This window comes from Curtobacterium sp. AC272 (assembly GCF_979258155.1).
This window is the reverse complement of record NZ_OZ409838.1, coordinates 2,387,925-2,441,990: the sequence shown is the minus strand read 5'-3', so window position 1 is coordinate 2,441,990 and position 54,066 is coordinate 2,387,925. Positions and strand designations below refer to the sequence as shown.

62 protein-coding genes and 3 pseudogenes (2 of these 65 running past the window's edge) are annotated in these 54,066 nt (G+C 70.8%); 43 read left to right on the top strand and 22 right to left on the bottom strand.

The annotated features are described in order from the left end of the window. Together murJ and ACZZ0J_RS12480 are read right to left on the bottom strand one after the other, a co-directional pair. Positions 1–70 carry the start of a murein biosynthesis integral membrane protein MurJ gene (gene murJ, locus ACZZ0J_RS12485; protein WP_463438181.1) on the bottom strand. It extends 1,514 nt beyond the left edge of the window, so the window shows 70 of its 1,584 coding nt (coding positions 1–70); it begins with the start codon at positions 68–70; the stop codon falls past the left edge of the window. 453 nt (positions 71–523) lie between these two features. Continuing rightward, positions 524–2,628 (bottom strand): annotated as a pseudogene (locus tag ACZZ0J_RS12480) (DUF6049 family protein); the annotation flags it as partial. 125 nt (positions 2,629–2,753) lie between these two features. On the opposite strand from ACZZ0J_RS12480, the gene ACZZ0J_RS12475 reads away from it, so the two are divergent. The 12 genes from ACZZ0J_RS12475 to ACZZ0J_RS12420 all read left to right on the top strand — a co-directional run bounded on the left by ACZZ0J_RS12475 (position 2,754) and on the right by ACZZ0J_RS12420 (position 11,457). After that, positions 2,754–4,193 carry a CCA tRNA nucleotidyltransferase gene (locus tag ACZZ0J_RS12475; protein ID WP_123339543.1) on the top strand — a complete coding sequence of 480 codons (1,440 nt, stop codon included), beginning with the start codon at positions 2,754–2,756 and terminating at the stop codon, positions 4,191–4,193. A 193-nt stretch (positions 4,194–4,386) separates the two neighbouring features. Next, complete coding sequence (rpsF, locus tag ACZZ0J_RS12470) at positions 4,387–4,770, top strand: 30S ribosomal protein S6 (RefSeq protein WP_111083667.1); 384 nt, start codon at positions 4,387–4,389, stop codon at positions 4,768–4,770. Positions 4,771–4,773: 3 nt separating this feature from the next. Further along, the gene (locus ACZZ0J_RS12465; RefSeq protein ID WP_123311310.1) at positions 4,774–5,361 is read left to right on the top strand and encodes a single-stranded DNA-binding protein; all 588 of its coding nucleotides are present in this window, start codon (positions 4,774–4,776) and stop codon (positions 5,359–5,361) included. 50 nt (positions 5,362–5,411) lie between these two features. Next, positions 5,412–5,669 carry a 30S ribosomal protein S18 gene (gene rpsR / locus ACZZ0J_RS12460; protein ID WP_017887834.1) on the top strand — a complete coding sequence of 86 codons (258 nt, stop codon included), beginning with the start codon at positions 5,412–5,414 and terminating at the stop codon, positions 5,667–5,669. Positions 5,670–5,683: 14 nt separating this feature from the next. Next, complete coding sequence (gene rplI / locus ACZZ0J_RS12455) at positions 5,684–6,136, top strand: 50S ribosomal protein L9 (protein WP_111083665.1); 453 nt, start codon at positions 5,684–5,686, stop codon at positions 6,134–6,136. A gap of 573 nt (positions 6,137–6,709) precedes the next feature. Then, a complete protein-coding gene (dnaB, locus tag ACZZ0J_RS12450; protein WP_111083664.1) occupies positions 6,710–8,074 on the top strand; it encodes a replicative DNA helicase in 1,365 nt (454 codons plus the stop codon). Between the two features lie 243 nt (positions 8,075–8,317). Continuing rightward, complete coding sequence (locus ACZZ0J_RS12445; RefSeq protein WP_463437183.1) at positions 8,318–9,208, top strand: hypothetical protein; 891 nt, start codon at positions 8,318–8,320, stop codon at positions 9,206–9,208. Positions 9,209–9,236: 28 nt separating this feature from the next. After that, complete coding sequence (locus ACZZ0J_RS12440; protein ID WP_194647244.1) at positions 9,237–9,422, top strand: hypothetical protein; 186 nt, start codon at positions 9,237–9,239, stop codon at positions 9,420–9,422. A 144-nt stretch (positions 9,423–9,566) separates the two neighbouring features. Next, positions 9,567–10,181 (top strand): TetR/AcrR family transcriptional regulator, encoded by a 615-nt coding sequence (locus ACZZ0J_RS12435; protein WP_463437182.1) that lies wholly within the window; start codon positions 9,567–9,569, stop codon positions 10,179–10,181. Beyond that, on the top strand, positions 10,178–10,540 hold the full coding sequence (locus tag ACZZ0J_RS12430; RefSeq protein ID WP_463437181.1) for a DMT family transporter: 363 nt from the start codon (positions 10,178–10,180) through the stop codon (positions 10,538–10,540). Before ACZZ0J_RS12435 ends, ACZZ0J_RS12430 begins: the two co-directional genes overlap by 4 nt. After that, entirely contained in the window at positions 10,540–10,854 is a 315-nt protein-coding gene (locus tag ACZZ0J_RS12425; protein WP_123339337.1) for a DMT family transporter, read from the top strand. The genes ACZZ0J_RS12430 and ACZZ0J_RS12425 overlap by 1 nt, the downstream gene beginning before the upstream one ends. A 42-nt stretch (positions 10,855–10,896) precedes the next feature. Then, positions 10,897–11,457: an MOSC domain-containing protein gene (locus tag ACZZ0J_RS12420; RefSeq protein ID WP_463437180.1), complete on the top strand. Its 561-nt coding sequence runs from the start codon at positions 10,897–10,899 to the stop codon at positions 11,455–11,457. 189 nt (positions 11,458–11,646) lie between these two features. Here ACZZ0J_RS12420 and ACZZ0J_RS12415 read toward each other — a convergent pair. Further along, positions 11,647–11,874 (bottom strand): annotated as a pseudogene (locus ACZZ0J_RS12415) (MarR family winged helix-turn-helix transcriptional regulator); the annotation flags it as partial. A 200-nt stretch (positions 11,875–12,074) separates the two neighbouring features. Between ACZZ0J_RS12415 and ACZZ0J_RS12410 the strand changes: the two are divergent. The 4 genes from ACZZ0J_RS12410 to ACZZ0J_RS12395 all read left to right on the top strand — a co-directional run bounded on the left by ACZZ0J_RS12410 (position 12,075) and on the right by ACZZ0J_RS12395 (position 15,488). Then, positions 12,075–12,740, top strand: coding sequence for a COG1361 family protein (locus ACZZ0J_RS12410; protein WP_216834260.1), 666 nt, complete (start codon positions 12,075–12,077; stop codon positions 12,738–12,740). Between the two features lie 148 nt (positions 12,741–12,888). Further along, positions 12,889–13,773 carry a S26 family signal peptidase gene (locus tag ACZZ0J_RS12405; RefSeq protein WP_463437179.1) on the top strand — a complete coding sequence of 295 codons (885 nt, stop codon included), beginning with the start codon at positions 12,889–12,891 and terminating at the stop codon, positions 13,771–13,773. Beyond that, positions 13,770–14,624, top strand: a complete 855-nt coding sequence (locus tag ACZZ0J_RS12400; RefSeq protein WP_194647250.1) for a LamG domain-containing protein — start codon at positions 13,770–13,772, stop codon at positions 14,622–14,624. Before ACZZ0J_RS12405 ends, ACZZ0J_RS12400 begins: the two co-directional genes overlap by 4 nt. Before the next feature lie 294 nt (positions 14,625–14,918). Beyond that, complete coding sequence (locus ACZZ0J_RS12395; RefSeq protein ID WP_463437178.1) at positions 14,919–15,488, top strand: manganese efflux pump MntP; 570 nt, start codon at positions 14,919–14,921, stop codon at positions 15,486–15,488. Between the two features lie 23 nt (positions 15,489–15,511). Here ACZZ0J_RS12395 and ACZZ0J_RS12390 read toward each other — a convergent pair whose 3' ends face one another. Next, positions 15,512–16,897 carry a hypothetical protein gene (locus tag ACZZ0J_RS12390; RefSeq protein WP_463437177.1) on the bottom strand — a complete coding sequence of 462 codons (1,386 nt, stop codon included), beginning with the start codon at positions 16,895–16,897 and terminating at the stop codon, positions 15,512–15,514. A gap of 139 nt (positions 16,898–17,036) precedes the next feature. Between ACZZ0J_RS12390 and ACZZ0J_RS12385 the strand changes: the two genes are divergently transcribed. From ACZZ0J_RS12385 to ACZZ0J_RS12375, 3 genes are all read left to right on the top strand, one after another. Beyond that, positions 17,037–17,759 carry an SDR family NAD(P)-dependent oxidoreductase gene (locus tag ACZZ0J_RS12385; protein WP_463437176.1) on the top strand — a complete coding sequence of 241 codons (723 nt, stop codon included), beginning with the start codon at positions 17,037–17,039 and terminating at the stop codon, positions 17,757–17,759. A 17-nt stretch (positions 17,760–17,776) separates the two neighbouring features. Next, positions 17,777–18,427, top strand: coding sequence for a dihydrofolate reductase family protein (locus ACZZ0J_RS12380; protein ID WP_463437175.1), 651 nt, complete (start codon positions 17,777–17,779; stop codon positions 18,425–18,427). Between the two features lie 121 nt (positions 18,428–18,548). After that, positions 18,549–18,806: a hypothetical protein gene (locus ACZZ0J_RS12375; protein WP_463437174.1), complete on the top strand. Its 258-nt coding sequence runs from the start codon at positions 18,549–18,551 to the stop codon at positions 18,804–18,806. On the opposite strand, the gene ACZZ0J_RS12370 is transcribed toward ACZZ0J_RS12375, so the two are convergent. Continuing rightward, positions 18,807–19,328, bottom strand: coding sequence for a MarR family winged helix-turn-helix transcriptional regulator (locus tag ACZZ0J_RS12370; RefSeq protein WP_463437173.1), 522 nt, complete (start codon positions 19,326–19,328; stop codon positions 18,807–18,809). Positions 19,329–19,563: 235 nt separating this feature from the next. Here ACZZ0J_RS12370 and ACZZ0J_RS12365 point away from each other — a divergent pair, with 235 nt between their 5' ends. Further along, positions 19,564–20,613 carry an FAD-dependent monooxygenase gene (locus tag ACZZ0J_RS12365; protein ID WP_463437172.1) on the top strand — a complete coding sequence of 350 codons (1,050 nt, stop codon included), beginning with the start codon at positions 19,564–19,566 and terminating at the stop codon, positions 20,611–20,613. Positions 20,614–20,621: 8 nt separating this feature from the next. Here the strand turns inward: ACZZ0J_RS12365 and ACZZ0J_RS12360 are convergent, their stop codons facing one another. Beyond that, positions 20,622–21,413 (bottom strand): SDR family NAD(P)-dependent oxidoreductase, encoded by a 792-nt coding sequence (locus ACZZ0J_RS12360; RefSeq protein ID WP_463437171.1) that lies wholly within the window; start codon positions 21,411–21,413, stop codon positions 20,622–20,624. Between the two features lie 106 nt (positions 21,414–21,519). Here ACZZ0J_RS12360 and ACZZ0J_RS12355 point away from each other — a divergent pair, with 106 nt between their 5' ends. The 8 genes from ACZZ0J_RS12355 (at position 21,520) to ACZZ0J_RS12320 (ending at position 29,448) form a co-directional block, all read left to right on the top strand. Beyond that, positions 21,520–22,020: a MarR family winged helix-turn-helix transcriptional regulator gene (locus tag ACZZ0J_RS12355; protein ID WP_463437170.1), complete on the top strand. Its 501-nt coding sequence runs from the start codon at positions 21,520–21,522 to the stop codon at positions 22,018–22,020. 109 nt (positions 22,021–22,129) lie between these two features. After that, positions 22,130–23,149: a LacI family DNA-binding transcriptional regulator gene (locus ACZZ0J_RS12350; protein ID WP_463437169.1), complete on the top strand. Its 1,020-nt coding sequence runs from the start codon at positions 22,130–22,132 to the stop codon at positions 23,147–23,149. A gap of 110 nt (positions 23,150–23,259) precedes the next feature. Next, entirely contained in the window at positions 23,260–24,522 is a 1,263-nt protein-coding gene (locus ACZZ0J_RS12345; protein ID WP_123937085.1) for an ABC transporter substrate-binding protein, read from the top strand. Positions 24,523–24,531: 9 nt separating this feature from the next. Further along, the gene (locus tag ACZZ0J_RS12340) at positions 24,532–25,485 is read left to right on the top strand and encodes a carbohydrate ABC transporter permease (RefSeq protein WP_111083634.1); all 954 of its coding nucleotides are present in this window, start codon (positions 24,532–24,534) and stop codon (positions 25,483–25,485) included. Positions 25,486–25,525: 40 nt separating this feature from the next. Beyond that, positions 25,526–26,353: a carbohydrate ABC transporter permease gene (locus ACZZ0J_RS12335; protein ID WP_463437168.1), complete on the top strand. Its 828-nt coding sequence runs from the start codon at positions 25,526–25,528 to the stop codon at positions 26,351–26,353. Positions 26,354–26,405: 52 nt separating this feature from the next. After that, on the top strand, positions 26,406–26,663 hold the full coding sequence (locus ACZZ0J_RS12330) for a hypothetical protein (protein WP_463437167.1): 258 nt from the start codon (positions 26,406–26,408) through the stop codon (positions 26,661–26,663). After that, complete coding sequence (locus ACZZ0J_RS12325) at positions 26,647–27,681, top strand: family 1 glycosylhydrolase (RefSeq protein WP_463437166.1); 1,035 nt, start codon at positions 26,647–26,649, stop codon at positions 27,679–27,681. Before ACZZ0J_RS12330 ends, ACZZ0J_RS12325 begins: the two co-directional genes overlap by 17 nt. Before the next feature lie 84 nt (positions 27,682–27,765). After that, positions 27,766–29,448 (top strand): CBM35 domain-containing protein, encoded by a 1,683-nt coding sequence (locus ACZZ0J_RS12320; RefSeq protein WP_463437165.1) that lies wholly within the window; start codon positions 27,766–27,768, stop codon positions 29,446–29,448. 93 nt (positions 29,449–29,541) lie between these two features. On the opposite strand, the gene ACZZ0J_RS12315 is transcribed toward ACZZ0J_RS12320, so the two are convergent. After that, entirely contained in the window at positions 29,542–29,937 is a 396-nt protein-coding gene (locus ACZZ0J_RS12315; protein ID WP_463437164.1) for a MerR family transcriptional regulator, read from the bottom strand. A 96-nt stretch (positions 29,938–30,033) separates the two neighbouring features. On the opposite strand from ACZZ0J_RS12315, the gene ACZZ0J_RS12310 reads away from it, so the two are divergent. The 7 genes from ACZZ0J_RS12310 (at position 30,034) to ACZZ0J_RS12280 (ending at position 35,204) form a co-directional block, all read left to right on the top strand. Next, positions 30,034–30,735 (top strand): SDR family oxidoreductase, encoded by a 702-nt coding sequence (locus tag ACZZ0J_RS12310; RefSeq protein WP_205463438.1) that lies wholly within the window; start codon positions 30,034–30,036, stop codon positions 30,733–30,735. A gap of 150 nt (positions 30,736–30,885) precedes the next feature. Further along, positions 30,886–31,344, top strand: a complete 459-nt coding sequence (locus tag ACZZ0J_RS12305; RefSeq protein ID WP_463437163.1) for a hypothetical protein — start codon at positions 30,886–30,888, stop codon at positions 31,342–31,344. Between the two features lie 118 nt (positions 31,345–31,462). Then, positions 31,463–32,161, top strand: a complete 699-nt coding sequence (locus tag ACZZ0J_RS12300) for a GAF and ANTAR domain-containing protein (protein WP_463437162.1) — start codon at positions 31,463–31,465, stop codon at positions 32,159–32,161. Between the two features lie 12 nt (positions 32,162–32,173). Further along, positions 32,174–32,890, top strand: a complete 717-nt coding sequence (locus ACZZ0J_RS12295) for a GAF and ANTAR domain-containing protein (protein ID WP_123339354.1) — start codon at positions 32,174–32,176, stop codon at positions 32,888–32,890. 96 nt (positions 32,891–32,986) lie between these two features. After that, entirely contained in the window at positions 32,987–34,078 is a 1,092-nt protein-coding gene (locus ACZZ0J_RS12290; RefSeq protein WP_123339544.1) for a fatty acid desaturase family protein, read from the top strand. 125 nt (positions 34,079–34,203) lie between these two features. Continuing rightward, entirely contained in the window at positions 34,204–34,938 is a 735-nt protein-coding gene (locus ACZZ0J_RS12285) for a hypothetical protein (protein ID WP_463437161.1), read from the top strand. Further along, the gene (locus tag ACZZ0J_RS12280; protein ID WP_463437160.1) at positions 34,935–35,204 is read left to right on the top strand and encodes a matrixin family metalloprotease; all 270 of its coding nucleotides are present in this window, start codon (positions 34,935–34,937) and stop codon (positions 35,202–35,204) included. Before ACZZ0J_RS12285 ends, ACZZ0J_RS12280 begins: the two co-directional genes overlap by 4 nt. Positions 35,205–35,231: 27 nt before the next feature. On the opposite strand, the gene ACZZ0J_RS12275 is transcribed toward ACZZ0J_RS12280, so the two are convergent. Next, on the bottom strand, positions 35,232–35,900 hold the full coding sequence (locus ACZZ0J_RS12275) for an SDR family oxidoreductase (protein ID WP_463437159.1): 669 nt from the start codon (positions 35,898–35,900) through the stop codon (positions 35,232–35,234). 107 nt (positions 35,901–36,007) lie between these two features. On the opposite strand from ACZZ0J_RS12275, the gene ACZZ0J_RS12270 reads away from it, so the two are divergent. Then, positions 36,008–36,259, top strand: a complete 252-nt coding sequence (locus tag ACZZ0J_RS12270; RefSeq protein WP_205463434.1) for a hypothetical protein — start codon at positions 36,008–36,010, stop codon at positions 36,257–36,259. Positions 36,260–36,494: 235 nt separating this feature from the next. Continuing rightward, the gene (locus tag ACZZ0J_RS12265; protein WP_463437158.1) at positions 36,495–37,466 is read left to right on the top strand and encodes an NAD-dependent epimerase/dehydratase family protein; all 972 of its coding nucleotides are present in this window, start codon (positions 36,495–36,497) and stop codon (positions 37,464–37,466) included. Between the two features lie 16 nt (positions 37,467–37,482). Here ACZZ0J_RS12265 and ACZZ0J_RS12260 read toward each other — a convergent pair whose 3' ends face one another. Then, positions 37,483–37,758: a carboxymuconolactone decarboxylase family protein gene (locus ACZZ0J_RS12260; protein WP_463437157.1), complete on the bottom strand. Its 276-nt coding sequence runs from the start codon at positions 37,756–37,758 to the stop codon at positions 37,483–37,485. Beyond that, the gene (locus ACZZ0J_RS12255) at positions 37,671–38,180 is read right to left on the bottom strand and encodes a carboxymuconolactone decarboxylase family protein (RefSeq protein ID WP_463437156.1); all 510 of its coding nucleotides are present in this window, start codon (positions 38,178–38,180) and stop codon (positions 37,671–37,673) included. The genes ACZZ0J_RS12260 and ACZZ0J_RS12255 overlap by 88 nt, the downstream gene beginning before the upstream one ends. A 121-nt stretch (positions 38,181–38,301) precedes the next feature. On the opposite strand from ACZZ0J_RS12255, the gene ACZZ0J_RS12250 reads away from it, so the two are divergent. Continuing rightward, entirely contained in the window at positions 38,302–39,318 is a 1,017-nt protein-coding gene (locus ACZZ0J_RS12250; RefSeq protein ID WP_248704170.1) for an aldo/keto reductase, read from the top strand. A gap of 80 nt (positions 39,319–39,398) precedes the next feature. On the opposite strand, the gene ACZZ0J_RS12245 is transcribed toward ACZZ0J_RS12250, so the two are convergent. Continuing rightward, positions 39,399–39,602, bottom strand: a complete 204-nt coding sequence (locus ACZZ0J_RS12245) for a hypothetical protein (protein WP_463437155.1) — start codon at positions 39,600–39,602, stop codon at positions 39,399–39,401. Next, entirely contained in the window at positions 39,599–40,471 is an 873-nt protein-coding gene (locus ACZZ0J_RS12240) for a helix-turn-helix domain-containing protein (protein WP_463437154.1), read from the bottom strand. The genes ACZZ0J_RS12245 and ACZZ0J_RS12240 overlap by 4 nt, the downstream gene beginning before the upstream one ends. A gap of 86 nt (positions 40,472–40,557) precedes the next feature. Here ACZZ0J_RS12240 and ACZZ0J_RS12235 point away from each other — a divergent pair, with 86 nt between their 5' ends. Continuing rightward, positions 40,558–41,442 (top strand): aldo/keto reductase, encoded by an 885-nt coding sequence (locus ACZZ0J_RS12235; protein ID WP_131920877.1) that lies wholly within the window; start codon positions 40,558–40,560, stop codon positions 41,440–41,442. A gap of 78 nt (positions 41,443–41,520) precedes the next feature. Here ACZZ0J_RS12235 and ACZZ0J_RS12230 read toward each other — a convergent pair whose 3' ends face one another. Both ACZZ0J_RS12230 and ACZZ0J_RS12225 read right to left on the bottom strand, forming a co-directional pair. Then, a complete protein-coding gene (locus ACZZ0J_RS12230) occupies positions 41,521–42,399 on the bottom strand; it encodes a helix-turn-helix transcriptional regulator (protein WP_131845138.1) in 879 nt (292 codons plus the stop codon). A 63-nt stretch (positions 42,400–42,462) separates the two neighbouring features. Next, on the bottom strand, positions 42,463–43,626 hold the full coding sequence (locus ACZZ0J_RS12225; protein ID WP_463437153.1) for a PQQ-dependent sugar dehydrogenase: 1,164 nt from the start codon (positions 43,624–43,626) through the stop codon (positions 42,463–42,465). Positions 43,627–43,735: 109 nt separating this feature from the next. On the opposite strand from ACZZ0J_RS12225, the pseudogene ACZZ0J_RS12220 reads away from it, so the two are divergent. Continuing rightward, positions 43,736–44,133, top strand: a pseudogene (locus ACZZ0J_RS12220) ((R)-mandelonitrile lyase). Beyond that, positions 44,130–44,801 carry an SDR family NAD(P)-dependent oxidoreductase gene (locus tag ACZZ0J_RS12215; RefSeq protein ID WP_111083610.1) on the top strand — a complete coding sequence of 224 codons (672 nt, stop codon included), beginning with the start codon at positions 44,130–44,132 and terminating at the stop codon, positions 44,799–44,801. Before ACZZ0J_RS12220 ends, ACZZ0J_RS12215 begins: the two are co-directional and overlap by 4 nt. Positions 44,802–45,000: 199 nt before the next feature. Here ACZZ0J_RS12215 and ACZZ0J_RS12210 read toward each other — a convergent pair whose 3' ends face one another. Beyond that, positions 45,001–45,543, bottom strand: a complete 543-nt coding sequence (locus ACZZ0J_RS12210; RefSeq protein WP_463437152.1) for a TetR/AcrR family transcriptional regulator — start codon at positions 45,541–45,543, stop codon at positions 45,001–45,003. Positions 45,544–45,596: 53 nt separating this feature from the next. Here ACZZ0J_RS12210 and ACZZ0J_RS12205 point away from each other — a divergent pair, with 53 nt between their 5' ends. Next, entirely contained in the window at positions 45,597–45,920 is a 324-nt protein-coding gene (locus tag ACZZ0J_RS12205; RefSeq protein ID WP_463437151.1) for a DUF952 domain-containing protein, read from the top strand. 106 nt (positions 45,921–46,026) lie between these two features. Beyond that, complete coding sequence (locus ACZZ0J_RS12200) at positions 46,027–46,464, top strand: hypothetical protein (RefSeq protein WP_463437150.1); 438 nt, start codon at positions 46,027–46,029, stop codon at positions 46,462–46,464. 46 nt (positions 46,465–46,510) lie between these two features. Here the strand turns inward: ACZZ0J_RS12200 and ACZZ0J_RS12195 are convergent, their stop codons facing one another. The 7 genes from ACZZ0J_RS12195 to ACZZ0J_RS12165 form a co-directional block, all read right to left on the bottom strand. Next, entirely contained in the window at positions 46,511–49,330 is a 2,820-nt protein-coding gene (locus ACZZ0J_RS12195; protein WP_463437149.1) for an ABC transporter permease, read from the bottom strand. After that, positions 49,327–50,055, bottom strand: coding sequence for an ABC transporter ATP-binding protein (locus ACZZ0J_RS12190; RefSeq protein WP_463437148.1), 729 nt, complete (start codon positions 50,053–50,055; stop codon positions 49,327–49,329). The genes ACZZ0J_RS12195 and ACZZ0J_RS12190 overlap by 4 nt, the downstream gene beginning before the upstream one ends. Then, positions 50,052–50,633, bottom strand: a complete 582-nt coding sequence (locus ACZZ0J_RS12185; protein ID WP_463437147.1) for a PadR family transcriptional regulator — start codon at positions 50,631–50,633, stop codon at positions 50,052–50,054. The genes ACZZ0J_RS12190 and ACZZ0J_RS12185 overlap by 4 nt, the downstream gene beginning before the upstream one ends. 165 nt (positions 50,634–50,798) lie before the next feature. Beyond that, complete coding sequence (locus ACZZ0J_RS12180; protein WP_463437146.1) at positions 50,799–51,680, bottom strand: aldo/keto reductase; 882 nt, start codon at positions 51,678–51,680, stop codon at positions 50,799–50,801. 9 nt (positions 51,681–51,689) lie between these two features. Beyond that, the gene (locus ACZZ0J_RS12175; RefSeq protein WP_463437145.1) at positions 51,690–52,322 is read right to left on the bottom strand and encodes a YdeI/OmpD-associated family protein; all 633 of its coding nucleotides are present in this window, start codon (positions 52,320–52,322) and stop codon (positions 51,690–51,692) included. Between the two features lie 128 nt (positions 52,323–52,450). Beyond that, positions 52,451–54,001 (bottom strand): FAD-binding oxidoreductase, encoded by a 1,551-nt coding sequence (locus ACZZ0J_RS12170; protein WP_463437144.1) that lies wholly within the window; start codon positions 53,999–54,001, stop codon positions 52,451–52,453. After that, positions 53,998–54,066, bottom strand: partial view of a hypothetical protein gene (locus ACZZ0J_RS12165; protein ID WP_148067594.1) — the end only. The gene runs 168 nt beyond the window's last position; 69 of the gene's 237 nt are visible here — the last part of the coding sequence; its start codon lies off the right edge, out of view — the gene reads right to left on this strand; the stop codon is at positions 53,998–54,000. The genes ACZZ0J_RS12170 and ACZZ0J_RS12165 overlap by 4 nt, the downstream gene beginning before the upstream one ends.

The following is a 54,066-nucleotide window of genomic DNA, read 5'->3' as shown; positions in this document are numbered from 1 at the left end:
GGCTCTTGTACTGCCCGATCGCGTAGGCCAGCACGAACGTCTTCGCGAACCCGAGGATGCGCGACAGCATCGTCCCCGCCGCGAGCATCGCACTCGCACGCCCCAGGCTGCGCTCGGCGACCGGTTCCGCATCGACGTCGGGCTGGGGCTGGGTGGCGCTGATGGTCGGCTCCTCGGGGTCGCGGGCGTCCGCGACAGGGCTGGTACGGGCGTCGGACGGGAGGCCCGGTTCGACTCCGGCTCGGGCGATCGCGTCCTGCAGGTGGTCGCCACCAGGAGCCGCGACAGCGGCCGTACCGGAACCGGCCACGGCGAACGCGGTGGGTGCCTCGGCGCGGTGATCCGGGCCTCCCGGTCCGACGACCGATCCCGCGGGCGAGGCGGGCGCACCGGGCGCACCCGGCTGCACGGCGAGCGGGCGGTTGGGGTCGTCGTCGTCCTCGTCGTCGAGTTCGCCGTTGCGACGGCGGATGCGCTTCCGGATGCTGCGGAAGATGCCGAAGCCGAAGATCGCGATCAGGGCGACCGCTGCAGCAGCGGTGATGACCGTCTCCCACTGCGCCTGGACGTTGAGCTCGACGGTGGCCGGCTGGGCGATCGCGACGCCGGTCGGGCTCGACAGCGACATGGTCAGCTCGACCTTGCCGTTCGCGACGGACTGCACGGGGACGGTCGCTCGGGTCGACGAGTCTGGTTGGATCTCGACCACGATGTCGTTGCGGACGACCCGGAGAGCGGAGTTCGACGGCTGGACGGCCAGGTGCACCGTCACCGGGTAGTCGGAGCTGTTGCGGATGGAGACCGGCAGCGAGGACCGGTCGCCGAGCAGGGTCAGGCTGCTCGAGTCGACGATCCCGACCTCGGTGGTCTGCTTCGCCCAGGCGGCCGTGCGGGCGTCGACGGCGGCCGTCAGCCCGTCGTTGTCCCCCGCCACGCGTTCGACGCGATGGCGAGCAGTCGGAGGCGTGCGGGTGCGGTCAGTTCGGCGGGGGTGTCGAGGATCGTGGCGAACGCGGAGAGCCCCTGTTCGCCCTGCACCAGGCGCTTGAGCTGTGCGATGCGGCCGGCCCCGGTGGACGCGCTGTTGAGCGTGAGTGACCCGGCGACGGCGTTCGACGCCGTTGAGAGGTCGGCGGGCGCCACCCAGGCGGTGCTCTCGAGGGCGTCGAGGGTCTGGCTGAGGCGCGCGGAGTCCGAGGGCCAGTCGCGACCGAGGGTCAGCAGGATCGGCCCCGTGGCGGTGCCGTCGCGCGCCGAGGTGGCGAGCGTCGCCGTGAGTTCGGACATCGCCGACGACCAGCTCTGGCGGTCCGGTGCGGTCGCGGCCTTGCGCAGCAGGGACGACATCGACTGGTCCGACACGAGGACGTGGTCGTCACCGATCTTCTCCGACGCCGAGATCGTGGCGTTCGCGCCGGCGGAGGTGTTCCCGCTCGACACGATGGTGGTGTCCTTGCCGGCACGCTGCAGTGCCGTGAGGTCGGCCGCGGTCACGGTGCCGTCCGCCGGCCACGCGATGGAGTCCATCGAGTACGGGAAGTCCAGCAGCTGCTCGGTCGTGGGCAGCGTGTCCGTGGTCTCGCCCGTGTCGGAGCCGGAGCCGGAGCCGGCGTCGGTGGTGGCGTCGTCGCTCGGGGACGCGGTGCTGCTCGGGGTCGTCGTCTGGCCGGGGGTGGCGGTCGGGGTCGGTGCGGGGGTCTCGGCGCCGGGGAAGTTCTCGGACTTCACGGACTGGTCGAGCGAGATCGGGGCGAGGATGCCGTCCGACCCGGCCTGGCGCAGCCCGGTGACGTCGGCGTCTGCGTAGGACAACGCGAAGGTCTCGTTGCGCAGCGACTCGAGGCGCTGGAGCCACGCGGTCGCGGAGGACGGGGCGTTCTCGCCGAGGATCCGGATCGAGGCGATGATCCGCGGGTCGACGGCGACGGCGACGTTGTGGTCCTCGGCCGCGTCGAGCTGCTGCGTCAGGGTGCCGTCGACCGAGGTGGCGGAGGCCAGGACGGCCGCGGTGAGGATGCCGTCGGTGGACTTCGGGACCGTCACCGGCATCGCCACCGAGACGCTGACCGGCACCTGCTCGAAGTCCGGGTACCAGGTGATCGCGGAGCGGGCCACGGCGAAGGTGTCACCGGCCGTGTACTCGGCCGCGATGCGCCGCGCACCGAACGACGAGTACCCGCCGAGTGCCACGTTGCCCGAGACGATCTCGACCGAGTCGATGGTGACCGAACGGTGCGCCGGGACCTCCGGGATGTCCACGGAGTCCATCGGGGCGCCGAGGTAACCGGTCGTGGTGGTGTCGGCAAGCCAGTCGGCGAGGACGTCCCGCGTGCTCACGGAGCGGAAGATGTCGAACTCCGCGGAGCCGGCGGGCAGTGCAGTGTCGGTGTCGTTCGTGACGGTCACCGAGAGGGTGAGGTCCTGGTCGCGCTGGACGATCCCACGGTGCGCGGGAGCGACCGAGATCGTGGCCTTGCCCGCATCGGCAGCAGCCGGATCGGCGAGGTGGGTCTTGGCCGACGAGACCGTCGCGGCATCGGCGTGCGGGGCACTGACGGGCGCGACGACCAGGCCGAGCGCGACGAGGGTCGACGCGGCTGCGGCGAGCGTGGTGCGGAGGATGTGCATACGGAAGCGGGCCACGGGGTCGGTTCGGGCCGAGCACGAGTGTATGAGGCGTGACCATGAACAGGTCCCGTGCGCGCGGGGTTGTGGAGAACTCGGGGCCTCGATCTGGGAGGATGAGCACCGTCATGCAGTCCGTTGCCCAGGCCGTCGAACGACTCGACGCACTCGCCACCACCGAGCCCGTCGACCTCCTCGCTCGGGCCTTCGCCGACGCCGGACACGAGCTGGCCCTGGTCGGCGGACCCGTGCGGGACGCCTTCCTCGGTCGTCCCGTCACCGACCTCGACTTCACGACGAGCGCCCGTCCGGACGACATCCTGCGCATCGTCGAGCCGATCGCGAGCGCCACGTGGGACGTCGGCCGCCAGTTCGGCACCATCGCCGCGCGGGTCGGCGGCGAGCAGGTCGAGATCACCACCTACCGCAGTGACGTGTACGACGGCGAGACCCGCAAGCCCGAGGTCGCGTTCGGCGACACCATCGAGGACGACCTGCTCCGCCGCGACTTCACCGTCAACGCGATGGCGCTGCGGCTGCCGGCCCGTGAGCTCGTCGACGTGCACGGCGGCGTCGAGGACCTGCTGGCCGCCCGCCTCCGCACCCCGCAGGCCGCCGTGGTGTCGTTCCGCGACGATCCGCTCCGGATGATGCGGGCAGCGCGGTTCACGTCGCAGCTCGGGTTCACCGTCGACGACGACGTCCGTGCCGCCATGCAGGACCTCGTCGACTCCATCGACATCGTGTCCGCCGAGCGGGTACGCGACGAACTCGTCAAGCTGCTCAACACGGGCGACCCCGTGCCGGGCATCCGCCTGCTCGTGGACACCGGGCTGGCGCAGCGGTTCCTGCCCGAGCTGCCCGAGATGCAGCTCGAGATCGACGAGCACCACCACCACAAGGACGTCTACGAGCACTCCCTGACCGTGCTCGAACAGGCGATCGGCTACGAGGCCGAGCGGCACGCGGGCGACCCGCCGGACACCGTGCTCCGGCTCGCGGCGCTGCTGCACGACATCGGCAAGCCCGCCACCCGCAAGCTCGAGCCGGGCGGCGCCGTCAGCTTCCACCACCACGACCTGGTGGGGTCGAAGCTCGCGAAGAAGCGGCTCCGTGCCCTGCGCTTCGACAACGACACGATCGCCGCGGTGTCCCGCCTGATCGAGCTGCACCTGCGGTTCTTCGGGTACACCGACGGTGCCTGGACCGACTCGGCCGTCCGGCGCTACGTCCGCGACGCCGGCCCGCAGCTCGAACGGCTGCACGAGCTGACCCGCTCGGACGTCACCACGCGGAACCGCCGCAAGGCCGACCGCCTGGCGTTCGCGTATGACGACCTCGAGGAGCGGATCCGCGTCCTGGCCGAGCAAGAGGAACTGGACTCGATCCGGCCCGACCTGACCGGCGACGACATCATGCGGATCCTCGACATCCCGCCGGGGCGTGCCGTGGGCGAGGCCTACCGCTTCCTGCTCGAGGCGCGGATGGACGACGGACCCCTCGGCGCCGACGCAGCCGAGGCGCGCCTGCGCGACTGGTGGGCCGCGCGGGACGCGACGAGCTCCTGACGCGACAACCGGCGCCCGAGACGCGACCGCCTGACGGACGCGACGGTTCTGCACAGACCGGTGGCGCGCCTCCAGGCCGTCGGGTAGTCTGTGCAGGTTCCCCGGCGCGTGTCTGCGCGCTGTGGCACATGCATCAACCCTCCTGCCCCGGGAACTGCCCGGGGCCGCTGAGACCAGAGGAGGTGGGTTCCGCATGCACCAGTACGAACTGATGGCGATCCTCGACCCCGAGATCGATGAGCGCACCGTCGCTCCCAGCCTGGACAAGTTCCTCGCTGTCATCCGCAACGACGGTGGCACCGTCGACAACGTGGACGTCTGGGGCCGTCGCCGGCTCGCTTACGAGATCGCCAAGAAGTCCGAGGGCATCTACGCCGTCGTCGACTTCACGTCCTCGCCCGAGGCCGCCAAGGAGCTCGACCGTCAGCTCGGTCTCTCCGAGGCCGTGCTCCGCACGAAGGTCCTCCGCGCCGAAGAGGGCATCGCGCAGGTCGCCGCCCAGAAGCAGCGCGACGAGGCACGCGCAGCCCGCAAGGCTGCCAACGCCTCCGCAACCGCGACCGCGAGCGCCGAGTAACCCGTGGCCGGCGAAACCGTCATCACGGTGGTGGGCAACCTCACCGCGGACCCCGAGCTGCGGTACACGCAGAACGGGCTCGCAGTGGCGAACTTCACCATCGCCTCCACGCCTCGCACGTTCGACCGTCAGGCGAACGAGTGGAAGGACGGCGACGCGCTGTTCCTCCGCGCGAGTGTGTGGCGGGAGTTCGCCGAGCACGTGGCGGGGTCGCTGACGAAGGGCTCGCGCGTCATCGCGCAGGGTCGTCTGCGTCAGCGTTCCTACCAGGACCGCGAGGGTCAGCAGCGCACGAGCATCGAGCTCGAGGTCGACGAGATCGGCCCGTCGCTCCGGTACGCGACCGCACAGATCACCCGCGCAGCGGGTGGCGGCGGCGGTCGTGGCCAGGTCGGCGGCGGCAACGGTGGCGGTCAGCAGGGCGGCGGCAACGGCGGCTGGAACAACAACGGTGGCGGCAACGCCTCCGCTGGTGGCCAGTCCGACGAGCCGTGGTCCCCGCAGGGTGGCCAGCAGGGCGGCGGCAACGCACAGTCGAACGACGTGTGGAGCACCCCCGGCGGCAACTTCGACGACGAGACCCCGTTCTGATCCTCCGCGTTCCGACGGACACACAACTTTTCTTCTAAGGACAAATCACTATGGCTGGAAAGAGCACCGGCGACCGCCGGAAGCCTCGCGGCAAGGGCGGCAAGAACGCCGCTCCCGCGAAGTCGATCAAGGTCGGCGTCATCGACTACAAGGACGTTGCGACCCTTCGCAAGTTCATCTCGGAGCGTGGAAAGATCCGCGCCCGTCGCATCACCGGCGTCTCCGTCCAGGAGCAGCGCCTCATCGCCCGTGCCGTGAAGAACGCCCGTGAGATGGCGCTCCTCCCCTACGCCGGCTCCGGCCGCTGATCGGAGGTCGACACATGTCGAAGCTCATCCTCACCCACGAGGTCTCCGGCCTCGGTTCCGCTGGTGACGTCGTCGACGTCAAGAACGGCTACGCCCGCAACTACCTCATCCCCCAGGGCTTCGCTGTCGCGTGGTCGAAGGGCGGCGAGAAGCAGGTCGAGTCGATCCGTGCCGCGCGCACCGCGCGTGAGCTCGCCACCATCGAAGAGGCACAGGACCTCAAGATGAAGCTCGAGAACGCGACCATCTCCCTGGCGGTCAAGGCCGGCAAGGACGGTCGTCTGTTCGGCTCCGTCCGTCCGGGCGACGTCGCTGACGCCGTCCAGGCGCAGGGCGTCGGCTCGCTCGACAAGCGCAAGGTCGAGGTCCCCGCGACCATCAAGACCGTCGGTGACCACGAGGCCACCGTGCGTCTGCGCGAGGACATCACTGCCGTGATCTCGCTCAAGGTCGTCGCTGCCAAGTAGCACTGACGTTCCGCTCCACGACGGGCGGGTCTCCTTCGGGAGGCCCGCCCGTCGTTGCGTTGGCGGGGGCGGGGTCGGGCAGCTGGGTCGGATCGCGCCTCTGCCGTACCGGACGGGAGGCCCGCCCGACGTTGCGCTGGCGGGCTCGGCTTGGCTGGCTGGTTACCTCTCAGGCACGCTCCGGCTTGCTGGGAACGGCCCGAGAACACTTCCCACAGGAGGGGTGCTTGTCAAGTCGTTTTACACAGCAGAAACGTGTCAAATCGGAACCTTCAAGGCGTAGTTGAACCCCACTTTTCCACACACCGTGTGAACATGAAAACCCCCGGTCAAGTGGTCGAAAGTGTGTTCCCATGGCCGTGTTTCCACAGGCTCGTCCACAGTTCTCCACACAGCATTCCGGCGTGTTCCGCAATCCCTCCACAGAGTTATCCACAGGGCCGTTTGTTGGGGATAACTCTGCGGCCGTAGCTTGGCCCAGCGACTCGGGGATGTCGGTCGCTGGGGGTAGAAAGTCGTTGCGGGTGTCCGACCATCGTGTCCGGTCCCGCGTCGTTCAACAGAGGAGAGAGTGTGTCGATCGCGCATCTTGAGCCCGCACCGCAGGAGTACGCGGAGCGCGGCATGGAACGCACCCCGCCGCACGACCTGTTGGCCGAACAGTCGACCATCGGCGGCATGCTCCTGTCGAAGGACGCCGTCGCCGACGTCATCGAGACCGCTCGTGGCGTGGACTTCTACGTCCCCAAGCACGAGGTCATCTTCGACGCGATCCTCTCGCTCTACTCGCACGGCGAGCCCACCGACGTCATCGCCGTCACCGACGAGCTGACCAAGACCGGTCTGCTGTCCCGCGGTGGTGGCGCCGAGTACCTGCACAGCGTGACGAGCATGGTGCCGACCGCGGCCAACGCGGGGTACTACGCCGGCATCGTCGCTGAGAAGGCCGTGCTCCGTCGCCTCGTCGACGCCGGTACCCGCATCGTGCAGATGGGCTACGCGTCCGAGGGTGAGGTCACCGACCTCGTCAACAGCGCCCAGGCCGAGGTCTACAACGTCGCCGGCGGCGTGCAGACCGAGGACTACGTCCCCCTGACCGACGCCATCTCCGCCGCGCTCGACGAGATCGAGGCCGCCAAGGGCCGCGACGGCCAGATGACTGGCGTGCCGACCGGGTTCGCGCAGCTCGACGGCCTGACGAACGGCTTCCACCCCGGGCAGCTGATCATCGTCGCCGCTCGACCCGCCCTCGGTAAGTCCACCCTTGCGCTCGACCTGTGCCGCGCCGCCGCGATCAAGCACGACCAGACCGCCGCCTTCTTCTCGCTCGAGATGGGTCGCGCCGAGATCGCCATGCGTCTGCTCTCCGCCGAGACCAGCGTGCCGCTGCAGAACATGCGCAAGGGCACCGTGGACTCCCGCGACTGGACGACCATCGCGCAGACCCGCGGGCGCATCAACGACGCCCCGTTCTTCATCGACGACTCCCCCAACATGACGCTGGTCGAGATCCGCGCCAAGTGCCGTCGACTCAAGCAGCAGCACAACCTCAAGCTCGTCGTCATCGACTACCTGCAGCTGATGACCTCGGGCAAGAAGGTCGAGAGCCGCCAGCAAGAGGTCTCCGAGTTCTCGCGTGCACTCAAGCTGATGGCGAAGGAGCTCCAGGTCCCCGTCATCGCGCTGTCCCAGCTGAACCGTGGTCCCGAGCAGCGTGCCGACAAGAAGCCGGCGATCTCCGACCTGCGTGAGTCCGGGTCGATCGAGCAGGACGCCGACATGGTCATCCTGCTGCACCGCGAGTCGGCGTACGAGAAGGACAACCCGCGGCAGGGTGAGGCCGACCTGATCGTGGCGAAGCACCGTAACGGGCCGACGGACACGATCACCGTGGCGTTCCACGGGATGTTCTCGCGGTTCGTGGACATGCCGCAGTAAGGCGCATGTCGTCCGCCAGGTGACTGGTCCAACTGGCACACATGAGACTTTCGAGACGCAGCCTTCGGCGCCGGGATGGCGGGCGGGGTGGGAGCGCTCGATGCGCGAAGAGCCCCTCGACCGGAGTCACGGAAGTGTAACGATGGGTCTACCCCTCCAACGGGGGGTCGTAGGGTCGGTTCGTCAGCAACGTTGCTGACTACAACGGGACCGACCTCAGCGTCGGAGACAGGGGACCGAAGTATGAACCACTCACGAATCCGCCAGATGACCGCAGGGGGCGCCATCGCGGCGGCTGTGCTCGCTGGCTCACTCGTCGCAGCACCGGCGAACGCTGCGGCGTCCGAGGATCCGCTCGCGGTCGTCCAGCAGCAGGGCCTGCTCGGCACGAGCGATTCCGCACCGACCGGAGCAGCTGCCCAGTCGAGGGTCCAGGTGGACTCTGCATCGCACGTCGCAGTCACGCCGGTCGTCCCAGGGGCTGCGACGGCCGATGCCGCCACCGGCTCGGACGTCTACCGCGGCGCCGACTTCGGGACGGTCACGGGCACCGGGGCGAACGGCACGAACGCCAGCTTCATCGTGATCAACAACTCGTCGGCGCCGACCGACTACGAGTTCGAGATCGGCTCCGAGACCGACACGCTCGCCCTCGTGGACGGCGGCAAGGTGCAGGTGAAGAACGCCAGCGGCGACGTCGTCAACTACCTCGAGACGCCGTGGGCGCACGACGCTGACGGCAAGCAACTCCCGACCTCGTACTCGGTCGCACCCGGCTCGAACGTCGTCACCCAGCACGTCGACACGACCGGGGCGGCGTTCCCGGTGACCGCCGACCCGTCGACGGGGTGCGGCGTCGGATGGTGCTCGGTGTACTTCAACCGCGCCGAGACGAAGGCGATCGCAGCGGGCGGACCTGCCGGGACGGCTGCGCTGACGGCAGGGTGCGCCCTCATCGGCACTCCCGTCGTCGGCGGTGTCTGCGCCCTCGTCAGCGGTGCGATCACCGCCTTCGCGCAGGGTGCGAACGCCAACGACAACTGCCTCGGTATCGTCGGGTACGGAGTCCCCGGGACTCCGCTCTCGGGTTGGAACCCGTTCGTTCTCGACAAGAGTGCCAGCCAGTGCAACTAGTGCGACTAGTGCAAGTAAGGACGGACTGATGTCTCCTCGCAGCTACAAGATCACCCTCGCCGTCCTCGGCGTGGCCAGCCTCTTGCTCGTCCCGTTCCTCGCGCAAGGGATGCTGCCGGCAACCGTCGGCACGGTTGCCCTCGTCGTGGTCGTCGTCTGGGTGCTCTACGGCGTCGTGAACGCCAAGTTCACGCAGCGCTCCAGCCACAAGTAGGCGCGTCGCACCACTGAACGACCCTCAGCCGGTTGGCCGAGGGTCGTTCTGCTGTGGACCGGGGTGCTGGGGCGAACCCGACCCACGCTGAGAGTTCACCGCCCGACTTGGCCACATGGCCAAGTCGGGCGGTACGGTCGGACCATGACCCTCCAGCAAGAGCACCGCAGCGTCGAGGAACGGCGCGAGCAGCTCGTCGACGCCGCGATCGCCGTCCTGCGCGACGGCGGCATCAGTGCCGTGACCACCCGCGCGGTCACCGCCCGCGCTGGCCTGCCGCACGGCGCCTTCCACTACTGCTTCGCATCGAAGGCGCCGCTCTTCCGCGCAGTGCTCGAACGCCAGCTCCGCACGGCCATGGCGGTCGCGTTCGCACCGCCGGTCACGCGGCTCGACCTGGAGGCCCGGATCGCCTCCGGCCTGTCGGCCCACCTCGCGCAGACGCGCGACGACCCAGCGACCGCACTCGCCGTCGTCGAGCTGGTCACCCACTCACGGCGCGACCCCGACCTGCAGGACCTGGCCGCCTGGGAGCAGCACGCGTACCTCGACGCCGTCCGCGAGCAGGTCGACGAGTGGACCGCCGAGGACGGCATCCGCTGGGCAGTGCCGGTCGAGCACGTCGTCCGGCTGCTCATCGCGACCGCCGACGGCATCGGCTCGACGTGGCTCGCCGATCGGGACGACACAGCCGCACAGGCCACCGTCCGGGTCGCGGCACGGGCAATCGCTGCCCTGGCGGACGGGAGCGGAGCATGAGGTGGCTGTTCCTCGGGACCGCGATCGTCGCCGAGGTCACCGGAGCGCTCTCGATGCAGGCCGCGGTGGACCAGCCCGGGTGGTACGCGCTCGTCGTCGTGGGCTACGTCGCCGCGTTCGCGATGCTGATCCTGGTGCTCCGCGCGGGGATGGCGGTCGGGGTCGCCTACGGCATCTGGGGAGCCTCCGGCGTCGCCCTGACCGCGGTGCTCGCGGCCGCGCTGTTCGGGCAGGCACTCACGCTCACCATGGTCGCCGGCATCGTGCTCATCGCTGCCGGGGTGCTGCTGGTCGAGATCGGTTCGCAGCGAGCGCTCGCCGCACGGAAGCGCCAGACGCCAGAGTGCGAGGCGTTCTGATGGCTTGGGTCCTGCTCGCCGTCGCGATCGTCTCCGAGGTCGGTGCCACGATCAGCCTCAAGCTCGCCACCGACGGCAAGAAGGTGTTCTTCGTGCCCGTCGTCCTGGGGTACCTCGTCGCGTTCAGCCTGCTCGCCGTGGCGCTGACGCTCGGCCTGCCGATCGGTGTCGCCTACGGGATCTGGGCCGCGACCGGTGTCGCACTGACGGCGATCCTGGGCCGGGTGCTCTTCCGCGAACCCTTGACGGCGCTCATGCTCGGCGGGATCGCACTGATCATCGCCGGGGTCTTCCTCGTCGAGCTCGGACACTGACCGGGGGCTGCGTCGAAACCGAACCTGCGCCAGAATCGCACCATGACCGACAACCGTGACGACCAGCCGCGCGTGATCGCCGTGAGCCGGGACGACGTTCATCGGTTCAGCAAGCCCGTCGTCGACGAGGTGACCCTGGTCGAGGGCTGGGGCATCGAGGGCGACGCCCACGCCGGGACGACCGTCCAGCACCGTTCCCGCGTGGCACGTGACCCCTCGCAGCCGAACCTGCGGCAGGTCCACCTGCTCCACGCCGAGGTGTTCGACGAGGTCGCCGAGGCCGGGTACCACCTCGAGCCGGGCCAGATGGGCGAGAACGTCACGACCCGCGGCGTCGACCTGCTCGGCTTGCCGACCGGGACCGTGCTGCACCTCGGCGACGAGGCGTGCGTCCGTGTGACAGGCCTGCGGAACCCGTGCCAGCAGATCAACGGGTTCGAACCGGGTCTGCTGCGCGAGGTGCTCGGCCGGGACGAGGACGGTGCGGTGGTGCGGAAGGGCGGCGTGATGAGCGTCGTCGTGACCGGCGGCGTCGTCCGGACGGGTGACCGCATCCGGGTCGAGCTCCCCGCCGGCGAGCAGCAGGCGCTGCAGCCGGTCTGACGAGCGCCTACTCCCCGCCGCCGCGGCCTGCTGGTACAGGCTCGTGGCGAGGTCGTTGAGCACCTCGTGCAGCTCGCCGCCGTGTGCGCCGTCGACAGCCCGGAGCATGGCGGCGTAGCGCTGCCGGTAGTCCGCGACGACGTCGTCGCCGGTCGGCAGCAGCCGCAGCAACGACCCACGACGGTCGTTCGGGTTCGGCGCGCGCTCGAGCAGTCCGGCGGTGCTCATCCGGTCGATCATGTTCGTCACCGCGCCCGAGGTCAGGCCGAGGTACCCGGCGACCTCCGTCGGCGTCGAGTAGCCGGTGTCGCTGATGAGCACGAGTGCTCGCAGGGCGTTCTCGTGCACCCCGGCTCGTGTACTGAGCTGGTTCACCAGGCTCGCGTTCGCGCGCACGACAGCGGTGAACGCGGCCATCAGGTCGGCGGCGTCGTCATCGTGTGCGGCGGGGGTCACGGGGGAATCCTTCCATGTCGGGAACCCGGGGGACACGAGCGTCCCCCGCACTGGGGTAGGTGTGCGAGTGGCTAACTTGGTCAAGCAATGACTATCTTAATGATTGAAGCAAATCCGCCCGAGTGACTTGCTTCCCCCAACCACTGCGAACCACCGAACCGATGAGGTACACCGTGTCCACCAAGCTCCGCACCTCCGCGCTGAAGCGGATCCGTTTCGCCCCCGTGGCGCTCCTCGCCGGCATCTTCGCCGCCGTGCTCCTCTCCCTCTCGCTCACCGGCACCCTGTCCGGGTTCGCGGCGAGCATCACGAACAGCAGCAACACCGCCGCCAGCGGCACGCTGATCATGCAGGAGCAGAACGCCGGCGCGACCGTCACCTGCCTCAGCACCGACGGCGGCTCGGTCTCGACGAACTCCGCGACCTGCTCGACGATCAACAAGTTCGGCGGCAGCACGACGATGACGCCGGGCAACACGGTCAACACGGCGATCTCGATCAAGAACACCGGCACCGCTGCCGCGAGCACCTTCACCCTGACGCCGGGCAGCACGTGCACCCAGTCGAACAACGGCTCCTCGAACGGAACCGCGACCGACCTCTGCGCCAAGATGAACCTCGTCATCACCTCGGGCTCGACCACGGTCTTCAGTGGCACGCTCGCCAGCTTCAAGGGCGCCGCAGCGTCGGCCTTCACGATGCCCGCAGCTCCGGCCGCCGGCGCCTCGACGCCGTTCAACTTCGCGGTGACCCTCGACTCCTCGGCGGGCAACACCTACCAGGGCCTCGCAGCCTCGGTCCCCATGACCTGGACGTTCACGGCCTGATCCCGCTCCGGGCCGGCTCCCCCAGCCGTCCCGGGACGTCCCGTGACCCCAGACCGGCGACGCTCGACCGACCCCCTCCGGCCGAGCGTCGCCACCCCCGTTCCACCACGCGCAGTAGCCGCACCCCACCGAGCCGCAGGAGCACGACATGAGCCAGACCGCAGCGATCCCGCTCAGCGGCACGCTCGACCGTCCGGTCCTCCGCGGTCGCGCGGTCACCCGCTCCGAGACCGTCCTCGCCTGGTTGCTCGCCCTGGTCGCCGCGCTGCTGCTCACCGCCGCCGTCCTGTTCCTGTCCGCCGGCGGCCGCTGGTTCGTCGTCGAGACGCCCTCGATGGGTGAAGCAGCCCCGGTCGGCACCCTCGTGCTCGACCTGCCGGTCGACGTCACCACCCTGAGCGTCGGCGACGTCGTCTCGTTCGAGACGTCCGCGAACCCGGACGTCGTCTACACGCACCGCATCATCGCGATCGACGCCGACGGCGGCTTGCACACCCGGGGTGACGTGAACGGCGCGGTCGACCCGTGGACGCTGTCGCAGGCAGACGTGATCGGCACCCCGGCGCTCCTGGTCCCGCACCTCGGCTGGCTGTTCCGCGCCGCCCCGATCCTGCTCATCGGCACGCTCCTGATCCTCACCCTGACCAGCGCATTCACGGACCGGGTGACGCGCACCTGCCTCCGGATCGCCGGCTCCGCCCTGACGGTCTCGTACGCCGCGTTCGTGCTCAAGCCGTTCGTCAACGTGACGACCATCACGAACACCTCGAGCCCGACGGGCGTCGAGGCCACCGTCATCTCGTCCGGCATCTTCCCGGTGCGCATCGACGCCCACGGCGGCAACACCGTGCACCTGGTCGACGGCGAGGTCGGCCGCGTGGTCATCCACGAACTCACGAAGAACGGGCACTACCAGCTGACCTCGAACATCGACCTCGACCCGCTCGGGTGGGTGGCGCTGATCGCCGTGTGCCTGGTGCCGCTCGTCGCCTGCCTGGCCGTCGGTCGCGTCGAGGCGGTGCGCGCATCGTGATCCTCCGTCGCCTGCGTGACGGCCGTGTCGTCGCCCTCCTGCTCGTGGTCGCCCTGGCCGTCGTCGTCCTGCTGAACCAGTTCGCCCCGACGCGCTCCGCCTACAGCGCCACCGTGCGGAACGACACGAACACCGCCGCGACCGCCCCGTACTTCACCTGCACGGGCGCCGTCGGAGCCGACACCGCGAACGCCCTGTTCGCGTACCGGCTCACCGAGTCGACGAACGCGAAGACCGCCACGGACTGGTCGGGCCGTGGCGTGAACGGCACCTACCAGGGCGCGATGACGGCGGTCACTCCCGACCCGAACGCCTGCCCGCGCGACACCGGCAGCGCCTACGTGCTGAACGGCTCGACGAGCTACGTCTCCACCTCGCGCTCGTACGCCAACCCGACCACCTTCAGCGAAGAGGTCTGGTTCAAGACCACGGTCGCCGGTGGACAGCTCATCGGCTTCGGCAGCAGTCAGACCGGCGGATCTGGGCAGCACGACCGCAAGCTCTACCTCAACACGAGCGGCCAGCTCGCGTTCGGGACGTACAGCGGCACGACCCAGGTCGTCTCGTCGCCGAAGGCCTACACCGACGGCGCGTGGCACCACGCCGTGACGACGATGTCACCGGCCAACGGCATGCGCCTCTACGTCGACGGCACGCTGGTCGCGTCGAACGCGACGTACAAGACGCCGGAGAACTACACCGGCTGGTTCCGGATCGGCTACGACACCATCGGCGGATGGCCGGGTTCGCCCGCCAACGCCTACTTCACCGGGTCCATGCGGTACGCGGCCGTCTACGGGACGGAACTGTCCGCCGCCCAGGTCGCCGCCCACGCAGCAGCCGGTCGCTGACGCGCCCGCGGTCGCGCCCACCCCGCCGCGTGAGGTTCCGAGATCTCGGAACCTCGCCGGCGCGCAGCGCCCCGATCGGAACCTCGGCGGAACGCGGGCGGAGTGTCGTGGAACCTCGCGCAGCCCGACACTGCCGCGAGCCTCCCGTCAGGGTCCGGGGCGGGCCCACCAACCCCCGGATTCGGCGCGACGAATACCGCTGATCAGGCCTTTTCATGCCAGGCACCGTGCCAGTATCGACAGGTCCTGAGACGTCGGCGTCTCCGTCCGACCGTCTCGAAAGGCGCCGCCCCCATGTCGTTCTGGGCCCTCTTCCTCATCGCGCTCGGCGTCTCCGCAGACGCCTTCGCCGTCGCCCTCGGCAAGGGCCTGCACATGAAGCGCTTCGACGTGCGGCACGCCCTCGTCATCGCGCTGACGTTCGGTGCGTTCCAGGCGCTCATGCCCCTGCTCGGGTGGCTGCTCGGTTCGGCGTTCGCGCAGTACATCGCCGCCTTCGACCACTGGATCGCGTTCGGGCTGCTCGCGCTGATCGGCGGCAAGATGCTGTGGGAGGCGTTCTCGAAGCACGAGGACACCGAGCAGGACACCGACCGCCTGCCGATCCGTGAGCTCCTGGTCCTGGCGATCGCGACGAGCATCGACGCCCTCGCGGTCGGGGTCACGCTGGCGTTCCTGCCGGTGTCGATCGGCGGCGCGGTGCTGCTCATCGGTGTGACGACGGCGGTGCTGTCCTTCGCCGGCGTGCTCGTCGGGCGCCGTGTCGGAGCCCGGTTCGGCAAGCCGGCCGAGATCGCCGGCGGTGTGGTGCTCATCCTGATCGGCGTGAACATCGTGCTCGAGCACACGGGCGTCATCGGCTGAGGCTGCGGAACGGGCGCGATTCGTCAGATGTCGAGGACGCCGTCAAGGGCGGCGTCACGCGCAGGGATGTCCCGGGTCGCGATGTCCTCCTCGAGGTACACCGTCACGTACGTCCAGTCCTCGACGTGGCCGGCGTCGTCGAACACCCGGTACCGCCGGCGGAGCCGCAGGTACGGCACGTCGCTGTGCTCGAACGACACGACCACCTCGGTCGCCGGCCACTCCCCCTCGACGACGACCGCGACGGCGCGGTAGGCGCTCGCTGCACGGCGAGGCTCCGGGTGGTCGCGGGTCCACAGGATCCCTGGTTCGGCCAGCGACTCGAACACACCGACCAGTGCGGCGACCGCCTGCTCCTTCGTCGACTCGTCCGTGTCGTCGAGGGGCCACCGGGCGCCCTCGACCCCGGTGAGGTCGAACCGCTCGATCCACGGGGCACGAGCCGCTTCGAGCCGTTCCCGTTCGTTCTCCCACGACGACTCGTCCTCGTCGTCGTCCACCGTCCGTGCTGGCAGAGCATCGGTGGTGATGGTGGTCGGCAGACCGTCGGAGAGGTCCACGTCGACCTCGCGGTACTGGTAGGTGTAGAGCAGCCCGCCCGTGGTGTCCGGGATCCGCCGGGGCCCGGTGGGGGCGTACCGGACGGTCAGCACTGAGCCCTCGCGACCGACGCCCTCGACCAGGTGGTCGACAGTGATCGTCGCGCGGCTGCCGTCTGGTCGAACGAGCACCAGGTCGGTCGCCGGGGTGGGCAGCGGCGGACCCGGGTCCGCGAGGGGCTCCATCGTCGGGACGAAGCCCTCGCCCTCGTCCCCGAAGCCGATGCTCCAGGTGTACGGACCATCCTCGTCCTCGTCATCGAGCAGTTCCGGGTCGTCGTCCTCGGCGGACGTCTCCGTCGCGAGCATGGCCGCCCACGCCTCCGGTGTCGGCCAGAACGGCTCGGCCGGCGCCCACGGCAGGGTCTCCGGGTCGATGCCGTCGAGCGGATCGTGTCCGTCGGAGTCGTCGGCATCCGCATCGCCGTCCGGGGCGCCGTCCCCGTCGTCGCCCGCCCACATCGACGCGGGGCGCGGATCACCGATCCACAATCCGTCCACGTCGGCGCCGAGCGGCTGGCGATCCCCGAGCTCGACCGCGGTCGTCACACCGGTCGGCGTGACGTGCACGGCGGACCGGGACACCTCGTCGCCGCCGTCGCCGTTCGACTCGTAGACGACCCACGCGCCCGCTGTGGTCGCCAGGACGCGGACATCGTCGACCGCACCGTCGGGCAACGGAGCACCAGGCCACGTCACCCACCGCACGTCGTCACCCGTGACGACTGCTGCGACCGGACGTGTCGCGTCCGGCACGATCGTCGCGTCGCCGACGGCGACGGCGTCCGCGGGGTCGAGGAAGCTGCTCATGCTGCGACCGTACTGCAGCCCTGTGGCCGGGCCGAGAACGGACGGGAGGCGCGGTGCGGGCCCGCCCCGCGCCTCCCGTCCGTCCCGCTGCTCGTCCACCTGCAGCACATGCCCCCGCCACCCGGCGCATGATGAACGCATGTCCCGCATCCTCGTCACCGGCTCGACCGACGGCCTCGGGCGGGCGACCGCCGACACCCTGCTCCGCGACGGCCACGACGTCGTCGTGCACGCCCGGAGCACGGCACGTGCGGACGCGGTCGCCGACCTGCTCGACCGTGGTGCCACGCTCGTCATCGCCGACCTGTCCGACCGCGCCGCCGTGATCGCTGCCGCGCGCGACCTCGACGCCGGTGACCCGATCGACGCGGTCGTGCACAACGCCGGCGTGATCTCCGGCCGTGCGCTGATCCCGGTCAACGTCGTCGCCCCGTACCTGTTCACCGCGCTGCTCCGGACGCCGACCCGGCACGTGTACCTGAGCAGTGGGATGCACCGCGGCGGCCGGCCCCGACTGGACGGCGTCGACTGGGACGGCACCGCGGAGACGAACACGTACTCGGACACCAAGCTCTTCGTGACCGCGCTCGCAGCCGAGGTCGCGGCGCGCCGGCCCGGCGTCCTGAGCAACGCCGTCGACCCGGGCTGGGTCCCGACCAAGATGGGCGGCGCGGGCGCGTCGGACGACCTCGAGCTCGGGCACCGCACGCAGGAGGCCCTCGTGACCGACCCCGACGCAACCACCAGCGGTGGTTACTGGTTCCACGGACAGCGGCAGGAGCCGCACCAGGCGGTCGCTGACCCGCAGTTCCGCCGCCAACTCGTCGACGCCCTGGCGACGGCGACGGGCATCACCCTCTGAGGCAGGACAGGAGCACCATGTCGACGGTCAGGGTCCACAACTTCGCGATCTCGCTCGACGGGTACGGCGCCGGAGCCGACCAGTCGGTCGACCGGCCGTTCGGGCACGCCGACGGTCGACTCATGGGGTGGTTCGCCGCCACCGCCACCTTCCGTGCGATGCAGGGCGCGTCCGGCGGGACCACCGATGTCGACGACGAGTTCGCCCGCGCCTGGGGGCCGGAGATCGGTGTCGAGATCATGGGGCGGAACAAGTTCGGACCCCAGCGCGGACCGTGGCCCGACGACGGCTGGACCGGGTGGTGGGGCGACGAACCACCGTTCCACACGCCCGTGTTCGTGCTCACGCACCACCCGCGCGAGCCCCTCGAGATGGCGGGCGGGACGACCTTCCACTTCGTCGACGCGACCCCGGCGGAAGCGCTCGAGCTCGCCCGCCAGGCCGCACCGGGCCGCGACGTCCGGATCGGCGGCGGGGTCGAGACCGTCCGCGAGTTCCTGCAGGCCGACCTCGTCGATCACCTGCACCTGGTCGAGGTGCCGATCGTGCTCGGCCGGGGCGAGCGGCTCTGGGACGGACTCGAGGGGATCGAGGAGCGCTTCGCCGTCGAGACGGTCGCGTCGCCGTCGGGCGTCGTGCACCGCACGTTCACGCGGGTGGCGCACTGATCGCACGGGCCGGCGGACGAACCTGAGCCGTCGTGTCGGCCGGGGACTACCGTCGACCGCAGGTGACCCAGGCCCCCGGCTGCCGGCACGATCTCTTCGTCCGATGCCGACCGGGAACGCCATGTCCTCCTCGCAGACCGATCTCCCACACCAGCACGACCCGACGAGCTGGACCGCGCTCGAAGTCGGCCGGTGGGAAGCCCGCTCCGGCCGGTCCCACATCGGGACCGTCGTGTACACGAACCGGTACGAGGTCCGTGGGTGGTCCGGCGAGGTCTTCGGCGACCACACGAGCCTGGAGAGTGCGAAGGCACAGGTCGAGGCGACGGCGCGGTGGAGCCTCGGTGAGCGACCGTGGTCACCCGACGGAGTCGACTGATCAGTCCATCGCGTCGTCGTAGATCCCGATCAGGCGGTCCAGGAACGCCTGCACCGTGGCGCGTTCAATGTCGTCCATGTCGGCGACGACGTCCTCGATCCCCTCGATCAGTGGCAGCACCAGGTCGTACGCACGGTCGGAGGACCGCTCGGCCGCGGTGACGACGAGCTTGCGGCCGTCGCTGGGGTGCCGCTCCCGCGTGACGTGGCCGGCGGACTCGAGTCGGTTGAGCACGAGGGTCATGGCAGCGGTGGAGATCTCCAACCGTCGCGCGAGCTCGGTCGGAGTGGACTGGCCCTGGCTGATGAGGTGGTCCATCGCCTCGAGCCCGGCCGCGTCGACGTCGAGCGCCCGGGCGAGGTGTCGCTCGAACCGCTGCTGGCGGACCCCGACCTGTTGGACCCGAGCGCGGATGTCGTCGTCGGGCAGCGGTCGTCCGTCCCGACGGGCGGCTTCGCGGTCGCGTCGGTCGTCGCGGTCTCGTCGTCCGTCGGTGGGCGCTGTCGGTTCGTCGTGCGGCACGAGGTCGATGGTAGTCGTGTAGATTGCCAATCTCATTGGTAATCAAGATTCGAGGCAACATGTCGACCGACCGCAAGCGCGTCCTCATCTCCGGTGCGAGCATCGCCGGGCCCGCCCTGGCCTACTGGTTGCACCGGTACGGGTACGACACGACGATCGTCGAGCGCGCGCCGGAACTCCGGACCGGCGGCCAGAACGTCGACGTGCGGGCGCCGGGCGCGAGGTCTCGCGGCGGATGGGGATCGAAGACGACCTCCGTGCCGCCACGACCGGTGAGATCGGCACGCGGTTCATCGGCCGCTCCGGTTCGGTCATCGCGGAGTTCCCGGCCGGGACCACGGACTCGGGCGGCGCCACGGCGGAGCTCGAGATCCTGCGCGGTGACCTCGCGCAGCTGCTCGTCAGCCGGACCACCGACACCACCGAGTACCGGTTCGGCGACCGCATCACCGGCATCGCGGACAACGACGGCGGCGCCGACGACGGCGTGACCGTGCAGTTCGAGCACGCCGCCGACGAGCGGTTCGACCTGGTGGTGGCGGCGGACGGCATCGGGTCGAGCACCCGGCGACTGGTCTTCGGCGACGAGCCCGAGATCCGGTCCCTCGGCCTCGAGACGTCCTACGCGACGATCCCCCGCACCGACGCCGACGACGACTGGTGGCGCTGGTACAACGCACCGGGTGGCCGATCGGTCACGCTGCGCCCGGACCCGCACGGCACGATCCGGGCGACACTGTCGTTCGTGACCGACCGGACACGGGAGCGCGCCGGATCCGAGCGACGATCGATCGAGGAGCAGCGCCGACGACTGCACGAGGTGTTCGCGGGCGCCGGCTGGGAAGCACGTCGTGTGCTCGCGGGCATCGACGCTGCCGACGACCTGTACTCCGAGTCGATCGGGCAGGTCCGCGCGCCGCGGTGGTCCGAGGGTCGGGTCGCGCTCGTGGGCGACGCCGCCTACTGCGCCTCACCGGTCAGTGGCATGGGCACGAGCCTGTCGCTCACCGGGGCGTACGTGTTGGCCGGCGAGCTCGCGGCCCACGTCGACCACCGCGACGCCTTCCGTGGCTACGAGCGCATCATGCGGCCGTACGTCGACCAGGCGCAGCAGCTGCCGCCGGGGGTGCCGCGGGTCGCGAACCCGAAGAGCCGACTCGGGATCGCTGCGTTCGGTGCTGCGGTCCGGGTCGCCTCCACCCCGTTCATCGGTCGGCTCGGGGACCGGTTCTTCACGCCGCCGGCGGACGCGATCGACCTGCCGGACTACGCGCACCTGGGCTGACGTGCCACCTACAGGAGCCCGGTCAGGACGCCGCCGTCAGCCCGGATCGCGGCGCCGTTCGTCGCGGCGGACAGCGGGCTCGCGAGGTAGGTGACGAGCGCCGCGATCTCGGCCGGGTCGATGAAGCGCTCGAGCAGGCTTGTCCGGTTCTGACCGATGATCGCGGCCTGCATCGCCTCGACCGGAAGAGCCTGCGCCTCGGCGATCGCCTCGACCGTCGTCGCGACACCGTCGGAGTACGTGGGACCGCCGAGGACGGTGTTGATCGTGACCGAGGTCCCACGTGTCTGCTTCGCGAGTCCGTTCGCGAGCGCGATCACCGCGGCCTTGGTCACGCCGTAGTGCACCATGTCCGCGGGGACGTTCACGCCGGACTCGCTGCCGATGAACACGATGCGACCCCACCCGCGTTCGAGCATCCCGCCGAGCAGGTGCCGCGACAGGCGGACTCCGCTCATCACGTTGACCTCGAAGTACCGGGACCAGTCCTCGTCGGCGATCGACTCGAAGGCGGCCAGGCCGAAGAGTCCGACGTTGTTGACGAGGACGTCGGCGTCGTCGAGGGACCCGAGCAGTCGGGTGACGTCGCCCGGGTCTCCGAAGTCGGCCGCGATCCCGGACACCGTGGCTCCCGGCTGGTCACGCCGCAGGCGATCGACGGCGGCTTCAACCCGGGCGTCCTCTCGGCCGTTGACGATCACGCGCATGCCCTCGGCCGCGAGTGCGGAGGCGATCGCGTACCCGATGCCCTGCGTCGATCCGCTGATGAACGCCGTTCTGCCTCGGAGCTGCAGGTCCATGGATCCTCCTTCGTCGTCCCGCGTCGCTCGACCCGTGACTTGCCTGAGCAAGTCAGCGTACGACCGTTCACTTGCTCAGGCAAGTCACCGGTCGTACGATGCCGAGATGACCCCGCCCGACGAACCACACGGCCTGCGCGGCGAACGACTCGAGATCTGGGCAGCCGTGGCGACGATGCTCGAACGGTTCCCGGTCGCCCTGGACGCCCAACTCCAACGAGACAGTGGCCTCACGCACTTCGAACTCGGGGTCCTCACCGCCCTCGACGCCGCGCCGGACAGGACCCTGCGGATGAGCACGCTCGCCGGGTACGCGAGCTCGACGCTCTCGCGGCTGTCCCGCGCGGTGACGCGGCTCGAGGCGAAGGGGTGGGCGCGCCGTGTGGTCGACCCGACGGACGGCCGCTTCACCCTCGCGGTCTTGACGGATGACGGGCACGGCAAGGTCCTCGAGTCGACGCCCGCGCACCATGCCCTGATCGAGCGCCTGGTCTTCGACACGCTCACCGAGACCCAGACGCGGCAGCTCGGGGTCATCGCGCGGAGCATCGGCGACGCAGTGGACGCAGCTCCGGCGTGGACGCCGCCCGGGGCCCGCCAGCCGTGACCGGACTGACACGTCCGGGCTGCACCACGCTGGTGCGGTAGGTTCCTGCCCAACGCATTCCGGACGCGAGAGAGGGCGCGGATGGCGCAGGGACACCGCTCTCCCCACGATGAGCGACGTCGCAGCCGTCGCCGGCGTCTCGAAGAAGACCGTCTCGAACGTCCTGTCGGGCTACGAGCACGTCTCCGCCCGCACCCACGACCGGGTGATGGCTGCGGTGGACGAACTCGGCTACGAGCTCAACGTCTCGGCCCGGAACTTCCGCGCCGGCCGGTCGAAGGTCATCGGCCTGGCGGTGCCGGAGCTGCGGCAGGCGTACTTCGCCGAGCTCGCCGACGCCGTGATCCGCGCCGCCGGTGCCGTCGGGTACACGGTGCTCATCGAGCAGACCGCGAGCGGCGTGCGCGAGGCGGACGCGATCACCCGGATGCGCGAACACTCGATCGACGGCATCATCTACAGCCCGCTGACGGTGCGGTCGAGCGATGCTCCCGCGCTCGAGGTGAAGTTCCCCCTCGTGGTGCTCGGCGAGCCGATCCCGGACAGCCCGGTCACGTTCATCACGATGTCCAACGCGGACGCCCTGCACGACGCGACGGCGCACCTGCTCGACGCGGGCCGTCGATCGATCGCGTTCATCGGTTCCGAACCGTCGGGGCCGGTACGGACGGCGCAGGAACGCCTGCGCGGGTACCGCGAGGCGCTCGCCGAACACGGCGTCGCGTTCCGGCAGGAGCGGGTCGTGCCGACGGCGCTCTGGCACCGGGCCGAGGGGGCAGCGGCGGCGCGGGCACTGCTCGAGTCCGGCGTCGAGGTCGACGGGATCGTCTGCTGCAACGACGCCCTGGCGCTCGGGGCGATGAGCGCGTTGCAGCTCGCTGGTCGGACCGTGCCGGACGACGTCGCGGTCGTCGGCTTCGACGACATCGAGGAGTCGGCGTACGCGACGCCCGCGCTGACCACGGTGTCGGCCGACCTGGACCGGGTCGCGGCGACGGCGGTCGGGGTCCTCGTCGAGCAGCTCGAGGAGGACGCGGCCGTCGGTCCGGGCGTGCTGCGCTCGCCGCATGCCCTGGTCGTGCGGGCGTCGTCGGCGCCCGTCGCCGTGGAACGCACGGTCTCCGCCTGAGGTCTTGACCTGCCCGTCGAGCACGGACTACTGTCCAGATTTACACCGGTGTAAATCCGGCATGGACGAGGTCCCGCACACCGAAGTGCGGGACGGATGGCAGGTTTTCGATGAAGAAGCACATCGCGGTCGTCGCGCTCGCAACAGCGGCGGCGATCTCCCTGGCCGGGTGCGCCGGCTCCCCCGGATCGTCCGCGAACGCCCACGTCGACCTGACGTTCTGGCACGGGTACACCGAGGCCGACGGCAAGGTCCTGGACGGCATCGTCAAGGACTTCAACGAGTCGCAGGACAAGGTCACGATCACGACCCAGACGAAGACGTGGGCGGTCATCGACGACACGATGCTCCCCGCGCTGACGGCGAAGAAGGGCCCGGACATCGTCGCGATGACCTCGGACCGACTGCCCGTCTACGCCGAGAAGAAGGCCCTCGTCGACCTGAGCGACTTCTACGACGACGACACCAGCAACACCGGCGAGCTCAAGGAGCAGGCCGTCGCGATGGAGCAGGTCGACGGCAAGGAGTACGGCGTCCCGAGTGGCTTCGTGCCCCTGTCCGTGATCTACAACAAGAAACTCTTCGCCGAGGCCGGCATCGACGCGTTCCCGACGACGTGGGACGAGTGGGTCGCCGACGCGAAGAAGCTGACGAAGGACGAGAACGGCGACGGCACCCCGGAGCAGTACGGGCTCGTGCTGCCGGACCACCAGACGGTCGGCAACGGCATCTGGCCGAGCCTGTTCGCCGGCAACGGCGGCTCGATCACGAACGACGCCGGGACCAAGTCGACCATCGACTCCGCTGCGAACGTCGAGACGCTCGAGTACTGGGCGAAGGCGATCCGGCAGGACAAGATCTCGCCGACCGGGGTCGACGGCATCGCGGCCGACAAGCTCTTCACCGCCGGCAAGACCGCCATGGAGATCGGCGGCCCGTGGATGGCCGGCGTCGCGAAGGCGTCCGACATCGACTACGGGATCGCCGCGATCCCGGCCGGGCCGAAGGCGCAGGTGGCCTCCGCCATCGGCATCTCGCTCGGCGTGACCGCACAGACCGACGACCCGAAGCAGGCCGCTGCCGAGGACTTCCTGCGGTACTTCAACGAGAAGAACGTCGCGACCAAGTGGGCGCTCGGGTCGGGTTGGCCGTCCCTGCGCACCGACGTGACCGCCGCCGACGTCGACGCGAACCCCACCGTCGCGGCGCTGACCGGTCTGCCCGGCACGACGATCCCGCTCCTCCCGGGCGTCGTGAACAGCGGTGACGTGCTCACCGCCCTCGACACCGCGACGCAGAAGTCGATCGCGGGCGGCGACCCGGAGTCGCTCCTCGGCACCGCCGACACCGACGTGCAGTCCGCCCTGAAGTAGAGGACCACGATGACCACGCAGCAACTCGGCCGACGCCGTCGGTACCGTCCCCCGGGGCAACTCGGCGGCCGGACGCCCCTGAACGGGACCTTCCGCCGCCGTGCGACCGTCGTCGGCTTCCTCGCACCCGCGATCGTCATCCTCGGGGCGTTCGTCCTCTGGCCGATGCTCTCGGCACTGCGGCTGTCCTTCACGGACGCCAGCGGCTTCGGCGACCCGAGCTGGGTCGGCTTCGCGAACTACGTCCGGGTCTTCACCGACCCGGACGTGGTCCGCTCGATCGGCAACACGGCGCTGTACTCGGTGCTGTTCACCCCGGTCGCGATCGCCGTGGCGCTGGTGCTGGCGTTGGCGCTCAACCACCCGGCACTGCCGTTCCGCGGGTTCTTCCGCTCGGCGCTGTTCCTGCCGTTCATCGTGTCCCTGGCGGTCGCCGCGTTCGCGTGGTCGTACCTGCTCGACCCGCAGATCGGCCTGCTGAACCACTGGCTCCAGGTGGGCGGCATCCGGCTCGGCAACGTCCTGCAGGACCCGACGCTCGCCATGCCGACCGTGGTGCTCGTCGCGGTCTGGAAGAACTTCGGCTTCTACATGGTCATCTTCCTGGCGGGGCTGCAGGAGATCCCGACCAGCCTGTACGAGGCGGCGCAGCTGGACGGCGCGAACGGCCGCCAGCGGTTCGCGAACGTGACGTTCCCGATGCTCAGCAACACCATGGCGTTCGTCGTCATCGTCGCGCTCATCGCCGCACTGCAGGCGTTCGACCAGATCTACGTCCTGACCGGCGGCGGGCCGTACCGGTCCACCGAGACGATCGTCATGCAGATCTACCAGTCCGGGTTCAAGGACCTCGACCTCGGCTTCGCGTCCGCGCTGGCGTACGTGCTGCTCATCGCGACCCTGCTGCTGAGCCTCGTGCAGTTCCTGTTCTTCGGCAAGCGCGGAGAGGACACCGCATCATGACCGCACTCCCCGTCCGGCCACGGTGGTCCGGCGCAGGACCGTGGCCCGGCGCCCACCGTCGATGCGCTGGCTCGGCTTCGCCGCGGTGCTCATCGTCACCCTCGCGGTGCTGCTCCCCGTGCTCGTCATCGTGTTCACGGCGTTCAAGCCGGCGAGCGAGGTGAACGCCTACCCGCCGACGCTGTTCCCGCACACGTGGACGCTCGACAACTTCCGGGCGATCTTCACGCAGCTGCCGTTCGGCCGGCTCATCCTGAACAGCTTCGCCTTCGCCGGCGGGGTGACCGTCTTCGCGCTGGCGTTCGACGCGCTCGCCGCCTACGCGCTGGCCCGGCTCGACTTCCGGGGCAGCAAGGTCCTGCTCATCGTGATCATCGCCAGCCTGATGATCCCGTTCCAGGCCACCCTGATCCCGATCTACCAGCTCGTGTCCGACCTCGGGTGGGTGAACACCTTCGCTGGGCTCATCGCACCGCGGGCGGCGGACGCGTTCGGGATCTTCTTCCTCCGGCAGTTCTTCGTGTCGCTCCCCCGCGACCTCGACAACGCGGCGCGCATCGACGGTGCGTCCGAGTGGCGGATCTTCCGGAGCATCATCCTGCCGAACGCCGTGCCGGCACTGCTCACCCTCGGCATCTTCACCTTCGTCAACAACTGGAACGACCTGCTCTGGCCGCTGGTGTTCACCACCGACCAGGACATGGGGACCATCACCTCGGGGCTGACCCTGCTGACCGGACCCGGCGGCATCATCCCGCAGGGCGTGATGATGGCCGGCGCCCTGATCGCCGTGCTGCCCCTCGCCGTCATGTTCCTGCTCGTGCAACGCCGCTTCATCGAGAGCGTCGCCAGCACCGGGCTCAAGTGACGACGACACCGCGCGGTCCCCTCGGGGAGCGCCCACCACGAATCGAGACACCATGCACTGGTCCGACGACGGACGGCTGCACTTCGCCCTGGGCATCGAGGACACCTTCGTCCCGCAGGCCCGGCCGGGTGAGCGCCCCATCGACGAGTACGAACTCACCGACCACTACCGGCAGTACGCCGCCGATCTCGGCCTGGCGGTCGACGTCGGCGCCGAGATGCTCCGCTGGGGCGTGCCCTGGTACCGGGTCGCCCCGGAGCCCGGTGTGGGACTGGTCGTGGGTCGACGGTGTCGTGCAGCGCTTCCGTGAGACCGGCCTGCGGCCCGTCATCGACCTGCTGCACTACGGCACACCGCTCTGGCTCGACGGCCAGTTCGCGAACCCCGACTACCCGGCGCACGTCACGGAGTACGCCGCCCGGTTCGCCGCCCGGTACGGCGACGTCGCGACCGACTACACGCCCGTCAACGAGCCCGTGATCCACGCCCTGTTCTCCGGCGAGTACGGGTACTGGCCCCCGTACCTGACCGGTGCCGAGGGTTCTGCCCGCATCGCCTCGGCCCTGGCGAAGGGGTTCGTCTCCACCCAGCACGCGATCGCTCGTGAACTCGGTGACGCCGCCACCTTCGTGCACGTCGACGCCGGCATCCGGTACGTCGGCGACGTCGACGCCCCCGAGCACCGTGACACCGTGGCGCGGCTCCGCGCCCAGACGTTCCTGGTCGAGGACCTCGTGACCGGCGGCGTCGACGACCACCATCCGCTCGTCGGGCGGCTGCGCTCCGGCGGGGTCACCGACGCGGACCTCGACTGGTTCCGCCAGCACGCGGTCCGGCCGGACGTGATGGGCGTCAACTACTACCCGCTGCACTCCACCGAGGTCTTCGAGGCCGGCGTCCACCACGGCGGCGGCTTCGCCGACCCGCGTCCGTACCGCGACACGGGGGCCGAGGGGCTCCGCGACGTGCTGACGACGTACGCCGAGCGGTACGGCGCCCCGGTCATGCTGACCGAGACGTGCGTCACCGGGTCCGTCGACGAACGCATCGGCTGGCTCGACGACTCCGTGGCCGCCGTGCACGAGCTCCGCGCCGAGGGCGTCCCGGTGGTCGGGTACACCTGGTGGCCGCTGTTCGACATGTACGAGTGGACCTGGCGGCACACGGACGCACCCCGCCAGGAGCACCTGCTCACGATGGGCCTCTTCGACCTCGTCGAAGACGGCGACGGCGGGCTCGACCGCCGTCGCAACCCGGTCGCCGACGCCTTCGCCGCGCATGCGCGGCAGGAACGAGCCGTGGCAGCGGCCCTGTCGGCGACCACCTGAGGGACAGGAGGTCGGGTCGGGTCGGGCCGTGCCTCCAGTCCGTCTCCGCGCACCACCACTGCACCACCAACTGAACGGAGCACCATGTCCCTCCGCCTCGGCGCCGCTCCGGCGCCTCGTCGACGCCGAACGCTCGCGCTCGTCGTCACCGCTGCCGCTGCTGCGGCGGCCCTCGTCGCCGGTGTCACCGGCCCAGCTCCCGCCCAGGCGGTCACGACCGGCAACGGAGCCCTCGTGTACTCGCCGGCAGCGGGCACCGCCTTCAACCCCGAGGGCGGACGTGCTGCCGGCACGACCTACGCCAAGAACATCGTCCTGAAGAACAGCGGATCGGCGAACGGCCAGCAGTTCGTCACCTTCGACCAGCTCGTGCTCGAGAACGGCGTGCAGGTCTACCCGATCTACCGCAGCACCGACAACGGCACCTCGTGGAGCCGCGTCGCCACCGTGAAGCCGAGCACGCAGTTCCCGACGCTCACCCGCACCGCCCAGCCCTCGCTGTACGAGACCCCGATCCAGCTCGGCACCATGCCCGCCGGCACCCTGCTGCTGAGCGGCATGATCATGCCGACCGACCGGGCGAGCAGCCGGCTGGTCATGTACAAGAGCCTCGACCACGGTCTCACCTGGTCGTTCGTGAGCACCGTCGACACCGGCGGTCCCGCCACCTACGACCCGAGTCCGACGTCCACCACCTCGACGGTCTGGGAGCCGTCCGTCGCGGTCGACGCCAACGGCGGCCTCGTGACGTACTTCTCCGACGAGCGGCAGAAGGCGAACAACGTCCTGCAGGCCGTCAGTTACCGACGGTCGACGGACGGCGGTCTCACCTGGGGTGGCCTGGTGAACGTCTCGGCGCCGACGAACAAGAGTGACCGGCCCGGCATGATCACGGTCACCCGGATCCCGAACGGCAACTACGTGGCGACGTTCGAGGTCGTCAACCGACCGAGCCAGACGAACAACACGGCGCCGGTGTACTTCAAGACCTCGCCCGACGGACTCACCTGGAGCCCGGAGACGAGCATCGGCACGAAGATCGCACTGCCCGACGGCCGCGGGGTCGGTTCCTCGCCCGAAGTCCGCTGGGTCCCGACGACGGGCAACGCGAACGGCATGATCGTGGTGTCGTCGAAGTGGTCGCTCGACAGCGCCGGCAACATCGACGGCGGGCAGAACTTCGTCGTCAACCGCAACCAGGGCTCCGGCTCGTGGGAGCAGCTGCCCTACGCGGTCACGTACGACGCCCGCGACGCCGAAGGTGGCACGTTCAGCGGCTTCGCCCAGGGCTTCGACTCGAGCGCGGACGGCAAGACGCTCTACCAGGCGACGAACGTCGAGAACCCGACGACGACCTACAACGACGTGCGGGTCGGGTCGATCCCGATCAACGCGCTGCGGTACGAGGCCGAGTCGGCGGTGCGGAGCGACACGAGCACGGTCACCCAGGCCGACGCCGTCGGCGGCGCGAAGGTCGGGAACATCAACAACGCGACCAGCTCCGTGCAGTTCACGGTGCAGGCGGCGACCGCGGGGACCTACACCGTCAACGTGCGGTACGACAACGGGACCGGGGCGACGAGCACGCACGCGCTCGCCGTCAACGGAACGTCGGCCGGGACGGTCAGCTACGCGCCGACCGTCAACTGGGGGCGCTTCGGGTGGGCGCAGAAGACCGTCACCCTGAAGGCCGGTGCGAACACGCTGACCTTCACGAAGGGCACGGGGTTCGCGGAACTGGACCAGATCCAGGTGTTCCAGCCCTGACGCCGCACCTGCTGCCCTGGTCGTGACCAGGTGGCGGACGGGAGGCACGGTGCGGGCGCGCACCGTGCCTCCCGTCCGTTCTGGCGTTCCGTCTCAGGCCGCGACCGCTCCGTCTGCCGGCTCGCGCAGCGCCGGGCAGTGCTCGGCAGTCGGGTGCTCGCTGATGGCGATGACCTCGTCGAGCCGGCCACGCGCCGCCTCGAGTTCCGCCATCTGCGCCGTGATCCGGTCGCGCTCGGCGACGAGCAGCGCGAACGACTCCGGCGTCGCGTGCCCGCTGTCCACGCACGGCAACAGCTGCACGATGGTGCGGCTCGGCAGACCGGCGGCGAACAGCTGCTGCACGAGCTGGACGCGTTCGACCGCCGGGGCGTCGTAGACGCGCTGCCCGCTGCTGGTCCGCGACGCGGTGGGCAGTCCCTGCTCTTCGTAGTACCGCAGCGAGCGCACGCTGGCGCCCGTCTCCGCGGCGAGGTCGCCGATCCGCACGTCGTCTCCGATCCTGGGCTTGCCCCTGACATGGATGTGAGGTCTTAGCGTAACCGAGCCGCTGCGGGAGACACCCGCGCGGCAGGAGGAGACACCATGGACATCGCTGGATCGGTCGCACTCGTCACCGGCTCGAACCGGGGCATCGGACGCCGCTTCGCCCTGCAGTTGCTGGAGCGCGGCGCCACCAAGGTCTACGCGACCGCACGCCGACCCGAGCTCGTGGACATCGAGGGCGTCGTGGCGCTGCCGCTCGACATCACCGACCAGGCGTCGGTCGAGGCGGCGGCCGCAGCCGCCGGCGACGTCACCCTGCTCGTGAACAACGCGGGCATCTCGACGACGGGCTCGCTGCTCACCGACGACCTGACGGACGCACGCCGCGAGATGGACACGCACTACTGGGGGAACCTCGCGATGATCCGGGCGTTCGCACCGGTGATCGAGCGGAACGGCGGCGGCGGCATCGTGAACGTCCTGTCCGCACTGTCCTGGTTCGTCTACCCGGGATCCGGCGCGTACGCGGCAGCGAAGGCCGCCGAGTGGAACCTGACGAACGCCGTCCGGTTGGAGCTCGCCGGCAAGGGGATCAGCGTGCAGGGGCTGCACCTCGGGGCGGCGGACACGGACATGATGGACGGCTACGAGGGGCCGAAGGTCGACCCGGCCGACGTGGCGCGGGCCGCGCTGGACGGCGTCGAGCGGGGTGCGGCCGAGGTCGTCGTCGACGAGTGGAGCAGCGCGGTGAAGGCGTCGCTGTCGCAGGACCCGTCGGCGTTCTACGCGCAGTTCGCCTGAGCGGGGTGACGCCGGGGCGTGGTGGAGCCCCGGCGTCGGGCCGCGGCTGGGAGTGCTCACATCCGCGGGTCCCACACTGACGCCACGGTGTCGCCGTACCGAGTCCGAGATCCTCTCGAGCTCCCGCGGGGAGCCGCCAAGGGAGTCATCATGACGGACCAGTCCGAGGCGGCCTCGACGCCGCTCGCGCTCACGAGTGTGGTGGCCTCCGGCCTGCCCACCGAGCTCGGCAAGCCCACGGCGGCGAAGTACTACGACGTCCCGGCGGTGTTCAACCGCCGACCCGACGCTGCCGAGATGGCCGGCCTGCGCGGTGCCGACGGACACGCGCAGCTCGTGACGGCCGGCTACCCCGACGTCACGCTCGACGTGCAGGACCGTCGTCTCGTCATCGGCAACACGAACCTCGGACAGCTCGAACGCGGTCTCGCCACGGTGGTCGCGACGATCGTCGACGTCGTGAGCCGGGCGTCGCTGTTCGACAAGGAGCAGGTCCGTGACGCAGCGCGCATCGAGTTCGACGACCGCACGGCCCGGGCCCGCGAGGTCACGCGGGCGGCGGAGCGGATCCACTTCGTGCCGGAGCCGACGCGCGTCAGCGCGGGCTGACCGTGTCCGCGCGGGTCGACGTGCCCGACGGGCGACGCCAGCGGGGCACTGCGCTAGCGTTGCACAACGCGGGGACCGGATCAGCCCCGCGTTCACGGACCCGGACGGTTTCCTCGCGATGAACGACTTCACGACGGCAGTCTCCGCACTGCAGGCCGCACCCGACGGCACCGACATGTGCCCGCCGTTCCTGACGACGCTGCCCGTGACCGGGGTCGGCATCTCCACCCTCGGCAACCCACTCGGGTCGGCGACGGTGTGCGCGAGCGACGCGCGCGCCGCGCGGATCGACGAGATCCAGTTCGACCTCGGCGAGGGCCCGTGCTGGCAGGCGCTGACGACCCGCCGCCCGGTCCTGGAGTCCGACCTGTCCGGCACGACGAACACCGACTGGCCGCTCGCGCTCGAGGAACTCCTCCGCGCCGGGGTCGGGGCGGTGTTCTCGTTCCCGATGCGCATCGGGACGATCCCGGTCGGCGCCGTCGACCTGTCCGTGGACAGCGAGCGCACCCTGACCGTGGGGCAGATCCGCGGCGCCGTGGAGCTCACCGAGGTCGCAGCCCGTCGGGTGCTCCGTGGTGCCTTGCTCACCGCAGCCGCCGACGGCCGTGCCGACATGGGCACCAGCCGCTACTCCCGACGAGAGGTGCACCAGGCGACCGGCATGGTCGCAGCACAGCTCGGGGTGGACGTCACCGACGCCCTCCTCGTGTTGCAGGCGCACGCCTTCGCCACCGAACGCACCGTCCGCGACGTCTCGAACGACGTCATCGCTCGCCGCATCGACCTCGCCCGGCCGTACGGTTCCGAGAACTGAGGAGCACGCACCATGGCACCGACCCGCGAGCGCCGGCTCATCGACACCTTCGTCACGCTGACCGACACCCTCGTCGACGAGTACGACGTCGTCGACCTCCTGCAGAACCTGGTCGACAGCGTCGTCGACATCTTCGACGCCTCGGCGGCCGGCATCCTGCTGGCCAACCAGCACCAGGAACTCGAGGTCGTGGCGTCGACCAGTGAGCGGTCCAGCTTCGTCGGACTCCTGCAGCTCGACGCCGGCGAAGGGCCGTGCGTGGAGTGCTTCGCGACCGGGCGTCCGGTGTCCGTCAGCGACCAGGCGGAGATGCAACGCCGGTGGCCGACCTTCGCCGCCGCGTCCGCCGAGTCGGGGTACGCGTCGGTGCACGCGATCCCGATGCGGTTGCGGGACACCACGCTCGGGTCGCTCAACCTGTTCCGCGAGACCGAGGGTGCGCTGAACCGCGACGATGCCTTGGCTGCTCAGGCCCTGACCGACGTCGCGACCATCAGCATCCTGCAGCAGCGGACCCTGCAACACGCGGCGCTGACGCAGGCGCAGTTGCAGCGAGCCCTCGACAGCCGGGTCGTGATCGAGCAGGCCAAGGGCTTCGTGGCGTACACGCACTCGGTCGACACCGAGGCGGCGTTCGAACTGCTGCGGCAGTACGCGCGGTCGAACCAGGAGCGCCTCGCCGACGTCGCCCGAGCCATCGTCGAACGCCGCCTGGTCCTGCCCGCCTGATCCCGTGTGTCCCCGGTCCGGGCTGGCGTACGATCACGAGCAAGTCGTAGCCCCGGACCCCGGTTGCAGGCGCAGCACTGGATCCAGGAGGAAACCATGGGCGACGAACTGGTCGTACCGACGGGCTACCGGAAGACCGAACGACGGTCGGCTCGTACCGACACCACCTCGACCTACACCGCGCTGCTCGCGCAGGTCCGCACCGCTGGGCTGCTCGGTCGCCGCACGGGCTGGTACTGGGGCCTCATCGCAGTGCTCGCCGCGCTGCTCGGCGTCACCGGCGGGGCGTTCGCCGTGCTCGGCGGCTCCTGGTACCAGTTGATCGTGGCCGGGGTGCTGGGCGCCCTGTTCACGCAGTTCGCGTTCCTGTCGCACGAGGCCGCCCACCGACAGGTGTTCGCGTCGCACCACTGGAACGACCGGGCGGCCCGGTACGCCGGCACGTTCCTGACGGGCATCAGCTACGCGTGGTGGATGAACAAGCACACCCGGCACCACGCCAACCCGAACACCGTCGGCAAGGACCCCGACATCTCGTTCGACGCGATCTCGTTCCGGCCCGAAGACGCTGCCAGCCGGACCGGGTTCCTGCGCGTGCTCGTCCGCGTGCAGGGGTACGCGTTCTTCCCGATGCTCCTGGTCGAGGGCGTGAACCTGCACTGGCAGTCGATCCGCACGTACACGAGCCGTGGCCCGGTGAAGCGGCGGTGGGCCGAGGGGTCCGTCTTCGTCGGCCGGTTCGTGCTCTACCTGGGGGTCGTGTTCTGGTTCCTGCCGGTCGGCATCGCCTTCGCGTTCCTCGGTGTGCAGCTCGCCGTGTTCGGGTTCCTCATGGGGATCGCGTTCGCGCCGAACCACAAGGGCATGCCCGTCATCGAACCCGGCCGCCGCGTGGACTTCTTCTCGCGCCAGGTCCTGACCTCGCGCGACATCGGTGGCGGCGCCTGGGTCGAGTACTTCATGGGCGGTCTGAACCACCAGGTCGAGCACCACCTGTTCCCGAGCATGGCCCGACCGAACCTGCGGGCCGCCCGGGACATGGTCCGGAAGTACTGCGCCGACCAGGGTGTGCCGTACACCGAGACGACGCTGGTGCACTCCTACGTCATCGTGGTCCGGTACCTCAACGAGGTCGGTCTGGCGGCTCGCGACCCGTTCGCGTGTCCGATGGTGGAGCGGCTGCGCTGACCGACCGCGACGGCTGGGCGCTTCCTGTCCTGTTGGCGCAGCCCTGGACCTGACGGGGGCTCATCGGCGAGCATGGACCCGATCAGGGACGGCGGGCACAGGGGCCCACCGCGGGAAGGGCAACCATGCGTCCTGTCAGGAACACGCTCACCACCGGGGCGGTCATCGCACTCGTCGTCGGCCTCACCGCGACGGCGGCACCCGCGCAGGCGACGACGCCGGGGACATCGGCGCCGACGGACGGTACCCGGTGCGCAGCGGGGACGCTCTCGGTGCAGACGCTCCGGTCGGGGTGCACGGTCTCGTCGGGCACGGTCGCGCTGCCGGACGGACGCACGTTCTCCGTGCCGGCGCCCGGTGAGAGCGTCATGGCCAGCAGCTCGTCGGCGCCGGGTGCTCCGGAGCTGGCGGAGGTCGTCATCGCGAACACCGGCTCCGGCGGTGTCGCGGTCCGCATCGACGAGGCGTGGAGCGGTTCGGCGCCCGCCGTGCGCCGCGAGCAAGCGAGGAGCGCGGCAGCCACCGCACCCGCAGCGCCGGCCGCCACGACCGCGGCCACCACCAAGTGCACCAGCACGGCCAACGCACGGAACGGGTACCGCTGGTCGAGCACCGTGAAGTGGTACTACAACGAGTCCGGCCAGCGGTCGACGTACGCCAAGGACGCCCTGCGCAAGGCGGCGAACGCCTGGACCGGCACGATCGCGTCGTGCGGCCGCTCGGTGACCTCGTCGGCGCGCAACTCCTACGTCCGCCTGGCGACCCAGGCCCCCGGGCTGACCGACAAGGGCGGGTGCACGGCGAGCAACGGCTACAGCGTGCTCGGCTGGGAAAGCTGCCCTCCGGTACCCTCGGGGTGACGTGCGTCTGGTACGACGGCAACGGCATCGCGAAGGAGTCGGACCAGCGGTACGCCACGAGCTACAACTGGAGCTCGACGGCCACCTGCTCGGGCGCACGGTTCGACACCCAGGCGGTCGCCACCCACGAGTGGGGACACCTGTACGGACTCGGCCACGTGCAGACCGGCACCGATCAGGTCATGGAGCCGTCCGGCGGCTACTGCGACACCGGCTCACGCACGCTCGGGTTCGGCGACATGACCGGCATCGCGGCGATCTACTGAGGCGCGGCTGCGGGCCGCGCCCCGTCGTCAGACCGCGCCCCGTCGTCGGACGGCGTCGGCCCGCAGGAAGTCCGCGATCGGGGTCGATCCCGAGTTGAACCGGATGGTGTTGCCCGCCGTGCCGGGGGTCTCGAGCACGTCGGCGATCACGTGTGCGACGTCGCCGCGCGGCACGTCGCTCGACGAGCCAGCCCAGTCGACCGAGCCGGTGGCCTCGTCGTCCGTCAGGGTGCTCGGCGCCACGATGGTCCACTGCAGACCGGAGTCGCGCACCACGGCGTCGGCGACCGCCTTCGACTGCGCGTAGGCGAAGAAGTCGTTGTCCTGCGGTACCCCGTGGTCGAGCTGCGACCCGGACCACGACACCATGACGTAGCGGTCGACGCCGGCCTGCTTCGCGCCCTGCACCGACAGGATCGCGGCGTCGCGGTCGATCGCCCACGTGCGGTCGGCGGACCCGCCGCCGGCACCGGCGGACCACACGACGACGTCGTGCCCGTGGACGAGCTCCGCGAAGTCGGTCAGGGACTGCTGCTGGATGTCCGCGACCCGGGGTTCGCCGCCGTGGGCACGGATCTCGTCGGACTGGTCCGCGTCGCGGATGACCGAGGTGACGGTGTGGCCGCGGTCGCTGAGGATGCGGGTGGTGAGGAGTGCGACCTTGCCGTGGCCGCCGAAGACGATGACGTTGCTCATGCGGCGGACGCTACTCGGGCCAGCTCAGTACCCGCAGTCCGTGAGGACCCTCGGAGCGCTCGCGGCCTGCGTGCGTACGGTCGGACCTGACCACGTCTGGAGACACGATGAGCACGCAGCACGAGCAGCACACCCTGGTCCGCACCCTGGTGCTCGGCATCCTGAGCGGCGGCCGCAGTGCCACCCCACTCGCGGTGCTGGCGCTGAACCACGACCGGTCCTCGTTGAAGGGGTCGTGGCAGGACTGGAAGGTCTTCAGCACCCCGCTCGGCCGCGGACTCCTCGTCGCCTCGGCCGTCGGTGAACTCATCGGCGACAAGCTGCCGATGACCCCGAACCGCATCTCCCCGCCGGCCTGATCGGCCGCATCGGGTCCGGTGCGCTCGTCGGCGCAGCACTCGGCACGACCGGCAAGCGCGACCTGCGCATCGAGGGCGCGATCCTCGGCGGCGTCGGTGCGATCGTCGGGTCGTTCGTCGGGTGGGGTGCCCGCAAGCTCGTCGGTGCCACCACCCGCCTGCCCGACCCGGTCGTGGCGCTCGCCGAGGACGCCGCGACCATCGCCGGCTCCGTGAAGGTCATCACCGCCGACTGATGCGCATCGTCGTCATCGGAGCCACCGGTCACATCGGCACGTTCCTCGTCCCCCGCCTCGTCCGCGCCGGTCACGAGGTCATCGCCATCAGTCGCGGCACCAGCACCCCCTACGCCGACTCCCCCGAGTGGCAGCAGGTCGAACGCGTCACCGCGGACCGCGAGCAGGAGGACCGCGACGGCACGTTCGGAGCGCGGATCGCCGCGCTCGGCGCCGCCGCCGTCGTCGACCTCGTCTGCTTCACCGAGTCGTCCGCCGCCGCTCTCGTCGAAGCGCTCCGCGACACGGGAACGCACCTCGTGCACTGCGGATCGATCTGGCGCGCGGGTGCATCCCGTGTGCTGCCGATCACCGAGGACGACTTCACGCCGCCCTTCGGCGACTACGGCGTGCAGAAGGACGCGATCGCCCGGATGCTCAAGAAAGAAACCGCGTCAGGGGGTTTGGCGACGACGACGCTGCACCCGGGTCACATCAGCGGTCCGGGCTGGATGCCGATCGGTCCGCTCGGCAACCTCGACCCGTCGGTGCTGACGAGGCTGTCCGCCGGCGACGCGATCGAGGTCCCCGGCATCGGTGCCGAGACCATGGCCCACGTGCACGCGGACGACGTCGCGCAGGCCTTCCAGCTCGCCGTCGAACACCGCGAGGCGGCGGTCGGCGAGGACTTCTTCATCACGGCCCCGACGGCGCTCACCGCGCGTGGGTACGCCCACCTGGCAGCGTCGTGGTTCGGCCAGGAGGCCCGGCTCGAGTCCGTCAGCTGGGACCGGTTCCGCGAGACCACGGCTCCAGAGCACGCTGGCGCGAGCTGGGAGCACCTGTCACGCAGCCAGGTGTTCAGCGTCGAGAAGGCCCGCCGTCTGCTCGGCTACGCGCCCGGTTTCACCGCCGAACAGACGGTGCTCGACGCCGTCCGCTGGCAGGTCGACCACGACCAGCTCGAGGTCGCCGGCCCCCTCGTCGTCTGACAGACCGGCCGCGACCTCAGTCGGCAGGCGCGCCCTCGTTCACGGCGGCGAGCCCGTTGAGCGTCCGCGGGTAGCCGATCACGGGCACCAGGACGGTGAGCACGTCGAGCAGCTGCTGCCGGGTGTTCCCGACGTGCAGGTTGCCCGCGACGTGTCCCGTGACCTGCGCGTCCGCACCGCCGAGTGCGACGAGGACCGCGAACGTCAGCAGCTCACGCGTCGGCAGGTCGAGCCCGTCCCGTCCGACGGTGTCGCCGAAGCAGTTGCCGGACAGGAACCGCTGGAAGTGCACGGTGTCGTCGGCGGCGTTCTCGTACATCGCGTCGACACGTCCGGCGCCGACGACGGCGCTCTGGACCGCACGGCCCCGTTCGAGTCGGTCGCCGGGGTGGTCGTCGACCGACCCGGGAGCGGCAGCTCGACACCGCGCGCGATCAACACGTCGTTGGTGATCGTGAGGAAGTCCGAGGCGCGCGCGGACCCGACGTAGGCGACGGCCTGGTAGCCGATCTCCTTCGCCTCGACCGGGGTCAGTGACTCGTCGAGCGCGGTGCCGAGCAGCTGTCGGAAGGCGGTCTGCGCGCCGGCGGCGATCATCGCGCCGAGCTGCACGACCGCGCGGTCGTGGCTGTTGAGCGACGCGTGCTGCAGCGTCTCGTCCACGAAGTCGGCGTGGTACTGGGCGAACTCGGGGTCGGTGTCGGCGAACGTCATGCCCCCGACGCTACGACCGCCCCGCCGACCGAGGGAGGTACGGGCCTCCCCTTTCGCCGTGGGCGACCGGCCTAGCGTGGCAGCCGTGCCCGGCGAGACCCGCGGGCACGGAGAGGAAACCATGGAGTACCGCCAGCTCGGACGCACCGGCGTCGAGGTGAGCCCACTCGCTCTGGGCACCATGATGTTCGGTCCGTGGGCGAACGCCGACGTCGACGACTCGATCCGGATCATCCACCGCGCCCTCGACGCGGGCATCAACTTCGTCGACACCGCCGACGCCTACTCGGACGGCGTCTCCGAGGAGATCGTCGGCAAGGCCATCAAGGACCGCCGTGACGACGTCGTGCTCGCCACGAAGTTCTTCATGCCGATGGGCGAGGGCCCGAACCGCTCCGGAGGCTCACGCCGCTGGATCGTGCAGGAGGTCGAGAACTCCCTGCGCCGCCTCGGCACCGACCACATCGACCTGTACCAGGTGCACCGTCCGTCCCCGACGACGGACGTCGAGGAGACCCTGGGCGCACTGACCGACCTGGTCCGCCAGGGCAAGGTCCGGAACATCGGATCGTCGTCGTACTCGGGCGCCGAGATCGTCGAGGCCCAGTGGACCTCGGAGCGTCGTGGGCTCGAGCGCTTCCGCACCGAGCAGCCGCCGTACTCGATCCTGGTGCGCGGCATCGAGGAGGACGTCCTGCCGACCACGCAGCGCTACGGCATGGGCACCCTCGTCTACAGCCCGCTCGGCGGCGGCTGGCTCAGTGGCCGCTGGCGCAAGGACGCTCCCGGCACCCCGACGGCGAAGCACCGCCCCGCGGCCCGGTTCGACATGTCGACGCCCGCGAACCAGCGGAAGCTCGACATCGTCGAGGAACTCGCACTCCTGGCCGAGTCGCAGGACATGTCCCTCATCGAGATGTCGTTGGCGTGGGTGATCCGGCACCCCGGCGTCACGAGCGCGATCATCGGCCCGCGCACCATGGAGCAGCTCGAGTCGCAGCTCCCCGCCGCCGACCGCGTGCTCAGCGACGAGGTCCTGGACCGCATCGACGAGCTCGTCGCACCGGGCGTCACGATCAACCCCGACGACAACAGCTACGGGCAGCACACCCTGGTGCCCGCCGCACGTCGCCGGTGAACGCGACCGACTGACGGACGGGAGGCCCGTGGCCAGCTGGCCACGGGCCTCCCGTCCGTCATCTGGGCACGCGCACGACGTCAGCGACGTCGGAACAGCTCGCCGAGGTGCCACGGGCCGGGCGCAAGGCGCACGGCGGCCTCGGCACGCACGCGCTCCTCGAGCGCACGGTCGCGGGTCAGGTCGTGGATCTCCTGCTCCGCGCGCCAGCGGAACCGCAACCGGCCGAGGAACCCGAGCGGTGCAGCGGCTGCGGTCGTCGGGACGGACTTGGTCTCGCTCATGCGTCCTCCGGTTCCGGGACGGCCACGGCCGTCGTGGCGACGAGGTTCGCGAGCAGCTGCAGGCGTTCCTCGGACGGTGAGCCCGGCTCGGTGCCGTAGGCGATGAGCGTCAGACCGGTGTCGGTCGCGAGCTCCATCGTCTCGTACGTCAGGTCGAGGTCGCCGACCTCGGGGTGGTGCACCCGCTTCGAGCCGTTCAGGTGCCGCATGACGCCGTGCGCTGCCCAGCGCTGCCGGAACTCCTCGCTGCGGGTGGAGAGCTCGCCGATCAGGTCGGTCAGTCCCTTGTCGTACGGTGACCGGGCGGCCTCGGCACGGAGCACGGCCACCATGTCGCTCGCGACGACGTCCCAGTCGCGCCAGAACTCTTGACCGCGTGGGTCGAGGAACGCGAAGCGGGCGGTGTTCGGGGTGCCGGCGGGGTCGAGGAACAGCGGCGAGTACAACGCACGTGCCAGGGCGTTGCCGGCCAGGAAGTCCGAGCGGCCGTTGCGCACCCACGCGGGCATGGTCATGCCGTCGAGCATGCGCTGCACGTTCGGTCGGACCTTCGACGTCGGGGGCTTCCGCCGCGTGGTCGCCGAGGCGTTCTGCACGCGGGCCAGGTCGAACAGGTGCGCGTGCTCGGCGTCGTCGAGGCGCAACGCGCGCGACAGCGACTCGAGCACGCTCTCCGAGACGCCGGTGAGGTTCCCGCGCTCGAGGCGGATGTAGTAGTCGACGCTCATGCCGGCGATGAGCGCGAGCTCCTCGCGGCGGAGACCCTTGACCCGTCGGGCGCCACCGAAGTCGGGCAGCCCGACCTGCTGCGGCGTGACGCGCTCGCGGCGGGTGCGGAGGAAGTCGCGCACTTCGCTTCTGGTGTCCATGCGTCCACGGTAGGACCGTGCCGCGCGGGGAAGAAGGGGTTGCTGGTACCCGTCAGGGTCAGGGGCACCGGCCTAGCGTCGTGCGCATGGACACACTCACCCTCAACAACGGACTCGAGATCCCCGCGATCGGCTTCGGCGTGTTCCAGAGCGCACCCGACGAGACCGTGGACGCGGTCCGCACGGCACTGGAGACCGGGTACCGCCACATCGACACGGCCGCCGCGTACGGCAACGAGCGCGAGGTCGGCGAGGGCATCCGCGCCTCCGGTGTCGACCGCGACGAGATCGTGGTCGAGACGAAGATCTGGGTCTCCGACTACGGCTACGACGAGACCCTGCACGCGTTCGAGAAGGCCACCGGCAAGCTCGGGTTCGACCGCGTCGACGTACTGATCCTGCACCAGCCCGCGCCGGACCGCTTCGAACGGACGGTGCAGGCGTACAAGGCGCTCGAGACGCTGTACGCCGACGGTCGGGTCGGAGCGATCGGCGTGAGCAACTTCATGCCGCACCACCTGCAGTCGCTGCTCGACGCGACCGACGTCATCCCGGCGCTCAACCAGGTCGAGCTGCACCCGTACTTCACGCAGCCCGACGTGCAGCGCGCCGACGCGGAGCACGGGGTCCTCGACCAGGCGTGGTCCCCCATCGGCGGGATCACCTTCTACCCGGGCTGGGGTGACGAGCGGGTCAGCGTGATGGACGACCCGACGATCCGGACCATCGCCCAGACGCACGGCAAGACGCCGGCGCAGGTGATGCTCCGCTGGCACGTGCAGCAGGGGCGGAACGCGATCCCGAAGTCGACGAACCCCGGACGGATCGCGGAGAACTTCGACGTCTTCGACTTCGTGCTGTCCGACGACGACCTCAGGGCCCTGGACGCGCTCGACACGGGCCGCCGGAACGGCCCGGACCCCGACGGTGCGGACACCAGCCGCTTCGAGCGGGTGATCCCGGAGGCCTGACGCGACCACGGGCGGCCGGGAGGCGCGGTGCGGTCGCGCCCCGTGCCTCCCGGCCCTGGAATGGTCGCGACCACCGCGTCAGGTGAGCTGGCGCGCCCGCTCCGCGATGCCCTCCGTCGCCGCCCACGATGCGAGCAGACGGAGCGCGTCAGCGGTCGGGCTGCCCGGGGTCGCCGGGTAGATCGTGAGCGCGAGCCCGGGGTCCTCGGCGAGTTCGAGCGTCTGGAAGTGCAGTTCGAGCGGACCGACGACAGCGTGCCGGAAGGACTTCACGCCGGCGTAGTGGCGGCGGACGTCGTGCGCGGCCCAGAGGGCGCGGAAGTCGTCGCTCCGCATCGACAGTTCGCCGATGAGGGCTGCGAGGTCACGGTCGTTCGGTGTACGCCCGGCCTCGCGCCGCAGGATCGCGACGTTCGTGTGCGCCGCCCGCTGCCAGTCCTGGTAGAAGTTCCGGGCCTGCGGGTCGAGGAAGATGAAGCGCGAGAAGTTCATCGGCCGGGCCGGTGCCGCGACCAGGTCCGAGTGCATCGCGTAGCCGAGCGCGTTGGCGGCGACGATGTCCTGCCGGTTGTTGATGATCATCGCCGGCGCATCGGTGATGACGTCGAGCAGGTACTGCAGCTCCGGGCGGACGGCGGCCACCGGCACCACCTTGCCCGCGCGCCGCGGTGTCGCGTTCTGGTGCCGGGACAGGTCGCGCAGGTGCTCGAGCTCGGCGGCGTCGAGCTGCAGTGCGCCGGCGACGGCCTCGAGCACGCTGTCCGAGACGCCCTGCAGGTTCCCCCGCTCCAGCCGCGTGTAGTAGTCGATGCTGACGCCTGCCAGCCGTGCGACCTCTTCGCGCCGGAGCCCGGTGACCCGACGGCGGGTTCCGAACGTCTCGACCCCGGCCTGCTCGGGGGTGATGCGGGCGCGGCGGCTGGACAGGAAGTCGCGGGCTTCGTCGCGGTGGTTCATGCCGTCACGGTAACCGGCTGGGCAGCGTGCGAGCGAGGGGCTGCCGGAACCCCTGTGGGGTCGTCACGGCCGCGTGAGCGGGACCGAGACGATGCGATCGTCCCCCGCTGCGGGGTCACCACGGCCGTCGGTGTTGTTCGTGACGAACCAGAGGGTGTCCGACGGCCCCTCGAGCACGGTCCGGATCCGGCCGAAGTCGCCCGGGAAGTACTCGGTCGACGTCCCCGGGTCGTCCGCCGGGATCGCCCGGAGCACCTCGCCGCGCAGGTTGGCCACGAACACGGTGTCGTCGACGACCGTCAGGCCACTCGGGGACGCCTCGTCCGTCGACCACTGCTGCACCGGGTCGACGAAGCCCTGGTCCTCGCCGCCCTCGCCCTCGACCTCGGGCCAGCCGTAGTCCTCGCCCGCCTCGATCACGTTCAGCTCGTCGAGGGTGTTCTCGCCGAACTCCGACGCGAACATCGTGCCGTCGGAGGACCATCCCAAGCCCTGTACGTTGCGGTGCCCGAGGCTCCAGACGGGTGACCCGTCGAACGGGTTGTCGTCCGGCACGTCGCCGTCCGGGGTGAGCCGCAGGATCTTGCCCGCGAGCGAGTCCTCGTCCTGCGCGTCACTGCTCGTGCCGGCGTCCCCGACGCTGGCGTAGAGCATGTCGTCGGGGCCGAACGCGATGCGGCCGCCGTCGTGGAACGTGTTCGACGGCAGCCCGTCGATGATCGTCGTGGCGTCGCCGAGCCCCCACGACCCGGCGCTGCCCGTCAGTTCGAACCGCTGGATCCGGTTGCCGTCGTCGGCCGTCGAGTACACGAACAGGTCGTCGTCGTGCAGGGCCAACCCGAGCAGCCCGCCCTCGCCGCCGTGGCTGACGCCGTCGACGGTGCCCACCTCGCGCGTGGAGCCGTCGTCCAGCAGCTCGAGGACCTTCGCGGAGTCGCGTTCGCTGACCAGGGCGTCGCCGTCGTCGCCGGTGCGGACGACCGACCACGGTGCCTCGAGCCCGGTGACCACGTCACTGGTGTCGCCGTCGAGCGCGACCTGTCCGGTGGGCAGGTCGGCGGGGGCGGTGGCACGGGTGCTCGCCGACGAGCCGCGGTCGTCGTCCGGCGCGGCATCCGCGCAGCCGCTCAGGGCGAGGGCGGCCACGGCGGCGATGCCCGCTGCGGACCAGGCGCGTCGGGTGCGGGTCGGGCTCGGCTGCTGGGTCGGGTGTTCGCTGCTGTCCACGGTGGTCCTCCCGGATCGTCCGTCGATCACACACGCCGTGTTCGGGAAACGGCTGAGGGGTACGACCGGCACCTCCCTCCGGTGCGCACATCGGCCTACCGTCGGGGCCATGGAGATCCAACCGAAGCAGCCGACCGTCAAGAACCCGGCCGCGCAGTTCACCGGCGACGTGTACCTCGACGCCATCGCCAGCCCGAGGAAGCCGGCCAGTCGATGACCGTCGCGAAGGTCCGGTTCCTGCCCGGCGCCCGCACCGCCTGGCACTCGCACGCCAACGGCCAGACCCTGCACGTCACCGAGGGTGTCGCGCGCATGGGTACCCGTGACGGCGGCGTGATCGAGGTCCAGCCGGGCCAGACCGTCTACACGCCTGCGGGTGAGGAGCACTGGCACGGTGCGACCCCGACGGATTACATGGAGCACCTCGCGATGCTCGACCTCGCCGACGACCCGGCGACCACCACCACCTGGCTCGAGCACGTCACCGACGAGGAGTACTCCGCATGACCACCATCGCCATCATCGGGGCCGGCAAGGGCCTCGGTCTCGCCGTCGCCGAACGCTTCGGCCGTGAGGGCTTCTCGATCGCCCTCGTCTCCCGCAACCAGGACCGCCTGGACGGCCTCGCCGCGTCGCTGCGCGAGCAGGGCATCACGGCCGCCGGGTTCGCCGCGAACGTCCGTGACGGCGATTCGCTCCGCAGCGCCCTCGAGCGTGCGACCGAGCAGCTCGGCCCCATCGAGGTGCTGCAGTACAGCCCGCTCCCCGCCAAGGAGTACATGCGTCCGGTGCTCGAGACCACCGCGGACGACCTGGTCGGCCCGATCGAGTTCTCGGTCTACGGTTCGGTCAACGCGGTCCGCCAGGTGTTGCCCGGCATGCGCGCGATCGGCCACGGCACGATCCTGTTCGTGAACGGCGGCAGTGCGGTGCGTCCCGGCGCCCGGGTCACCGGCACCTCGGTCGCCTTCGCGGCCGAGAGTGCCTACGCCCAGCTCCTGCACGACGCCGTGCGCGACGAGCAGGTCCACGTCGGTCAGCTCATCATCCCGTTCGGCATCGACGACGGGCAGCCGGAGCACTCCGGCGAGTCCATCGCGGATCGTCTGTGGGCGATCCACTCGGAGCGCGGCGAGTTCCGCACGTACGCGGAGGCGCTGCCCGACCCCGCTTGAGCGCGGTTCGCGCCGCGCCGCTCGCCGCTTCGTGAGCAGGAATGGTCGGGTCCGCGGCGGCCACCCGACCATTTCTGCTCACCATGTGGCGGACGGGCGCGGACCGTTCAACGGCGACGCGAAGCGTTGCGCGGCCCGCGCCGACCGAGCTTGCGAGGAGGGTGGCGACGCCGCCACGGGCCTCCCGTCCGCCCTGGGGTCAGGTCGAGAGCAGCGCGACGGCACGCGCGGCGCGTGCGGCGACCGCCGCCGCCGTCGGGGCCGCAGCCAGGCCGAGCAGGCGCTGGCGGTGGAGTTCCCCGAGCAGCAGGGTGAAGAGCTCGGCGGCGGTGTCCGGAGTCGCTCCGGCACGGACCAGGGCCTGCTGGGCGGCGAGCGGGCCGGCCTCGTGGAACTCGCGGGCGAGCTCGGGCGACCGCGTCGACTCCGCGACGACGAGTCGGTGCAGGGCGACCGCACGGTCCGAGAGCAACGCGCTGCCGATCGCCGTGGCCGTGGACACGAGGTCCGCGGCGGGCTGGTCGGCGTACGGGTGCTGCCGCCGGACGACCGCTCGGAGGATCGCGGGCTTGTCGCCGAACGCCGTGTAGAGCGTGCGCTTCGTGACCCCGGCCTCGGCGGCGACGCGGTCGAGTGCGACGCCCGCGAACCCGTGCTCCAGGAACAGGTCGGTCGCGACGTCGAGGATCCGCTCGTCCCGGGCGATCCGCTCGTCAGTGGTCGGACGTCCACGCTTGTTCACGGACCCATCCTAGCGGTAATGATACGCTCCCGTTTCATTACCGAGGAGGGTCCATGACCGATGTGGTCTGTCACGTGGCGATCGCCGACGACTGGGAGATGAGCCGCGGGTTCGGCGAGTACGAGGTGTCCACTCGCGGGGTGCCGCTCGAGCCGGGCGGGTACGTCCGCGCCACCACGCCCGACCGGGTGTCCGAGGTCGTCGCCGAGCGGTACGGCGACCTCGCGTTGCCCCTGCTCCGCATCGACCTGAGCGTCGAGGGGCTCGCAGCTGCGGGGGTGATGGTCGAGTGGGTCGACGGACTCCCGCGGGTGCGGGGTCCGATCCCGATGGACGACGACGTCGTGCTGGCCGAGGCGCCCATCGCCCCGCGGTGAGCGGCACGGACGAACGGCGACCACTTCGTGAGCAGAAATGGTCGAGTCCGCCGACGGCGACCCGACCATTTCTGCTCACGAAGTACCGCGTCCTAGGCTGGGAGCGATGTCCAGCGTCCTCCTCACCGTGCACGTCGTGGCGGCGCTGCTCACCCTCGGTCCCGTCGCGGTCGCCGGGAGCATGTTCCCGAAGCCGGCCCGCGCGCTCGTCGCCGGTCCGGGCGACCAGGGGGCCAGAGCGGTCGCCAGGGTCCTGCACCGGATCTGTCACGTGTACTCGATCATCTCGCTCGCGGTTCCGACCTTCGGCACGGCCCTGGCGTTCGAGGTCGGGGCGCTCGACGAGGCCTGGCTGCTCGTCTCGATCGGTCTGACCGCGGTGGCTGCGGGGATCCTCGCGCTCGGGGTCCTGCCGGAGCAGCGCGAGGTCCTGCGCGGCAACGGGACCGAGCGCTCGCCGCGGAAGCTCGCTGCCCTGGTCGGCCTGTTCAACGTGGTGTGGGTCGTCGTGGCCGTGCTCATGGTGGTGCAGCCCGGCACCTGACCGGGACTGCACCGGGACGGCGCCGCGTGCAGCGCCGCCCCACACCTCAGTGCGCCCGGCGCACCGCCACCCGGCGTCGGCCGTGCGCGGTGAGCCATGCCCCGGCCGTCACCAGCAGCGGCAGACCGATCGCGAGCAGGGCCAGCATCGACCAGTCCGGCACGAACGGCATGTGGTTCGACCCGACAGCTGGTTCCGTGAACCGCAGGGTGAGTGCCCGCATCGGCAGCAGCCCCAGCAGAGTGCCGATCACCGCGCCCACCGAGGCCAGGATCGCTGCCTGCCAGGTCGACACCCGCCGTCGCAGTCGTGGTGCGGCACCGATCGCGTCGAGCACCTCGTCGTCGCGGCGCCCGTCGGACCGCGCGAGCCCGATGGCCACCGCCGTCGCACCGATCGTCACCGCCGCGGCCAGCGCGAGCACGATCGCCCGGATCAGTGCGCCGTTGTCGACCGGCCCGGCCTCGTACGCGAACTGCGGGCCGTCCCACCGGGCTCGGTCCGCGCCGCCGAAGCTCTGCCAGGCGGAGCTCAGCTCGTCCCACTGCTCGGGCGCGATGTCCCCGGGCAGCGTCGTGACGAGCATGCCGTCGACGGCGCGCACCCCGTAGTGCGCAGCGGTCGCCTTCGTCATGAAGACGCCGACCTGGATCCGCGGCGACTGCACGTCGAGCACGGCCGGGATCGACACGCTGGCGTCCGGCTTCGTCGTCGTCGTGATCGTCGGGCTCTCCCACGTGCGGTCGTGGAACGTGTCGATGCGGACCGCGCCGTCGTGGGCGTACTCCGGCCAGAGCGACACGGCCTCGCCGCCCTCGAGCGCGTCCCGGACCGCGGCCGAGGGGCGGTGGCCGGTGAGCACGGCGTAGTCGTCGACGGTGCCGGTCCAGATGTGCGGGACGGTCGCGTCAGCGGTGTCGAGGTAGTACGAGCACGACGTGGAGTCGTAGCCGTCGCAGTCGAAGTCCGTCCACCGGTGCGGCATCGTCACGGACGACGGGGTGTCGCCCGCCCAGCCCTCGGCCACGCCGAGCACCCGGATCCGGTCGTGGTCGAGCACCCGCGCCACGACCTTCGCCGCGTGCGCCGTCAACGCCGCGTCGTGCCCGCTGGCGGCACCGTCCTTGCTGGACAGCTGCACCTCGGACGTCGCGACCCCGACCGCCGTCGTGTACTCGTACCCGCGGACGTACTGCGCGTGGCTCGATGCACTCCACGTGATCACGACCGACGCGACGAACACGACGCTCATCACACTGGCGAGCACCGGCACCGTCCGGACCGGGTTGCGCCGGGCATCGCGGGCGGCCAACCGAGCCGACAGGCCCAGGCGTGCGGACATCCGGGACACCAGGGCGAGGAGCCACGGCGAGCAGATCGCGATGCCGAGCTGCATCAGGCACGGCCCGAGCGCGACCCCGGCACCGACCACCCAGGCCCAGTGGTCGTCCTGCACCCGGCGGTCGTTGAGCATGAGCACCCCGGCGCCGCAGGCCAGCGTCATCACGGCACCGGTGATGATGAGCACCGGCCCCCAGATGCGCCGCCGACGACGAGCGGGACGGTCGACGGGCGCGGGTCGGAGCGAACCCCGCAGCGCCGCGAGCACGTTGATGCGGGTGGCGGCCCGAGCGGCGACGAGTGCGGAGACCAGTCCGGCCAGGACGCCGGCGGCCGCGACCACGAGCAGCAGGAGCGGGGGCACGTGCAGGCCGGGGAACGACACGACGTCGCCGTTGTCGATCAGGCGGAACACCGCGACGCCGATCCCGGTGCCCACCGCGACGCCGAGGACGGCGCCGATGGACCCGAGCACGAGGCCGGACCCGGCGACGATCGTCCGGACGAACCGCTTGTCCCCGCCGACGCTCGTGACGATCGCGTACGAACGGGTGTCCGCCCGGGTGCCGACCAGGAACGCGGCCCCGGCGAGCAGGGCGACCTCGAACATCGCGAAGACCCCGAGCAGTGCCATCGCGCCGAGGTACCACCCGAGCGACGAGTTCACCTGGCCGCCGGGCAGGCGGGCGTCCGGCAGGTCGAGCACGACCGGGCGGGACTGCACGACGATGCCGTGCGCGTTGAGCTGCCGGATCTCCGACCAGGTCGGGGCGTCCGACGGCAAGTAGACGGTGACGTCGGTCAGGCCGACGTCGTCGGTGGTGTCCGTCGTCGACAGGGTCGTCCCCCACGGCAGGAACACCCCCTGCTCGCTGGGCGCCGAACCGAGGTCGCGCATCGTCCCGGTGATCGTGAACCGCTTCGTGACGGGATCGGTGAGGTCGACGGTGTCACCGATGTGTGCGCCGAGCCGGTCGAGGGTCGCGGGCGTGACCATGAGTTGGTTGCGCGCGGTCGGCGCCGAACCGTCGAGGACGCGCCAGTGGCCCTCGAGCGACGGGTCCCAGACGCTGCCCTCCACCGCGGCCAGACCCACCGGGCCCCGCGGACCCTGCACCACGACGGGTGTGCCGCCGACCGGGATCGACAGTGCACCGTCCGGCACGTGGGCGAGCACGTTCGCGAACGGCGCGTCCTCGTCGGCCTTCGTGACCCGGCTGTTCCGCTTCGCGTCGGTGAACTGCCACTGCACCGGGTCCTGCCGCATGCCGGGCAGGTCCGGGCCGGAGACCCGCATCTGCGCGGCTGCCTTGCCGAGGTCGTAGTCCAGCGACTCCGCGGTCGTGGGCTGCGTCGACTGCACGACGACCGCCACTGCCGCGAACCCGGCGGTGGGGATGCCGATGAGCGCGATGATCAGCGCTGCTCGTCCGGCCTTCGCGAAGGCCAGCCGACGCCCCAGACGGAGCGCCGGTCGGAGGGCGAACGGCCTCCGGCCGGTACCGAGACGCCGACGCCGGCTCACGACGCGGTCCGGTCCGACAGGGTGAGCTCCACGCCCGAGTACACGGTCTCGTCGACCACGCGACCGTCGCGCAGGAAGACGATCCGGTCCGCCCAGGCAGCGTGTCGTGCGTCGTGGGTGACGAGCAGTGCGCCGGCTCCGGCATCGACGTGCCGCCGGAGCATGCGGAGCACGACCTCGCCGGTCTGCGAGTCGAGGGCGCCGGTCGGTTCGTCCGCCAGCACGAGCCGACGTTCGCCGACGACGCCCCTGGCGATCGCGACGCGCTGCTGCTGCCCACCGGACAGGTCGTCGGGGTAGGCGTCGGCGCGGTGTGCGAGTTCGACGTTGTCGAGTGCCAGTTCCGCGGCGCGGCGGGCCTGCGAGGCCTTCCAGCCGTCGAGCTCGAGCGGCAGCGCCACGTTCTCGACCGCGGTGAGCGAGGGGATCAGGTTGAAGTCCTGGAACACGAACCCGATGAGGCGACGGCGGAGGGCTGCGAGTTCCTTGGCGGGCCGGTCGGACACGAACTCGCCGTCGATCAGCACTTCGCCGCTCGTCGGCGGCAGCAGGGTGCCGGCGCAGGCGAGCAGCGTCGACTTGCCGGAGCCCGAGGTCCCCATGACGGCGACCATCTCGCCGCGCTGGACGGCCAGGTCGATGCCAGCCAGCGCCGTGACGGCCTTCGCGCCGGAGCCGTAGTGCACGCTGACGGCGTCGAGCTGCAGGAGCGGTGCGGCGCTCACCGTGCACTCCGCGCGGTGTCGGCGGCGGTCGGGGACGAGGAGCCAGCGTCGGCCGCCGAGTGCTCTTCCGGCCGGTACCGCGCCACGGTCGACTCCACGTGGTCGAGCCACCGCACCTCGGCCTCGGCCTGGAACACCATCGACTCGAGCACGAGCGACCACGCCAGGTCCGTTGCGGGATCGGTCGTGCGCTTGAGCCGGGTCAGGTCCTGCAGGTTCCGGATCGCGGCACCGCGCTGCACCTGCACCAGGCGCGCGACGTCGACGCCGGGCACCGTCACGGCGAGCGCGAACTTGATCGCGAGTTCGTCACGACCACGCTTGGCGGGCACCGGCTCGCTGAACCAGCGCGCCACCTCCCCGCGACCCGCGTCGGTCACCGTGTAGACCACGTGGCCGTCGTCATCGGTGTCGCCGCGGGCCACGAGGCCGTCGCGTTCCAGGCGGTCGAGCGTCGTGTAGACCTGGCCGATGTTCAGCGGCCAGCTCCCGCCGGTGCGGTGCTCGAACTCCCCGGAGCTGGTACCCGTACCCGGGTCCCCCACCAGCAGCGCGAGTACGCCCATCCGTACGCTCATGACACTTTCCCCGTCTCTCGTCCACCATGGACATACCGAGTATGCCCATACCGCGTATGCATGCGCAAGCGCGGTGGTGGAGAGCGCGGGAGACGGACGGGAGGCACGGTGCCAGCTGGCACCGTGCCTCCCGTCCGCCGTTCGGTCGCGTCCGCGACCGAAGGGTCAGGAACCCAGCTTCGACAGCTCCTCGAACTCGTCGTCGGTGAGCTCGATGGTCGCGCCCTGCAGGTTGTCCTCCAGGTGCGAGACGCTCGAGGTGCCGGGGATCGGGAGCACGACGGGCGAGCGCTTGAGCAGCCACGCGAGGGCGAGCTGCGCCGGGGAAGCACCCTTCCGCTCGGCGATCTCGGTGAGCGGGGAGTCCTCGCCGGTCAGCCCGCCGGTCGCGAGCGGGAACCACGGGATGAACGCGATGCCCTGCTCGGTCGACCAGTCGAGGAGCTCCTCGGCGTCGCGCTTCTGCAGGTTGTACAGGTTCTGGACGGAGACGATCGTCGCGATCTCCTGGGCCGCCTTGACGTCGTCGACCGACACCTCGGACAGGCCGATGTGCCGGATCTTGCCCTCGTCCTGCAGCTTCTTCAGCTCGCCGACCTGGTCCTCGAGCGGGACCTTCGGGTCGATGCGGTGCAGCTGGAACAGGTCGATGCGCTCGAGGCCCAGGCGGCGGAGGCTCATCTCGGCCTCCTGTCGCAGGTACTCCGGGCGGCCGACCGGCGGCCACTCGTTCGGGCCGGTCCGGGTGAGTCCGGCCTTCGTCGCGATGACGACGTCGTCGCCGTAGGGGTGGAGCGCCTCGTGCAGCAGCTCCTCGGCGACGTAGGGGCCGTACGAGTCGGCGGTGTCGAAGAAGTCCACGCCGAGCTCGACGGCGCGCTTGAGGACGCGGACGGCCTCATCGTGGTCCTTCGGCGGCCCCCAGACTCCGGGGCCGGTGAGCTGCATGGTGCCGTAGCCGAGGCGGTGGACCTCGAGGTCGCCCCCGATGCGGAAGGTGCCGGAGGCGGCGGCCGGACGGTTCGTGGTGTCGGTGCCAGTGGTCATGTCCCCGGTCTACGCCGGAGGTGTTGCCGGTCCCTGAGTCGGTGTCCCCCGGCCCTCCGACCGGTCCGGACGCGGGTACGGCGTCTCGCCACGTTCCAGCCCGGCGACGAGCTTCGTCAGCCGGTTGGTCCGCGAGGTCGCACTCGGCGCAGTCGTGATCCGGTGCAGCACGGCGTACCGGTTCGTCGCGTCGAGCTCGGCGAACAGGGCGGCTGCCGCGGGTGAGGCGTCGAGCGCGGCCTGCAGGTCCTCGGGGACGGTGGCGGTCGCCGGCCCGGCGTACGCGCGGTCCCACCGGCCGTCGCCCTTCGCCCGGTCGATCTCGGCCTGGCCTCGGTCCCGCATCCGGCCGTCGGCGATGAGCGTCGCGACGAGTCCGAGGTTGCGCTGCGACCAGAGTGACGCCTTCCGGCGGGGTGTGAACCGCTGGCGGTAGGTCGTGTCGTCCCGCCCACGCCGCTGCCCGTCGATCCAGCCCGAGCACAGTGCCTCGTCGAGGGCGGTGTCGTAGGTCAGGGTCGTCGGCTCGGTGACGCCCTTCTTCGCGAGCACGAGCCACACCCCGTCGGCGTCGCCCTCGTGCTCGTCGAGCCAGGCGCGCCAGGCAGCGACGTCCGGCAGCACCAGGTCGACGATGTCCATGCGGTCATCGTAGGTCGGCCCCGGCTCCTGCCCGAGACTCGGCGTGGGCGACAGTTCTCGCGGTGCGCGCCGCGAGAACTGTCGCTCACACCGAGACTCGCGTGCGTCGGGCCGAGACTCGTGGGTGCTCAGACCCAGTTCGGCTGGTCGAGCACGCCCGTCGGGTCCGCCTGTTCGGCGATGCGGTGCAGGCGCGAGGTGTTGTCCCCGAAGTACGCCGACGGGTCCGTGATGGCCGCGTCGCAGTAGTTCGCGTACGCCGCGTCGCCCCACGCCGGCCGCATGGCCCGTCGGAACCCCCGCACGTACGCGTCGAACGGTGCAGGGTCCGCGCCGTCGGCGAAGACCGCCGTGTACTGCACGGTCATGAGCGCGGACCGCCACGGGAACGCCGAGTCGGTCCGGCCGACGTCCGCCACGACGCCGCCGAGGGCATCGAGCGCGACCCCGCCCTCGAGGTTGCCGTCGACGTCGCCCGCTGCAGCCGCCTGGGCGACGAGCGCGTCGATCTGCGCGTCGGTGAGCTTCGCCGATCCGATCGACGACGTCGCTGCCTCGGACACCCGCTGCGGCTTCCCCGCCAGCGCGGACATCGCGGCGCCGTAGGTGAGCACCCGCCCGGTGTGGGCGAGGGGCTTCGCACCGGTGGCGGCGATGAAACCGTCGACGGAGGTGTCGGCGCCGGTCTTCGATCCGGTCCACACGCCGGTCACGGTGACCGTCGGGGCGGAGTGCCGACTGCCGTTCAGCAGCTTGAGCGTCGACCACAGCTTCGGGTCGGCGGTGGGCGCCCAGTCCTGCCAGGCGCGCACCACGGCAGCGGCGGCCGACCACGCGAACGTGATGCTGAAGAGCAGGACGGGAGGCGCGGCCTGCGTCCGGTACGTCAGCGCGGTCACGACGCCGACGGTTCCACCGCCCCCACCGCGGCAGGCCCAGAACAAGTCGGGTTCACGTGATGTCGAGACCTCGTGCACGGCGCCGTCCGGAGTGACGAGCGTGACGCCGGTCAGCTGGTCGCAGGTCAGCCCGAACGAGCGGACGAGCACGCCGACCCCACCACCGAGGGTGAGCCCGCCGATGCCGACGGTCGGACAGGAGCCGGCGCCGATCGCCCGTCCGGCCTTCGCCAGCGCGGCGTAGACGTCCCCGAGCTGCGCACCCGGGCCGATCGTGACGGTGTCGTCGTCGTGCAGTTCGATGCCGTCGAGGTCCTGCGTGCTGATCACGAGGGACCGCGGGACGTCGGTCCCGGGTGCGCCGCCGGCCGACCAGCCCGTGTACGAGTGCCCGCCCGCGCGCAGTGCGACGGGGGTGCGGGTGTTCCGCGCGAACGCGAGACCGGCCTGCACGTCCGGAGCCCCGGCGACGCGCAGGATGCCCTGTGGGTCGGCGTCGTCGTAGCGCGGGTTCTCGAGCACGCGTGCGCTGTCCCAGCCGTTCGACCCGGACCGGAGCACCGTGCCCGAGACGGCGGCGGCGAGGGCGTCCCACGAGTCGGGGCCGCCGGGCGTCGGCGTGCTCGAAGGCGTCCTCGTCGGCTGTGCGGAGCCGCTGGAGGTCGGTCGCGGCGAGCCCGACGGAGCGGGGCTCGGCCGGCTGCACGCTGCCAGGACCCCGGCGAGCCCGAGTCCGACGCCCCCGGCGAGCAGGATCCGCCTGGTCGGGCGGTGCGTCACGATCCGGCGAGTCCGCCGCCGGCACCGGTGATGCCGGGGTGTGCGGACTTCGCGAGGCCCTCGGT

Coding starts and splice junctions, on each gene's coding strand:
- rplI (WP_111083665.1), top strand. CDS start 5,684: ATGTCGAAGCTCATCCTCACCCACGAGGTCTCCGGCCTCGGTTCCGCT.
- ACZZ0J_RS12275 (WP_463437159.1), bottom strand. CDS start 35,900: ATGAGCAACGTCATCGTCTTCGGCGGCCACGGCAAGGTCGCACTCCTC.
- ACZZ0J_RS12350 (WP_463437169.1), top strand. CDS start 22,130: ATGAGCGACGTCGCAGCCGTCGCCGGCGTCTCGAAGAAGACCGTCTCG.
- ACZZ0J_RS12290 (WP_123339544.1), top strand. CDS start 32,987: ATGGGCGACGAACTGGTCGTACCGACGGGCTACCGGAAGACCGAACGA.
- ACZZ0J_RS12395 (WP_463437178.1), top strand. CDS start 14,919: ATGTCGTTCTGGGCCCTCTTCCTCATCGCGCTCGGCGTCTCCGCAGAC.
- ACZZ0J_RS12360 (WP_463437171.1), bottom strand. CDS start 21,413: ATGGACCTGCAGCTCCGAGGCAGAACGGCGTTCATCAGCGGATCGACG.
- ACZZ0J_RS12320 (WP_463437165.1), top strand. CDS start 27,766: ATGTCCCTCCGCCTCGGCGCCGCTCCGGCGCCTCGTCGACGCCGAACG.
- ACZZ0J_RS12235 (WP_131920877.1), top strand. CDS start 40,558: ATGGACACACTCACCCTCAACAACGGACTCGAGATCCCCGCGATCGGC.
- ACZZ0J_RS12380 (WP_463437175.1), top strand. CDS start 17,777: ATGTCGACGGTCAGGGTCCACAACTTCGCGATCTCGCTCGACGGGTAC.
- ACZZ0J_RS12445 (WP_463437183.1), top strand. CDS start 8,318: ATGAACCACTCACGAATCCGCCAGATGACCGCAGGGGGCGCCATCGCG.
- rpsR (WP_017887834.1), top strand. CDS start 5,412: ATGGCTGGAAAGAGCACCGGCGACCGCCGGAAGCCTCGCGGCAAGGGC.
- ACZZ0J_RS12250 (WP_248704170.1), top strand. CDS start 38,302: ATGGAGTACCGCCAGCTCGGACGCACCGGCGTCGAGGTGAGCCCACTC.
- ACZZ0J_RS12355 (WP_463437170.1), top strand. CDS start 21,520: ATGACCCCGCCCGACGAACCACACGGCCTGCGCGGCGAACGACTCGAG.
- ACZZ0J_RS12175 (WP_463437145.1), bottom strand. CDS start 52,322: ATGGACATCGTCGACCTGGTGCTGCCGGACGTCGCTGCCTGGCGCGCC.
- ACZZ0J_RS12215 (WP_111083610.1), top strand. CDS start 44,130: ATGACCACCATCGCCATCATCGGGGCCGGCAAGGGCCTCGGTCTCGCC.
- ACZZ0J_RS12410 (WP_216834260.1), top strand. CDS start 12,075: ATGAGGTACACCGTGTCCACCAAGCTCCGCACCTCCGCGCTGAAGCGG.
- ACZZ0J_RS12475 (WP_123339543.1), top strand. CDS start 2,754: ATGCAGTCCGTTGCCCAGGCCGTCGAACGACTCGACGCACTCGCCACC.
- ACZZ0J_RS12300 (WP_463437162.1), top strand. CDS start 31,463: ATGAACGACTTCACGACGGCAGTCTCCGCACTGCAGGCCGCACCCGAC.
- ACZZ0J_RS12390 (WP_463437177.1), bottom strand. CDS start 16,897: ATGAGCAGCTTCCTCGACCCCGCGGACGCCGTCGCCGTCGGCGACGCG.
- ACZZ0J_RS12375 (WP_463437174.1), top strand. CDS start 18,549: ATGTCCTCCTCGCAGACCGATCTCCCACACCAGCACGACCCGACGAGC.
- ACZZ0J_RS12440 (WP_194647244.1), top strand. CDS start 9,237: ATGTCTCCTCGCAGCTACAAGATCACCCTCGCCGTCCTCGGCGTGGCC.
- ACZZ0J_RS12285 (WP_463437161.1), top strand. CDS start 34,204: ATGCGTCCTGTCAGGAACACGCTCACCACCGGGGCGGTCATCGCACTC.
- ACZZ0J_RS12430 (WP_463437181.1), top strand. CDS start 10,178: ATGAGGTGGCTGTTCCTCGGGACCGCGATCGTCGCCGAGGTCACCGGA.
- ACZZ0J_RS12345 (WP_123937085.1), top strand. CDS start 23,260: ATGAAGAAGCACATCGCGGTCGTCGCGCTCGCAACAGCGGCGGCGATC.
- ACZZ0J_RS12230 (WP_131845138.1), bottom strand. CDS start 42,399: ATGAACCACCGCGACGAAGCCCGCGACTTCCTGTCCAGCCGCCGCGCC.
- ACZZ0J_RS12420 (WP_463437180.1), top strand. CDS start 10,897: ATGACCGACAACCGTGACGACCAGCCGCGCGTGATCGCCGTGAGCCGG.
- ACZZ0J_RS12255 (WP_463437156.1), bottom strand. CDS start 38,180: ATGACGTTCGCCGACACCGACCCCGAGTTCGCCCAGTACCACGCCGAC.
- rpsF (WP_111083667.1), top strand. CDS start 4,387: ATGCACCAGTACGAACTGATGGCGATCCTCGACCCCGAGATCGATGAG.
- ACZZ0J_RS12385 (WP_463437176.1), top strand. CDS start 17,037: ATGTCCCGCATCCTCGTCACCGGCTCGACCGACGGCCTCGGGCGGGCG.
- ACZZ0J_RS12435 (WP_463437182.1), top strand. CDS start 9,567: ATGACCCTCCAGCAAGAGCACCGCAGCGTCGAGGAACGGCGCGAGCAG.
- ACZZ0J_RS12295 (WP_123339354.1), top strand. CDS start 32,174: ATGGCACCGACCCGCGAGCGCCGGCTCATCGACACCTTCGTCACGCTG.
- ACZZ0J_RS12180 (WP_463437146.1), bottom strand. CDS start 51,680: ATGACCACTGGCACCGACACCACGAACCGTCCGGCCGCCGCCTCCGGC.
- ACZZ0J_RS12310 (WP_205463438.1), top strand. CDS start 30,034: ATGGACATCGCTGGATCGGTCGCACTCGTCACCGGCTCGAACCGGGGC.
- ACZZ0J_RS12270 (WP_205463434.1), top strand. CDS start 36,008: ATGAGCACGCAGCACGAGCAGCACACCCTGGTCCGCACCCTGGTGCTC.
- ACZZ0J_RS12330 (WP_463437167.1), top strand. CDS start 26,406: ATGCACTGGTCCGACGACGGACGGCTGCACTTCGCCCTGGGCATCGAG.
- ACZZ0J_RS12340 (WP_111083634.1), top strand. CDS start 24,532: ATGACCACGCAGCAACTCGGCCGACGCCGTCGGTACCGTCCCCCGGGG.
- ACZZ0J_RS12185 (WP_463437147.1), bottom strand. CDS start 50,633: ATGAGCGTACGGATGGGCGTACTCGCGCTGCTGGTGGGGGACCCGGGT.
- ACZZ0J_RS12240 (WP_463437154.1), bottom strand. CDS start 40,471: ATGGACACCAGAAGCGAAGTGCGCGACTTCCTCCGCACCCGCCGCGAG.
- ACZZ0J_RS12245 (WP_463437155.1), bottom strand. CDS start 39,602: ATGAGCGAGACCAAGTCCGTCCCGACGACCGCAGCCGCTGCACCGCTC.
- ACZZ0J_RS12425 (WP_123339337.1), top strand. CDS start 10,540: ATGGCTTGGGTCCTGCTCGCCGTCGCGATCGTCTCCGAGGTCGGTGCC.
- ACZZ0J_RS12265 (WP_463437158.1), top strand. CDS start 36,495: ATGCGCATCGTCGTCATCGGAGCCACCGGTCACATCGGCACGTTCCTC.
- ACZZ0J_RS12365 (WP_463437172.1), top strand. CDS start 19,564: ATGGGGATCGAAGACGACCTCCGTGCCGCCACGACCGGTGAGATCGGC.
- ACZZ0J_RS12405 (WP_463437179.1), top strand. CDS start 12,889: ATGAGCCAGACCGCAGCGATCCCGCTCAGCGGCACGCTCGACCGTCCG.
- ACZZ0J_RS12205 (WP_463437151.1), top strand. CDS start 45,597: ATGACCGATGTGGTCTGTCACGTGGCGATCGCCGACGACTGGGAGATG.
- ACZZ0J_RS12305 (WP_463437163.1), top strand. CDS start 30,886: ATGACGGACCAGTCCGAGGCGGCCTCGACGCCGCTCGCGCTCACGAGT.
- ACZZ0J_RS12200 (WP_463437150.1), top strand. CDS start 46,027: ATGTCCAGCGTCCTCCTCACCGTGCACGTCGTGGCGGCGCTGCTCACC.